This is a genomic window from Lysobacter sp. DMC104 (assembly GCF_056313665.1).
This window is the reverse complement of sequence record NZ_JBQUZW010000003.1, coordinates 338,675-391,878: the sequence shown is the minus strand read 5'-3', so window position 1 is coordinate 391,878 and position 53,204 is coordinate 338,675. Positions and strand designations below refer to the sequence as shown.

Annotated in this window: 59 protein-coding genes (2 of these 59 running past the window's edge); 28 read left to right on the top strand and 31 right to left on the bottom strand. The window is 70.8% G+C overall.

The window, feature by feature from the left end; genetic code table 11:
• The 7 genes from hpf to ACT53R_RS06755 all read right to left on the bottom strand — a co-directional run.
• Positions 1-253: the 5' portion of a ribosome hibernation-promoting factor, HPF/YfiA family gene (gene hpf / locus ACT53R_RS06785; protein ID WP_476171087.1), read on the bottom strand. 71 nt of this gene lie to the left of the window's left edge; the window shows 253 of its 324 coding nt (coding positions 1-253); the start codon lies at positions 251-253; its stop codon lies beyond the left edge, outside the window.
• A 224-nt stretch (positions 254-477) separates the two neighbouring features.
• Complete coding sequence (locus ACT53R_RS06780) at positions 478-1,911, bottom strand: RNA polymerase factor sigma-54 (protein WP_476171086.1); 1,434 nt, start codon at positions 1,909-1,911, stop codon at positions 478-480.
• A 199-nt stretch (positions 1,912-2,110) separates the two neighbouring features.
• Positions 2,111-2,830 carry an LPS export ABC transporter ATP-binding protein gene (lptB, locus tag ACT53R_RS06775; protein WP_476171085.1) on the bottom strand — a complete coding sequence of 240 codons (720 nt, stop codon included), beginning with the start codon at positions 2,828-2,830 and terminating at the stop codon, positions 2,111-2,113.
• Positions 2,830-3,423, bottom strand: coding sequence for a lipopolysaccharide transport periplasmic protein LptA (gene lptA, locus ACT53R_RS06770; RefSeq protein ID WP_476171084.1), 594 nt, complete (start codon positions 3,421-3,423; stop codon positions 2,830-2,832). Before lptA ends, lptB begins: the two co-directional genes overlap by 1 nt.
• Complete coding sequence (gene lptC / locus ACT53R_RS06765; protein ID WP_476171083.1) at positions 3,404-3,964, bottom strand: LPS export ABC transporter periplasmic protein LptC; 561 nt, start codon at positions 3,962-3,964, stop codon at positions 3,404-3,406. The genes lptA and lptC overlap by 20 nt, the downstream gene beginning before the upstream one ends.
• Positions 3,961-4,533, bottom strand: a complete 573-nt coding sequence (locus ACT53R_RS06760; RefSeq protein WP_476171082.1) for a KdsC family phosphatase — start codon at positions 4,531-4,533, stop codon at positions 3,961-3,963. Before ACT53R_RS06760 ends, lptC begins: the two co-directional genes overlap by 4 nt.
• A 2-nt stretch (positions 4,534-4,535) precedes the next feature.
• Positions 4,536-5,570 carry a KpsF/GutQ family sugar-phosphate isomerase gene (locus tag ACT53R_RS06755; RefSeq protein ID WP_476171081.1) on the bottom strand — a complete coding sequence of 345 codons (1,035 nt, stop codon included), beginning with the start codon at positions 5,568-5,570 and terminating at the stop codon, positions 4,536-4,538.
• 134 nt (positions 5,571-5,704) lie between these two features.
• Between ACT53R_RS06755 and ACT53R_RS06750 the strand changes: the two genes are divergently transcribed.
• The 3 genes from ACT53R_RS06750 (at position 5,705) to ACT53R_RS06740 (ending at position 8,274) form a co-directional block, all read left to right on the top strand.
• A complete protein-coding gene (locus tag ACT53R_RS06750) occupies positions 5,705-5,935 on the top strand; it encodes a BolA family protein (protein ID WP_476171080.1) in 231 nt (76 codons plus the stop codon).
• Between the two features lie 110 nt (positions 5,936-6,045).
• On the top strand, positions 6,046-7,305 hold the full coding sequence (gene murA, locus ACT53R_RS06745) for a UDP-N-acetylglucosamine 1-carboxyvinyltransferase (RefSeq protein WP_476171079.1): 1,260 nt from the start codon (positions 6,046-6,048) through the stop codon (positions 7,303-7,305).
• A gap of 30 nt (positions 7,306-7,335) precedes the next feature.
• Positions 7,336-8,274, top strand: a complete 939-nt coding sequence (locus ACT53R_RS06740) for an ADP-ribosylglycohydrolase family protein (RefSeq protein ID WP_476171078.1) — start codon at positions 7,336-7,338, stop codon at positions 8,272-8,274.
• Positions 8,275-8,297: 23 nt separating this feature from the next.
• Here ACT53R_RS06740 and ACT53R_RS06735 read toward each other — a convergent pair whose 3' ends face one another.
• Genes ACT53R_RS06735 through purM form a run of 5 tightly spaced genes read right to left on the bottom strand, consistent with a single transcriptional unit; the run spans position 8,298 to position 12,061 of the window.
• The gene (locus ACT53R_RS06735; RefSeq protein ID WP_476171077.1) at positions 8,298-8,999 is read right to left on the bottom strand and encodes a DUF3108 domain-containing protein; all 702 of its coding nucleotides are present in this window, start codon (positions 8,997-8,999) and stop codon (positions 8,298-8,300) included.
• A 58-nt stretch (positions 9,000-9,057) separates the two neighbouring features.
• The gene (locus ACT53R_RS06730) at positions 9,058-9,819 is read right to left on the bottom strand and encodes a DUF3108 domain-containing protein (protein ID WP_476171076.1); all 762 of its coding nucleotides are present in this window, start codon (positions 9,817-9,819) and stop codon (positions 9,058-9,060) included.
• Between the two features lie 11 nt (positions 9,820-9,830).
• The gene (purN, locus tag ACT53R_RS06725; RefSeq protein WP_476171075.1) at positions 9,831-10,487 is read right to left on the bottom strand and encodes a phosphoribosylglycinamide formyltransferase; all 657 of its coding nucleotides are present in this window, start codon (positions 10,485-10,487) and stop codon (positions 9,831-9,833) included.
• 22 nt (positions 10,488-10,509) lie between these two features.
• Positions 10,510-10,977 (bottom strand): hypothetical protein, encoded by a 468-nt coding sequence (locus ACT53R_RS06720; protein WP_476171074.1) that lies wholly within the window; start codon positions 10,975-10,977, stop codon positions 10,510-10,512.
• A 28-nt stretch (positions 10,978-11,005) separates the two neighbouring features.
• Positions 11,006-12,061, bottom strand: a complete 1,056-nt coding sequence (gene purM / locus ACT53R_RS06715) for a phosphoribosylformylglycinamidine cyclo-ligase (RefSeq protein ID WP_476171073.1) — start codon at positions 12,059-12,061, stop codon at positions 11,006-11,008.
• 175 nt (positions 12,062-12,236) lie between these two features.
• On the opposite strand from purM, the gene ACT53R_RS06710 reads away from it, so the two are divergent.
• From ACT53R_RS06710 to hda, 3 genes are read left to right on the top strand one after another with little or no spacing between them, the layout of a single operon-like run.
• Positions 12,237-13,337, top strand: a complete 1,101-nt coding sequence (locus tag ACT53R_RS06710) for a DUF2066 domain-containing protein (RefSeq protein ID WP_476171072.1) — start codon at positions 12,237-12,239, stop codon at positions 13,335-13,337.
• A 7-nt stretch (positions 13,338-13,344) separates the two neighbouring features.
• Positions 13,345-14,574 (top strand): AI-2E family transporter, encoded by a 1,230-nt coding sequence (locus tag ACT53R_RS06705; protein ID WP_476171071.1) that lies wholly within the window; start codon positions 13,345-13,347, stop codon positions 14,572-14,574.
• Positions 14,571-15,293, top strand: a complete 723-nt coding sequence (hda, locus tag ACT53R_RS06700) for a DnaA regulatory inactivator Hda (RefSeq protein WP_476171070.1) — start codon at positions 14,571-14,573, stop codon at positions 15,291-15,293. The genes ACT53R_RS06705 and hda overlap by 4 nt, the downstream gene beginning before the upstream one ends.
• 30 nt (positions 15,294-15,323) lie before the next feature.
• Here hda and murU read toward each other — a convergent pair whose 3' ends face one another.
• Together murU and ACT53R_RS06690 are read right to left on the bottom strand one after the other, a co-directional pair.
• Positions 15,324-16,070 carry an N-acetylmuramate alpha-1-phosphate uridylyltransferase MurU gene (gene murU / locus ACT53R_RS06695; protein ID WP_476171069.1) on the bottom strand — a complete coding sequence of 249 codons (747 nt, stop codon included), beginning with the start codon at positions 16,068-16,070 and terminating at the stop codon, positions 15,324-15,326.
• Positions 16,071-16,172: 102 nt separating this feature from the next.
• Positions 16,173-17,201, bottom strand: coding sequence for an aminoglycoside phosphotransferase family protein (locus ACT53R_RS06690; RefSeq protein ID WP_476171068.1), 1,029 nt, complete (start codon positions 17,199-17,201; stop codon positions 16,173-16,175).
• Between the two features lie 76 nt (positions 17,202-17,277).
• On the opposite strand from ACT53R_RS06690, the gene ACT53R_RS06685 reads away from it, so the two are divergent.
• The 5 genes from ACT53R_RS06685 to ACT53R_RS06665 all read left to right on the top strand — a co-directional run bounded on the left by ACT53R_RS06685 (position 17,278) and on the right by ACT53R_RS06665 (position 21,242).
• Entirely contained in the window at positions 17,278-18,708 is a 1,431-nt protein-coding gene (locus ACT53R_RS06685) for a mannose-1-phosphate guanylyltransferase/mannose-6-phosphate isomerase (protein WP_476171067.1), read from the top strand.
• 109 nt (positions 18,709-18,817) lie between these two features.
• The gene (locus ACT53R_RS06680) at positions 18,818-19,543 is read left to right on the top strand and encodes a hypothetical protein (RefSeq protein WP_476171066.1); all 726 of its coding nucleotides are present in this window, start codon (positions 18,818-18,820) and stop codon (positions 19,541-19,543) included.
• Between the two features lie 84 nt (positions 19,544-19,627).
• Positions 19,628-20,311 carry a hypothetical protein gene (locus tag ACT53R_RS06675; RefSeq protein WP_476171065.1) on the top strand — a complete coding sequence of 228 codons (684 nt, stop codon included), beginning with the start codon at positions 19,628-19,630 and terminating at the stop codon, positions 20,309-20,311.
• A gap of 9 nt (positions 20,312-20,320) precedes the next feature.
• Positions 20,321-20,764: a hypothetical protein gene (locus ACT53R_RS06670; RefSeq protein ID WP_476171064.1), complete on the top strand. Its 444-nt coding sequence runs from the start codon at positions 20,321-20,323 to the stop codon at positions 20,762-20,764.
• Positions 20,765-20,963: 199 nt separating this feature from the next.
• Positions 20,964-21,242, top strand: coding sequence for a hypothetical protein (locus tag ACT53R_RS06665; RefSeq protein WP_476171063.1), 279 nt, complete (start codon positions 20,964-20,966; stop codon positions 21,240-21,242).
• A gap of 72 nt (positions 21,243-21,314) precedes the next feature.
• Here the strand turns inward: ACT53R_RS06665 and cysK are convergent, their stop codons facing one another.
• Together cysK and cysG are read right to left on the bottom strand one after the other, a co-directional pair.
• Positions 21,315-22,274 carry a cysteine synthase A gene (gene cysK / locus ACT53R_RS06660; RefSeq protein WP_476171062.1) on the bottom strand — a complete coding sequence of 320 codons (960 nt, stop codon included), beginning with the start codon at positions 22,272-22,274 and terminating at the stop codon, positions 21,315-21,317.
• Positions 22,275-22,381: 107 nt separating this feature from the next.
• The gene (cysG, locus tag ACT53R_RS06655; protein ID WP_476171061.1) at positions 22,382-23,917 is read right to left on the bottom strand and encodes a siroheme synthase CysG; all 1,536 of its coding nucleotides are present in this window, start codon (positions 23,915-23,917) and stop codon (positions 22,382-22,384) included.
• A gap of 209 nt (positions 23,918-24,126) precedes the next feature.
• On the opposite strand from cysG, the gene ACT53R_RS06650 reads away from it, so the two are divergent.
• Positions 24,127-25,113 carry a LysR family transcriptional regulator gene (locus tag ACT53R_RS06650; RefSeq protein WP_476171060.1) on the top strand — a complete coding sequence of 329 codons (987 nt, stop codon included), beginning with the start codon at positions 24,127-24,129 and terminating at the stop codon, positions 25,111-25,113.
• A gap of 73 nt (positions 25,114-25,186) precedes the next feature.
• Here ACT53R_RS06650 and ACT53R_RS06645 read toward each other — a convergent pair whose 3' ends face one another.
• From ACT53R_RS06645 to ACT53R_RS06630, 4 genes are all read right to left on the bottom strand, one after another.
• A complete protein-coding gene (locus ACT53R_RS06645; protein ID WP_476171059.1) occupies positions 25,187-25,873 on the bottom strand; it encodes a hypothetical protein in 687 nt (228 codons plus the stop codon).
• Positions 25,874-25,950: 77 nt separating this feature from the next.
• Positions 25,951-26,523, bottom strand: coding sequence for a hypothetical protein (locus tag ACT53R_RS06640; protein WP_476171058.1), 573 nt, complete (start codon positions 26,521-26,523; stop codon positions 25,951-25,953).
• 3 nt (positions 26,524-26,526) lie between these two features.
• Positions 26,527-27,234: a hypothetical protein gene (locus ACT53R_RS06635; protein ID WP_476171057.1), complete on the bottom strand. Its 708-nt coding sequence runs from the start codon at positions 27,232-27,234 to the stop codon at positions 26,527-26,529.
• A gap of 106 nt (positions 27,235-27,340) precedes the next feature.
• On the bottom strand, positions 27,341-27,964 hold the full coding sequence (locus ACT53R_RS06630; protein WP_476171056.1) for a DUF2589 domain-containing protein: 624 nt from the start codon (positions 27,962-27,964) through the stop codon (positions 27,341-27,343).
• A gap of 477 nt (positions 27,965-28,441) precedes the next feature.
• Between ACT53R_RS06630 and ACT53R_RS06625 the strand changes: the two genes are divergently transcribed.
• From ACT53R_RS06625 to ACT53R_RS06585, 9 genes are all read left to right on the top strand, one after another.
• Positions 28,442-30,277 carry a response regulator gene (locus tag ACT53R_RS06625; RefSeq protein WP_476171055.1) on the top strand — a complete coding sequence of 612 codons (1,836 nt, stop codon included), beginning with the start codon at positions 28,442-28,444 and terminating at the stop codon, positions 30,275-30,277.
• Positions 30,274-30,906: an NAD-dependent epimerase/dehydratase family protein gene (locus ACT53R_RS06620; protein WP_476171054.1), complete on the top strand. Its 633-nt coding sequence runs from the start codon at positions 30,274-30,276 to the stop codon at positions 30,904-30,906. The genes ACT53R_RS06625 and ACT53R_RS06620 overlap by 4 nt, the downstream gene beginning before the upstream one ends.
• Positions 30,907-31,077: 171 nt before the next feature.
• On the top strand, positions 31,078-33,081 hold the full coding sequence (locus ACT53R_RS06615) for a DEAD/DEAH box helicase (protein WP_476171053.1): 2,004 nt from the start codon (positions 31,078-31,080) through the stop codon (positions 33,079-33,081).
• A gap of 99 nt (positions 33,082-33,180) precedes the next feature.
• Entirely contained in the window at positions 33,181-35,085 is a 1,905-nt protein-coding gene (locus tag ACT53R_RS06610; protein WP_476171052.1) for an alpha/beta hydrolase family protein, read from the top strand.
• A 26-nt stretch (positions 35,086-35,111) separates the two neighbouring features.
• The gene (locus ACT53R_RS06605; protein ID WP_476171051.1) at positions 35,112-36,101 is read left to right on the top strand and encodes a hypothetical protein; all 990 of its coding nucleotides are present in this window, start codon (positions 35,112-35,114) and stop codon (positions 36,099-36,101) included.
• A gap of 81 nt (positions 36,102-36,182) precedes the next feature.
• Positions 36,183-36,506, top strand: coding sequence for an ArsR/SmtB family transcription factor (locus ACT53R_RS06600; RefSeq protein ID WP_476171050.1), 324 nt, complete (start codon positions 36,183-36,185; stop codon positions 36,504-36,506).
• A 73-nt stretch (positions 36,507-36,579) separates the two neighbouring features.
• Entirely contained in the window at positions 36,580-37,152 is a 573-nt protein-coding gene (locus tag ACT53R_RS06595) for an ArsI/CadI family heavy metal resistance metalloenzyme (protein WP_476171049.1), read from the top strand.
• Positions 37,153-37,162: 10 nt separating this feature from the next.
• Positions 37,163-37,663 (top strand): arsenate reductase ArsC, encoded by a 501-nt coding sequence (locus ACT53R_RS06590; protein WP_476171048.1) that lies wholly within the window; start codon positions 37,163-37,165, stop codon positions 37,661-37,663.
• A complete protein-coding gene (locus ACT53R_RS06585) occupies positions 37,660-38,346 on the top strand; it encodes an aquaporin (RefSeq protein WP_476171047.1) in 687 nt (228 codons plus the stop codon). Before ACT53R_RS06590 ends, ACT53R_RS06585 begins: the two co-directional genes overlap by 4 nt.
• A 274-nt stretch (positions 38,347-38,620) precedes the next feature.
• Here ACT53R_RS06585 and ACT53R_RS06580 read toward each other — a convergent pair whose 3' ends face one another.
• On the bottom strand, positions 38,621-38,839 hold the full coding sequence (locus tag ACT53R_RS06580) for an RNA-binding S4 domain-containing protein (RefSeq protein WP_476171046.1): 219 nt from the start codon (positions 38,837-38,839) through the stop codon (positions 38,621-38,623).
• 75 nt (positions 38,840-38,914) lie between these two features.
• Between ACT53R_RS06580 and ACT53R_RS06575 the strand changes: the two genes are divergently transcribed.
• From ACT53R_RS06575 to ACT53R_RS06565, 3 genes are all read left to right on the top strand, one after another.
• Complete coding sequence (locus tag ACT53R_RS06575) at positions 38,915-39,331, top strand: VOC family protein (RefSeq protein WP_476171045.1); 417 nt, start codon at positions 38,915-38,917, stop codon at positions 39,329-39,331.
• Between the two features lie 96 nt (positions 39,332-39,427).
• The gene (locus tag ACT53R_RS06570; RefSeq protein WP_476171044.1) at positions 39,428-39,817 is read left to right on the top strand and encodes a VOC family protein; all 390 of its coding nucleotides are present in this window, start codon (positions 39,428-39,430) and stop codon (positions 39,815-39,817) included.
• A gap of 39 nt (positions 39,818-39,856) precedes the next feature.
• Complete coding sequence (locus ACT53R_RS06565; protein ID WP_476171043.1) at positions 39,857-40,546, top strand: helix-turn-helix transcriptional regulator; 690 nt, start codon at positions 39,857-39,859, stop codon at positions 40,544-40,546.
• 11 nt (positions 40,547-40,557) lie between these two features.
• On the opposite strand, the gene ACT53R_RS06560 is transcribed toward ACT53R_RS06565, so the two are convergent.
• From ACT53R_RS06560 to ACT53R_RS06540, 5 genes are read right to left on the bottom strand one after another with little or no spacing between them, the layout of a single operon-like run.
• Positions 40,558-41,292, bottom strand: a complete 735-nt coding sequence (locus ACT53R_RS06560; RefSeq protein WP_476171042.1) for a general secretion pathway protein GspB — start codon at positions 41,290-41,292, stop codon at positions 40,558-40,560.
• A gap of 1 nt (position 41,293) precedes the next feature.
• Positions 41,294-42,955 (bottom strand): ExeA family protein, encoded by a 1,662-nt coding sequence (locus tag ACT53R_RS06555; RefSeq protein WP_476171041.1) that lies wholly within the window; start codon positions 42,953-42,955, stop codon positions 41,294-41,296.
• Positions 42,956-42,972: 17 nt separating this feature from the next.
• A complete protein-coding gene (locus ACT53R_RS06550) occupies positions 42,973-43,638 on the bottom strand; it encodes a DUF6988 family protein (RefSeq protein WP_476171040.1) in 666 nt (221 codons plus the stop codon).
• An 11-nt stretch (positions 43,639-43,649) separates the two neighbouring features.
• Positions 43,650-44,609, bottom strand: a complete 960-nt coding sequence (locus ACT53R_RS06545) for a DMT family transporter (protein ID WP_476171039.1) — start codon at positions 44,607-44,609, stop codon at positions 43,650-43,652.
• 54 nt (positions 44,610-44,663) lie between these two features.
• A complete protein-coding gene (locus ACT53R_RS06540) occupies positions 44,664-45,581 on the bottom strand; it encodes a LysR substrate-binding domain-containing protein (RefSeq protein ID WP_476171038.1) in 918 nt (305 codons plus the stop codon).
• A gap of 145 nt (positions 45,582-45,726) precedes the next feature.
• On the opposite strand from ACT53R_RS06540, the gene ACT53R_RS06535 reads away from it, so the two are divergent.
• The 3 genes from ACT53R_RS06535 (at position 45,727) to ACT53R_RS06525 (ending at position 47,417) form a co-directional block, all read left to right on the top strand.
• Entirely contained in the window at positions 45,727-46,197 is a 471-nt protein-coding gene (locus ACT53R_RS06535; protein WP_476171037.1) for a cupin domain-containing protein, read from the top strand.
• A gap of 66 nt (positions 46,198-46,263) precedes the next feature.
• Entirely contained in the window at positions 46,264-47,148 is an 885-nt protein-coding gene (locus ACT53R_RS06530) for a DMT family transporter (RefSeq protein WP_476171129.1), read from the top strand.
• Entirely contained in the window at positions 47,145-47,417 is a 273-nt protein-coding gene (locus ACT53R_RS06525) for a cyclase (protein ID WP_476171036.1), read from the top strand. Before ACT53R_RS06530 ends, ACT53R_RS06525 begins: the two co-directional genes overlap by 4 nt.
• A 9-nt stretch (positions 47,418-47,426) precedes the next feature.
• Here ACT53R_RS06525 and ACT53R_RS06520 read toward each other — a convergent pair whose 3' ends face one another.
• Positions 47,427-48,107, bottom strand: a complete 681-nt coding sequence (locus ACT53R_RS06520; RefSeq protein ID WP_476171035.1) for a response regulator — start codon at positions 48,105-48,107, stop codon at positions 47,427-47,429.
• Between the two features lie 165 nt (positions 48,108-48,272).
• Positions 48,273-50,090, bottom strand: a complete 1,818-nt coding sequence (locus ACT53R_RS06515) for a DUF885 domain-containing protein (protein WP_476171034.1) — start codon at positions 50,088-50,090, stop codon at positions 48,273-48,275.
• Between the two features lie 113 nt (positions 50,091-50,203).
• Between ACT53R_RS06515 and ACT53R_RS06510 the strand changes: the two genes are divergently transcribed.
• Positions 50,204-50,554 carry a GFA family protein gene (locus tag ACT53R_RS06510; protein WP_476171033.1) on the top strand — a complete coding sequence of 117 codons (351 nt, stop codon included), beginning with the start codon at positions 50,204-50,206 and terminating at the stop codon, positions 50,552-50,554.
• 8 nt (positions 50,555-50,562) lie between these two features.
• Here the strand turns inward: ACT53R_RS06510 and fdhD are convergent, their stop codons facing one another.
• The 3 genes in view from fdhD to ACT53R_RS06495 are tightly spaced (at most 2 nt apart) and all read right to left on the bottom strand, a layout consistent with a single transcriptional unit that may run on beyond the window.
• A complete protein-coding gene (gene fdhD, locus ACT53R_RS06505; RefSeq protein WP_476171128.1) occupies positions 50,563-51,351 on the bottom strand; it encodes a formate dehydrogenase accessory sulfurtransferase FdhD in 789 nt (262 codons plus the stop codon).
• A 2-nt stretch (positions 51,352-51,353) separates the two neighbouring features.
• Positions 51,354-51,632: a hypothetical protein gene (locus tag ACT53R_RS06500; RefSeq protein ID WP_476171032.1), complete on the bottom strand. Its 279-nt coding sequence runs from the start codon at positions 51,630-51,632 to the stop codon at positions 51,354-51,356.
• Positions 51,629-53,204: the 3' portion of an FdhF/YdeP family oxidoreductase gene (locus ACT53R_RS06495; protein ID WP_476171031.1), read on the bottom strand. 737 nt of this gene lie beyond the right edge of the window; only the last 1,576 of its 2,313 coding nucleotides appear in the window; its start codon lies off the right edge, out of view; the stop codon is at positions 51,629-51,631. Before ACT53R_RS06495 ends, ACT53R_RS06500 begins: the two co-directional genes overlap by 4 nt.

Genomic DNA, 53,204 nt, shown 5'->3' with positions numbered 1-53,204 from the left:
GTCGGTCGAGCTTGTCGGCGAGCAGGTCGATGGCGGCGTACATGTCCTGGCCATCGGCGTCGGCGTGCAGCGTGCGGCCGGAGAGGCTGATCGTGGCTTCGGCGCGATGGTGCGGCTTGTCGATGCTCAACTGCGTGCGGATGACGTCCATCGAGTGTTCGAAATGTCGGCTGAGGCGCGAGAAGCGGGTTTCGACGTAGTCGCGCAGCGCGGGAGTGACTTCGATCTGGTGGCCATGGGTTTCGATACGCATCGACGGTGTCCTCTGTTGTGCCGGGCGTGTGGCGCACATCGCGATCCCGGCCCCGGCCCGCCGGCGTGCGACGCGGGCGGCGGCTTCGGCCGCTCGCCTCATGGGAGACATCGGGCCGGAACGGGGGTCGCACAAGGGCGGTTCGTCCGTTCCGATGCTCCGCTTCGACAGGGTACCCCAGCAGGGCACGGACGCAAGGCCGCACGACGGCGCGGTTCAGGCCTTCAGCCCATCCGCACGCGTTCGTGCGAGGCCGGGATGTTCATCGCCTCGCGGTACTTCGCCACCGTGCGCCGTGCCACCGGCACGCCGGAGGCTTTCAGGGTGTCCGCGAGCTTGGCGTCGGACAGCGGCTTGCGCGGGTTCTCGGCCTCGATCAGGCGCCGGATCATCGACTGGATCGCGGTGCTGGAGGCTTCGCCGCCGCCTTCGGTGCCGATGCCCGAGGCGAAGAAGCTGCGCAGCGGCAACGTGCCGCGCGGCGTCAGCGCGTACTTGCGCGCGATCGCACGCGAGACGGTGGATTCGTGCAGGCCGATCTCGGTCGCCACTTCGCGCAGCGTGAGCGGACGCAGTGCCTGCTCGCCGAATTCCAGGAATCCCGACTGCTGGCGGATCAGGCAGCGCACGACCTTCAGCAGCGTGTCGCCGCGCGCCTCCAGGTGCTTGAGCAGCCAGCGTGCTTCCTGCAACCGGCCGCGCAGATAGGCCGCGTCGCTGGCGTTGGCGTGCTGGATCATGCCTTCGTAGCCGCGATGGATCGTCAGTCGTGCATGGCTGCCTGCCAGCGCGGTGCGCCACATGCCGTTGTGGCGCCAGATCACGCAGTCGGGGGTGATGTAGGTGTCGGCGCTCATGCCGCCGAGCTGCGAGCCCGGGCGGGGATCCAGCGAGCGCACCAGCTGCATCGCGGTGGCGGCATCGTCGGCGGACAGGTGGAGTTCGTTCGCGAGGCCATCGATGCCGAGTTTCGGCAGCCGTTCCAGCGCTTCTTCGACGATGCGCAGCGCCGCGGCACGTCCGGGCGTGTCGTCGGGCAGGGCGTGCAGTTGCAGCGACAGGCACTCGCGCAGGTCGCGGGCAGCGACGCCGGGCGGATCGAAGCGCTGGATCTGGTGCAGCACGGTCAGGATTTCGGCATTGCCGACATGCACTTCCGGCAGCAACGCTTCGGCGATCGCGTCCAGCGGTTCGCGCAGGTAGCCGTCGTCGTCGATCGCGTCGATGATCGCCGCGCCGATGCGCTGGTCCTGCGGCGACAGCCGGGTGAGGTGCAACTGCCACGACAGGTGGTCGTGGAGGGATTCGGAATGGGTGAGCCGGTCCATCGGATCCAGCCCGTCGTCCTCGCCACCGCCGCCGCCGCTGGCGCTCCAGCTGTCGGGCGGCTCCCAGCCGTCATCGACCTCGGCCTCGCTGCGCTCCTGGGCGGTGTCTTCGGCAGTCGGTGCTTCGGCGGCGACCTGGGTTTCGGGCATGCCCTCGGGCGCCTCGCCTTCGGGGGCCTCGGCCCAGTCGAGCAACGGATTGCTCTCGACCGCGACCGCGATCTCCTGCTCCAGTTCCAGCGACGACAATTGCAGCAGATGCAACGCCTGCCGCAACTGCGGCGTCAGGACCAGCTGTTGCCCCAGCGATGTCTGAAGACGCGCCTTCATGTCCGTATGTTAGCCCCCCCCGTGCCGCTCCGGGCAACCCTTGGCGCGATTCTTGCAAAGTCCGCGTCCGGCTTACCGGGATGCACGACACAACCCGGCGAGTCGAGGCCACGCGTCCGCATCGGCGCACTCGATCGCCCGGCATTGCGAGGCCGGTGGAGATCGATCGAAGCAGGTCGGCCGGCGGCGCGGCCGGGGATCAGAGGCGGAACGATTCGCCGAGGTACACGCGGCGCACGTCGGGATTGGCCAGCAGGGCGTCGGGCGCGCCCTGGGCGAGGACCGTGCCTTCGCTGAGGATGTAGGCGCGGTCGCAGATGCCGAGCGTCTCGCGGACGTTGTGATCGGTGATCAGCACGCCGATGCCGCGGTTCTTCAGGTGCCGGACGATGCGCTGGATCTCGCCGACGGAGATCGGGTCGACGCCGGCGAACGGTTCGTCCAGCAGCATCATCCGCGGCTTGGCCGCCAGCGCGCGGGCGATCTCGACGCGGCGACGCTCGCCGCCGGAGAGACTGGCGCCGATCTGTTCGGCGACGTGGCTGACCTGGAGTTCCTCCAGCAGCGCCGCCAGCTCGCGCTCGCGGCCGTCGGCGTCGAGGTCGGAACGCATCTCCAGCACCAGCCGCAGGTTGTCGGCCACGGTCAGCTTGCGGAACACCGAGGGTTCCTGCGGCAGGTAGCCGACGCCGCGCTTGGCGCGGGCGTACATCGGTTCTCCGGTGATGTCATGGCCGTCCAGCACGATGCGGCCGGCATCCGCGGGCACCAGGCCCACGATCATGTAGAAGCAGGTGGTCTTGCCGGCGCCGTTGGGGCCGAGCAGGCCGACGACTTCGCCGGCCTCCAGCTTCAACCCGAAGTCGCGCACGACCTCGCGCGACTTGTAGCGCTTGCGCAGCCCCTCGGCGACGAGCATCAGGGCTTGCCCTTGGGCGCGTCGGGTTTCGGTGCAGGCTTCGGCGCGGGCGTGGTGCCGCCGTTCTGCGCCGACTTCGGCACGAAGGTCATGTTCACGCGGCCGCTGCTGCCGCCGCTCTCGACCCGGCTGTTCTTCAGATCGTAGGTCAGGCGCTGGCCCGTGGTGCTGCCGCGCGGCGTGGTGACGGTGTAGTTGCCGGTCAGCACGAGCACGTCGTTGCGGGTGTCGTAATCGATGCGGTCGGCCTTCGCGTTCATCCACGTGCCGTCGTTCATCTGCTGCTTGAGCGTGGCGGGCTTGCCGGTCAGCTCGGCGCGGGCGACGTCGCCGCCGGCGCGATGGATGTCGGCGCGGTCGGCGTGGATCTCCATCGTGCCCTGGGTGATGACCACGGCGCCGGTGAAGGTGTAGACGCCGCTGTCGTCGAGGCTGCCTTCGCTGTGCGCGGAAGCGATGTTCATGTTCTGGTTGCGGTCCGAATCGCGGGCGATCGCGCTGCCTGCGCCGAGCGCGAGCAGGGCCGCCGGGAGCGTCGCGAGGATGCGCGCGCGCCGGGAACGGAGAAGGGAATCAGCGTGGGCTCGGCGCATGGGTGGACTGGACCTCGGATCGGAACACGTAACGTTTCGTGGTCGTGGACACCGCGAAACCGCGACCCCGGAGTATAGAACCGGGTTGGACGATGGTCACGACGGCGTCGGTGCTGGCGCGGTTCTGCTGCGGATAGACGTTCAGGCGCTCGGTGTTCATGGTCACCGGGCGCAATTCGTCGCTTGGGCCGTTCGCCTTGACCTCGCCGATCAGGCGGATTTCCTTCTGGTCGGCGCTGACCCAGCCGGTCTTGCTGCGGATGTCCCAGTAGCGGCCTTCGCCGTTGGGCACGAGGAACACCGGCGTGGTCAGGCTCATCGTGCGGTCGCCCGGGCGGCGCGCGAGCGTCGGCGCGCGCAGGGTGAAGGACTCGCGGCCGTCGGCGTTCAACGCGACCAGCTCGAAATCCTCCAGCACGTAGTCCGGTCGCCCGGCCGGGCCCGTGGTGCGGACCTCGGGCGCGCGGTGCTGCCAGACCGCCCAGCCGGCGAGCGCGGCGCCGGCGATCAGCAGCAGCACGAGGATCGGCCGCCAGTTCATGCGCGGTCTCCGGTGATGCCGGTCGGCGCCATCTCGGTCGGGAAGTGGCCCTGCGCCGCGAGCAGCAGGTCGCATAGCTCGCGCGCGGCGCCGCGGCCGGCGCGGGCGCTCGTGCGCCAGTGCGCGGCGGCGCGGGTGGTGGCATGGGCGTCCGCGGGCGCGACCGCCAGGCCGCAGGCCCGCATGACCGGCAGGTCAGGCAGGTCGTCGCCCATGAAACAGACCATCCCGGTGTCGATGCCCAGCTCGGCGCACAGCGCCTGCACGCAGCCGAGCTTGTCCTTCACGCCGATGTGGGCGCGCACGCCCAGTTCCTCGGCCCGCCGCGCCGCGACTTCGCTGCGCCGCGCGGTGATGAACGCGACCTCGATCCCGGCCTTGCGCAGCAGCACCAGACCCTGGCCGTCGTGCACGTGGAAGGCCTTGAGTTCGCGGCCGTCGGCGTCGAGGAACAGGCGGCCGTCGGTCAGGGTGCCGTCGACGTCGAAACACGCCAGCCGGATCCGCGCGGCGCGGGCCACGAGGCTGTCGTCGAGATCGGCGAGGTGCGCCGGCAGTGTGAACGTCATCCTCAAACCACCCGCGCGCGCAGCAGATCGTGGATGTTCAGCGCACCGACCACGCGGCGATCGCCGTCGACCACCAGCAGCGCGTTGATCTTGTGCGCTTCCATCAGCTGCGCGGCTTCCACCGCGAGCGCATCGGCGTCGATCACCACCGGCGCGCGGGTCATGACCCGGTCGATGGGCGTGGTGTGCACGTCGGTGGCGGGATCGGCCAGCGAACGGCGCAGATCGCCGTCGGTGTAGAGGCCGAGCAGGCCGCCGGCGTCGTCGACCACGGCGGTCATGCCGAGGCGCTTGCGGCTCATTTCGAGCAGCGCGTCGGCGAGGGTGGCGTCGGGGCCGACACGGGGAATGTCGTCGCCGGTGTGCATCACGTCGGCGATGTGCAGCAGGAGGCGGCGGCCGAGCGCCCCGGCAGGATGCGAGCGCGCGAAATCCTCGGAGGTGAAGCCGCGGGCTTCGAGCAGCGCGACGGCGAGGGCGTCGCCCATCGCCAGCGAGGCGGTCGTGCTGCTGGTCGGCGCCAGCGCCAGCGGGCAGGCCTCGGCAGGCACGCTGACATCGAGGTGGAGGTCGGCCTCGCGGGCCATCGTCGACTGCGGCCGGCCGGTGATCGCGATCAGCCGATTGCCCTGGCGCTTGAGCACCGGCAGCAGCATCAGGATCTCGTCGGACTCGCCGGAGTAGGACAGCGCCAGCACCACGTCGCGGTCGGTGATCATGCCCAGGTCGCCGTGGCCGGCTTCGCCCGGGTGGACGTAGAAGGCCGGCGTGCCGGTGGAGGCGAGGGTGGCGGCGATCTTGCGGGCGACATGCCCGGACTTGCCCATGCCCATGCAGACCACGCGGCCGGTGCAGGCCAGTATCGCGCGGCAGGCGGCGGCGAAGGCGCCGTCGGAGGCCGGATCGTCGATCCGCGCCGCCACGGCGGCGAGGCCGTCGCGCTCCACCTCGAACACGCGCCGGCCGCTGGCGGCCAGCGTGGCGTCGGAGGTGGAGACGGGAAGGGGCGCGGAGGCGGTCGGGCGGGGCGTCGCCATTGGGGAGCCGGCGGCTTTCCGTTAAGCTGGGCGGCCCATTCTACGCACCGTCATTCAGGTTTGCCCGGACGGCCGATGAATGCGCGACCTGCCCGATGGGCCCCCTCCGACGCCTCCCCGACCGACACCCCGCCATGACCCCAGACGCCATCCGCCAGCTCATCGAACAGGGCCTGCCCGGCGCGCAGGTGCGCGTCTTCGGCGACGACGGGGTGCATTTCGAGGCGCTGGTGGTGTCCGAGGCCTTCCAGGGCAAGCTGCCGCTGGCCCGCCACCGCATGGTCTACGCCACGCTGGGCACGCTGATGGGCAACGAAATCCATGCGCTGTCGCTGAAGACGCTGACCCCCGCGGAAGCTGGCTGAGGCCCGCTCGGGCGCGGACGGGACGGAGCCCGGCGACACCCCGGTTTCAACGCTGTTTCCACGATCGGCGACGATCGTTTCCTTCTTTCCCTTTCCGATCCCTTCCGACCATGCAGAAAATCGTCGTCACCGGCGGCGCCCCGCTCCAGGGCGAAGTCCGCATTTCCGGCGCCAAGAACGCCGTCCTGCCGATCCTGTGCGCGACCTTGCTCGCCGACGGTCCGGTCGAGATCGGCAACGTGCCCTACCTGCACGACGTGGTCACCACGATCAAGCTGCTGCGCGAACTCGGCGCGCAGGTCGACCACGACCGCGAGGCCGGCACCGTGCGCGTCGATGCGCGCAGCGTGAGCAGCCACGTCGCGCCGTACGAACTGGTGAAGACCATGCGCGCCTCGGTGCTGGTGCTGGGCCCGCTGCTGGCCAAGCACGGCGCGGCCGAAGTGTCGCTGCCCGGCGGCTGCGCGATCGGCTCGCGGCCGGTCGACCAGCACATCAAGGGCATGCAGGCGCTGGGCGCCGACGTCAGCGTCGACCACGGCTTCATCAAGGCGAAGGCCGAACGCCTGAAGGGCGGCCGCGTCGTGTTCGACATGGTCAGCGTGGGCGCCACCGAGAACGTGCTGATGGCCGCGGCGCTGGCTGACGGCACCAGCGTGCTCGAGAACGCGGCGATGGAGCCGGAGATCGTCGACCTGGCCGAGTGCCTGATCGCGATGGGCGCGAAGATCGAGGGCGCCGGCAGCAACCGCATCACCGTGCACGGCGTCGAGCGGCTGGAAGGCGGGCGCCACGACGTCGTCGCCGACCGCATCGAGACCGGCACCTTCCTCGTCGCCGCAGCGATGACCGGCGGCCGCATCGTCTGCTGCGCCGCGCGCCCGGACACGCTGGACGCGGTGATCGACAAGTTGGTCGAGGCCGGTGCCGAGGTCGTCGAGGAAGGCGACACCATCACCCTCGACATGCACGGCAAACGGCCGAAGGCGGTCGACATCACCACTGCGCCGCACCCGGGCTTCCCCACCGACATGCAGGCGCAGTTCATGGCGCTGAACTGCGTGGCCGAAGGCGTCGGCGTGATCAGCGAAACGATCTTCGAGAATCGCTTCATGCACGTGCAGGAGTTGCTGCGCCTGGGCGCCGACATCCGCATCGACGGTCACACCGCGATCGTCCGCGGTCGCGAGCAGTTGGGCGGCGCGCCGGTGATGGCGACCGACCTGCGCGCGTCGGCGTCGCTGATCCTCGCCGGCCTCGTCGCCGACGGCGACACCACGATCGACCGCATCTACCACCTCGACCGCGGCTACGAACGCATCGAGGAAAAGCTGTCCGCGCTGGGCGCGAAGATCCGGCGCGTCGACTGACGCCTGCCGGGCCTAGCCGACCACCCTTGCATGACCTGCATTGCCGACGTCGTGCCTGCGACCCCTCTGGATTGGGCCTCGCTTTCGCTCGAGGGCCTGTCAGTCGGGGATGCGTTCGGCCAGTGTTTTTTCGATCCCGCCTGGATGCATCGAACGGGCGATGCGATCGCCCCCGACGGGCCGTGGTATTACACCGATGACACGGAGATGTCGCTGTCGATTCTGCGGACGCTGGGGCGGTACGGTCGAATCGAACAGGATGCCCTCGCTGAAAGTCTGGCGTCGCAGTACAGCTACGATCGGGCGTACGGACCCTCGATGCACCGCGTACTTGCATGCATCCGCGAAGGCGAAGATTGGCGTGAAGTCACCCGCGGTGCGTTCGGCGGGCAAGGTTCTTTCGGCAACGGCGCTGCAATGCGTGCAGCACCCGTGGGGGCCTTCTTCCACGAAGATTTCGACCGCGTCGTGTCGGAGGCCCGGGCCAGTGCCGAGGTCACGCACGCCCATCCAGAAGCCATCGCCGGAGCCATCGCCGTTGCCCTCGCAGCCGCGACGGCGTGCCATGCGCTTGAACAAGGAGCGCTGCCCACGATGGCGTCATTCCTCGGTGGGATCATGGATCGCATGCCTGCAGGTGAAGTGCGATCCAAACTGGCACGTGGCCTGGGCATCCGTGGCGTTTCGTCGCGGACGCATGCGGCGCAGTTGTTGGGTAACGGCACGACGATGGCGGCGCAGGATACGGTCCCCTATGCGCTCTGGTGCTGTGCGCAGTCGCTCGATGACTACGAACAGGCGTTATGGCTGGCTCTTTCGGCGGGTGGTGATCGAGACACTATCTGCGCGATCGTCGGCGGGGTCGTGGTGTGCAGGACCGGCCTTGCCGGCATTCCTCCCGCGTGGCGCGAGGCTCGGGAAACGCTGCCCGATTGGCGCTTCCCCGACGAAGCATCGTCGGGGGATTGATGCCGGCGGGGTGCGCCGGGGAATTACTTCGGCAGCGCCAGGATCCGCAGGTCAATGTCGTCCTTGCCGTCCTTGCGTTGCAGGATGCGCGCGGGCAATTCGAGGCCGTCGACCACCCACACGAACATCTGCTTGTTGCCGTTGGTGCTGACCAGCTTCGTCGCCGCCTGCGGCTTGCCACCGATGGTGAGGGTGTCCCTGCCGGCGACGCTGAACTGCATCAGCTTCGCGCGGCCTTCGTCGACCATGCGGTAGCGCAGCGGCTTGCCGGCCTGTGCGTCGCGGGCGATGGCGAGGTTCAGCAGCAGCGCGTCGACGTCGCCGGCCTGCAGGGTGACCGGGCCGGCGCGTTCGGGTTTCACGTCGCCGCTCCAGCGCGCCTGTCCGGCGCTCCAGTCGTAGACGGCGTTGCGGCGGATCTTCTTCACCAGCAGCAGCGAGGCGTCGGTGCCCGACAGCGGGCGCCACTGGCCGTTGCGGTCCTCGAACACGGTGACCTGGGTCAGTTGCGCGACCTGGTTGCTCACCTTCAGCGTGTACTTCCACTGGTTGCCGGCCTGCGGCTCGATGGTCATGCGGCCCTTCGCCGACAGGCCCATGTAGCTGGCCTCGTAGTCGGCGGCGAAGGCTTCGAGCGCATGCGCGGGGCGCGCTGCGGCGGTGCCGAACACGGCGGCGGCGAGGGCGAGGCCGCGGAGGGCGACGGGAACACGGTGCGAGGTCATGGGCATCCTTGGGGGAGGTCGGGTGCGGACTCGGTGGGTGACCAATGTGGGGGCGGGCTCAGCGATATTCCATCAAACGCAGATCGATGGCGTCGGCGCCGTCCTCGCGCTGGAGGATGCGCACCGGCGTCGGCACGCCCTCGGCGACCCAGACGACGGTGCCGTCGCCATCGGCATTGGTGCGTGCCACGCGTAGCGCGGAGAAGGTGAGTTCGCCGACGGCGATCGTCTCCGGCGTGTCGGCGACCTGGTAGACATGATCGCGGACCCGGCCGGCTTCGACGAAGCGATAGTGCAGCACCGCGCCGGGGCGGGCGTCGCGCACGATCGCGAGATTGATCAGCAGGCCGCTCATGTCGCCGGGCTGCAGCGGCACCGGCTGGCGGTGCCGGGCCTTGAGATCGCCGGTCCACTGCGCCGTGCCACGCGCCCAGTCGTAGGTGCCGGTGGTGGACTTGCCCATGAACAGGCCCTTGCGGACCGTGCTCTGGCCCAGCGGGCGGTAGGCGTCGCCGACCAGTTCGAACGCGGTGCTCTGCTGCACGTTGAGGCCGAGCACGCCGAGCATGCCGCGGCGACCTGCGATGCCGAGATCCACCCGCCAGCGCGGTGCGGTGCCGCGGACCAGCGCCAGCGTGGCGTCGCCGGCGGCCTTGCCGTGGTAGGCGGCCTCGTAGCGGGCGGTGAAGGGAATGAGCGTGCGGACGGGCGTCGCGGCCTCGACCGGCGCCGTCGCCACGGCCTGCGCCGACGCCGCGGCGGCCGGCAGCAGTGCGGCGAGGACGAAGGTGGAGACGAGGCGGGCGGTGAGCGGGCGCATGACGGCCGGCATCATGCGAGCCGGCGGTTGGCTCGCAGCTGAAGCGGGGCGGCCAGCGGCACGTCATTCAGCAGGATCGTGCCGCCCTCCAGCCGCAGCCGGCCTTCGGCGAACAGCCGCACCGTCTCGACCAGCAGCGGATGCTCGACGTCGCGCACGCGGGCGGCGAGGGTGGCCTCGTCGTCGCCCGGCAGCACCGGCACCGGTGCGCGCGCGATCACCGGGCCGTCGTCGAGGTCGGCCGTCACCACGTGCACGCTGGCGCCGTGCTCGGCGACCCCAGCCTCCAGCGCCTGCCGGTGGGTGTGCAGGCCCTTGAACGCCGGCAGCAGCGACGGGTGCAGGTTGATCATGCGGCCGGGTCGGCGCCGGATTTCCGCGGCGGAGATGATCCGCATGTAGCCGGCGCAGACGATCAGGTCCGCGCCCGCGGCATCGACTTCGGCGAAGAACGCCGCGTCGAAATCCTCGCGTGAGGCAAACGCCTTCGGCGACAGCGCGGTCGCCGGCATGCCCGCGGCGCGGGCGCGATCGAGCGCGACCGCCTTCGCCTTGTCGGAGAACACGCCGGCGATCGTCGCGGGCAGTTCACCCGCGACGATGGCGTCGATCAGGGCTTGCAGGTTGGTGCCGGCGCCGGAGGCGAGGATGGCGAGACGGAAGGCCATGTCGTCGGGAGGTGTGCGGGGATCAGCTGCCGGTCGTCGACCTGGCGCCGAGCAGGTCCGCCAGCGCCTCCCGGCCGATGCGGTCATCGGGGAACAGCACGGTCTTGCAACCTGCGAGGCCGGCCACGAGCAGGCCGCCGAAGAAGATCGGTTGCTGCCTGACGTCGACGCCATGCGTCATCGCCGACCAGGCCATGAAGCCGATGAGCATCAGCACGATCGCCATGAACGCTTGCGTCAGCGGGCGCACGCGGAGCGTGAGCTCGACTCGGGTGCCGCTTTCGCAGGGCGACAGCTGCCCCGCGATGTGCGGCAAGATGCGCGTTTGCGGCAGGTTGCGCCGGATCTCGAAGCGGGTCTCGCCGATCTCGCCGGCAAAGTAGGCACGGGCCTGCCTGCCGAAACCATCGAAGAAGCCCGGAGGCGAAGACGCCGTACGCGTGGCGGCCCGCAGCCGTTCGACGATCTCGGCCGGCGCCAGCGGGGACACGAAGACGAACCGTCGCGCGAGCATCGCCTCAGCCGATCCGCACCCGCTCGCCGTCGCCGGCCGGCGTCACTTCGCCGATGCGCCAGTGCGGCAGGTCGAGGCGGTCGAGTTCGCCTTCCAGCGCGACCGCGGCGTCCTGCGGCGCGACCAGCACGAAGCCGATGCCGCAGTTGAAGGTGCGCCACATTTCCTCGTCGGCGACCTGGCCTTCGCGCTGCAGCCACTGGAACACCGGCGGCAGCGTCCAGCTCGACGCATCGATCGACAGGCCGAGGCCGTCTGGGATCACGCGGATGATGTTCTCGGTCAGGCCGCCGCCGGTGATGTGCGCCATCGCGTGGATGGATTCGCCGTGCGCGCCGCCCAGCAGTTCAAGCACCGGCTTCACGTAGAGGCGGGTCGGCGCCATCAGCGCGTCGACCAGACGCACGCCGCCGAGGTCGAGGTCGGCCGGGCGGTCGGCACGGTCGTAGATGCGGCGGATCAGCGAGTAGCCGTTGGAATGCGGGCCGCTGGAGGCGATGCCGATCAGCACGTCGCCTTCGCGCACCTTGGCGCCATCGAGGATCTTCGACTTCTCCACGCCGGCCACGCAGAAGCCGGCGAGGTCGTATTCGCCCGGCGGGTACATGTCGGGCATCTCGGCGGTCTCGCCGCCGATCAGTGCGCAGCCGGAGAGTTCGCAGCCTTTCGCGATGCCGCCGACCACGGCCACCGTGGTGTCGACGTCGAGCTTGCCGGTGGCGAAGTAGTCGAGGAAGAACAGCGGTTCGGCGCCCTGCACCAGCACGTCGTTCACGCACATCGCGACCAGGTCGATGCCGATGGTGTCGTGGCGGCCGAGTTGCTGCGCCAGTTTGAGCTTGGTGCCGACGCCGTCGGTGCCGGAGACCAGCACCGGCTCGCGGTACTTGCCGGAGAGGTCGAACAGCGCGCCGAATCCGCCCAGGCCGCCCATCACCTCGGGGCGGAAGCTGCGCTTGACCAGCGGCTTGATGCGTTCGACCACCTCGTTGCCTGCGTCGATGTCGACGCCGGCGTCGCGGTAGGTGAGTCCGGAGGAGGCGGGGGGCGTCTGGGTCACGGCGTCGACTGCGGTCGCGGAAAGGCGGAATTGTAGCCCGCCGCGGCGCGATGCCGGCCGATGCGGGCGCGTCCGGGGCCGTTCGCTAACGGGGCGGGAGGGGCTTGTGGCACCATTCCGGACCTTGGCCAACCTGTCCGGGACTTCGAAGATGCGGCAATCGAGCTGGTGGAAGATGCGTTGGGTCGCGGGGCTCTGCCTCGGGCTGGCGCTGATCGCCCCCGTCGTCCACGCCCAGCGGGTGGAGGGCGACCGCGCCGCCGCCAGCGGGGTCTACGAGGCCGAAGTGCCGGTCAACACCCAGACCGATACCGAGCGCGACCGCGCCTTCGCCCGCGCACTGGCGCAGGTGCTGGCCAAGCTGAGCGGCGACCGCGCCGCCACCGGCCGCCCCGGCGTCGGCCAGGAACTGCGCCGCGCGAAGGAATACGTCGCCGGCTTCGATTACCGCCAGGACCAGGGCGTCGGCGCCAATGGCGCGCCCAGCTTCAAGACGATGCTCGTGGTCCGCTTCGATCAGGGCAAGGTCGACGGCCTCATCGGCCTGCTCGGGCTCCCGATCTGGCCGCAGCCGCGGCCCAAGCCGGTGCTGTGGCTGGCGATCGACGACGGCAAGGGCCCGCGGCTGGTCGCGCTGGCCCAGAGCAACGCCGCCCGGTCGGTGCTGGATCGCGCGATCGAGCGCGGCTACCGCCTCGGTCTGCCGGCCGGCAACGCCGCCGAACAGGCCGCCGTCGGCGCGATCTGGCGCGGCGACACCGGTGCCGTGGCCCGGGTATCGGCCCGCTACAGCCCGCCGATGCAGTTGATCGGCAAGCTCTACCGCAAGGGCGCCGGCTGGAAAGCCGACTGGATCTTCGTCGACAGCGGCAAGGCGCTGGCGAACTGGTCGACCGAGAACACCGATGCCCGCGCGGCGATGGCCGGTGGCGCCGACGGGGCCGCCGACGCCCTGATCCGCCGCTATGCCCGCCGCGGTGCCGCGGCCGGTCCGGCCGGCACCTACCGGGTGCTGATCACCGGCATCGACAGCGCCGACGACTACGTCCGCCTGATGGCCCACCTCCAGGACCTGTCGGTCGTGCGCAAGGCCCGTCCGGTGCGCGCCACCGCCGACGGCCTGCTGCTGGAGCTGGACCTGATCAGCGGCATGCCCGGGTTCCGCCGGGTGATCACCGATCGCGGCGTGCTGACCGCGCCGGCGACGACCGACGCCCCGGACGCGCCGCCGCCGGAGGGCGGGGAGCCGGTGATCCCGACCTTCGACCTGCGCTGAGCCGGCGATGACGTCCGAACTCCCCGCCGCCGCACCGCCGCCGCCCGATCCGAACCGGGCGGTGGAGGACATCGCCACGTTCTTCCGCCGGCTGCAGTGGGGCCTGCTGCTGCTGGGCGCCGGGGCGCTGCTGTGGGCGCTGGCGCCGGTGCTCACGCCGTTCGCGGCCGCGCTGCTGCTGGCGTGGATGGGCGATCCCGTGGTGCTGCGGCTGCAGGCGCGCGGGCTGTCGCGCAACACCGCGGTCGCGGTGGTCTTCAGCGCGATGATCCTGCTGCTGGCGGTGCTGATCGTGGTGCTGGTGCCGGTGATCCAGGACCAGATCCAGGTGCTGGCCGACAACGTGCCGACCTACCTCGACTGGTTCGTGCACACCGGCCTGCCGTGGGTGCAGGCGAAGACCGGGCTGAACGTGACGACCTGGCTCGATCCGGATTACCTGGTCGAGATGCTCAAGCGCAACTGGCAGGGCGCCAGCGGCATCGCCGCCCAGGTGCTGGGCGTGGTCACGCACTCGGGCTTCACCGTGCTGGGCTGGGTCGCGAATCTCGTGCTGATCCCGTTCCTGAGCTTCTTCTTCCTGCGCGACTGGTCGGCGCTGGTGCAGCGCGCCGCCGGGCTGGTGCCGCGCAGCCGCATCGGCACGGTCGCGATGCTGGCGCGCGAGTCCGACGCCGTGCTCGGCAGCTTCCTGCGCGGCCAGTTCCTGGTGATGCTGTCGATGGGCCTGTTCTACGCCATCGGCCTGTGGATCGTCGGGCTCGACGTGGGCGTGATCATCGGCCTGCTCGCCGGCCTGCTCACCTTCATTCCGTACATCGGCCCGCTGACCGTGCTGCTGGGCGGCAGCATCGCCGCGCTGGTGCAGTTCGGCGACTGGCCGCACCTGGCCGGCGTGCTGGCGGTGTGGGGCGTCGGCCAGATGCTCGAAAGCTACGTGCTCACGCCGAAGCTGGTCGGCGACCGCGTCGGCCTCGGGCCGGTGACGGTGGTGTTCGCGGTGATGGCCGGCGGCACGCTGTTCGGTTTCCTCGGCATGCTGCTGGCGCTGCCGGTGGCGTCGGTGGCGAACGTGCTGATCCGCCATCTGCACGGGCAGTACACCGCCAGCCGGTTCTACCTCGGCGACGCGCCCGTCGCGCCGGAGATCGAGATCGTGGCCGCTCCGCACCACGTCCGTGATCGTCCCGCCGATCCGTCCGCCGACCCGCCTGCGGGGCCGACGGATCCGGCGTGAACGCGCAGTCGCCCGCCGGCGCCGCGCAGTTGCCGCTGGCGCTGCGCTGTCCGCCTGACCAGCGTTTCGAGACCTTCGTCGGCGCGCCAGAGGGCGCGCTGGCGCAGTTGCACGCGTTCGCGCGGGGCGAGGCCGGCGTCGCCGCAGCGGAAAGCCTGTATCTCGTCGGCCCGGCCGGCACCGGCAAGACCCACCTGCTGCTCGCCGCCTGCGCCGAAGCCGAAACCGCCGGCCGCCGTACGGCCTACCTGCCGCTGGCGGCCGCAGCGGGACGGCTGGGCGATGCGCTGGAGGCGTTCGAGCACGCCGACCTGCTCGCGCTGGACGGCCTCGACGCCATCGCCGGCACGCGCGAGGATGAAGTCGCGCTGTTCCACGCCCACAACCGGGCCCGCGACGCCGGTCGCCAGTTGCTCTACGCCGCGCGGGTCGCACCCGATGCGCTGCCGCTGACGCTGCCCGACCTGCGCTCGCGTCTGTCGCAGTGCACCCGCGTCATGCTGGAACCGCTGGACGACGCCGGCCGCGCCGACGTGTTGCGCCTGCGTGCGCAGCGTCGCGGGCTGCATCTGGACGATGCCGCGATCGACTGGCTGCTGCGCCGCGTCGATCGCGACCTTGCCAGCCTCACGGTGCTGTTCGATCGGCTCGATCGCGAATCGCTGGCCGCGCAGCGCCGGTTGACGGTGCCGTTCCTGCGCAGCGTGCTGGGCGGCTGAAAACCGCCGCGTCGCGGTATCGCGTGCGGGTCAGTCGACCGCGTCGCGCGCCAGCTCGCGATCCAGCTCCGCCAGCCGCTCCGGGGTGCCGACGTCGGTCCAGCGGCCGCGGTGGTGTTCGCCGGCCACCGCTTCGCGGCCCATCGCCGCACGCAGCAGCGGCGCCAGCTTGAAGCGCGGCGGCTTTTCGCGGGCGCCGGGGGCATCGCCGATCACCCGGCGCCAGTCGTCGAACAGGCTGGGGCGGTACAGGCCGATGCCGGAGAAGGTCAGGCGCGTGCCGGGTTCGGCGGCGGTGGGCGGGCCGCTGTTCACGCGGCCGTCGCCGCGCAGGGTGAAATCGCCGCGCGGGTTGTGCGCGGGATTGTCGACCAGCACCACGTGCGCGTCGCCATCGGGTTCCTGCGGCAGGCGCGCGAAGTCGTAGTCGGTCCAGATGTCGCCGTTGATCGCGAGGAACGGTTCCTCGCTGATGCGTTCGGTGCCCAGCAACGGCAGCGCGTGCCACATGCCGCCGCCGGTCTCCAGTGGCGTCGGGCCTTCGTAGGTGTACTGGATGCTGACGCCGAAGTCCTCGCCGTCGCCGAGCGCGTCCGGGAAGCTGCGCGCCAGCCAGCTGGTGTTGATCACGAGGTCGCGGATGCCGGCCGCCGCGAGCCGCTCGATGTGCCAGACGATCAGCGGCTTGCCGCCGGCCGGCAGCAAGGGCTTCGGCACGGTGTCGGTGAGCGGACGCATCCGTTCGCCCAGACCCGCGGCGAAGATCAACGCTTTCATGGTGCCGGTTCCCCCTACTGCGACTGCGCGGCCACTTTGCCACGGAGATCGAAGCAAGGACTGTGCCGTTCGGCACGCCGTCGAGCGTCGGGGCGCGTGGGCTCAGCCGGCGGCGAGGGCAGGGCGCACGTGGCGATCCAGCAGCGTCGCCAGTGGCGCCAGTTCCGGGTATTTCGGCAGCACGCCGTCGAGGTAGGCGAGGAAGCGCGGCGCGTCGGCGAGGTACTTCGGCTTGCCGTCGCGATGATGCAGCCGCGCGAAGATGCCCATGACCTTGAGGTGACGCTGCACGCCGATCCAATCCGCATCGCGGCGGAAACGCGCCAGCGGGGACACCGGCAGCCCGGCGGCCGCGGCACGCGCGTGGTAGCGGTCCAGCCAGCCGTCGACGCGCGCTTCCGGCCAGCTGAGGAAGGCGTCCTTGAACAGGCTCAGCGCGTCGTAGGCGATCGGTCCGCGCACCGCATCCTGGAAATCCAGCACCGCGGGACCGTCGGCGGCGGGCATGAGGTTGCGCGGCATGAAGTCGCGATGCACCAGCACCTGCGGCTGCGCCAGCGCGGCGTCGATCAGCCGGCGATACACCAGGTCGATCGCTTCGAGGTCGGCGCAGTCCAGCGTCACGCCGAGGTGGCGGCCGAGGAACCATTCGTCGAACAACCGCAGTTCGCGCGTCAGCAGCGCTTCGTCGTAGACCGGCAGGTCGGCCGGCGGTGGCACGGCCTGCAGCTTCAGCAACTGGTCGACGGCGGCGTCGAAGAGTGCGTCGGCATTGGTTGCGTCGATCACGTGGAGGTAGGTGTCGCGGCCCAGGTCCTCCAGCAGCAGGAAGCCGGCGTCGGCGTCTTCGGCCAGCACCTGCGGCACACGCACGCCGCCGGCCTGCAGCAGCGCGCGGATGCGCAGCCACGGCTTCACGTCTTCCTTGTCCGGCGGTGAATCCATCACGATCCGCGTGTCGCCTGCGGTCTCGCCGCGCCAGTAGCTGCGGAAACCCGCGTCCATCGAGGCGCGTTCGAGCACCAGCGTCGCGTCGCCGGTGGCTGCGCGCGCCCAGGTCGTGCGGGCTTCGGCGCGTGCGTCGGCGTGCGGATCGGCGGGAAGTGCGGATGGTGTCGAAGTCTGCGACATGCGGGGCCCGGAGTGGCGTGCGGATGGCATGGAATCTGCAAAGGGTAAACTGTCCGCCGAACCAGAGGGAGCCGTCATGGCCGAGCTTTCCGCCCAGAACGATCCGACCGCGCTGCAGCCCGTCCTGTTGTCCGGCGGTTCCGGCACGCGCCTGTGGCCGCTGTCGCGCGAGGCGCATCCCAAGCAGTTCCTGCCGCTGGTCGGCGACGACACGCTGCTGCAGGCGACCTGGCGCCGCGTCGCGCCGCTGTCGTCGGCTGCGCCGCTGGTGGTCGCGAACGAGGACCACCGTTTCCTCGTCGCCGAACAGTTGCGCGTGATCGGTGCGCCGCGCGCGCGGATCGTGCTGGAACCGGTCGGCCGCAACACCGCGCCCGCGATCGCCGCCGCCGCGCTGATCGCGTCCGCCGACGGCTGCGATCCGCTGCTGCTGGTGCTGCCGTCCGACCACGTGGTCCGCGATGCCGATGCCTTCCGCGCTGCCGTGCGCGCCGCATCGCCTGCGGCCGAGGCCGGCGCGCTGGTGACGTTCGGCATCGTGCCGCAGGCGCCGGAAACCGGCTTCGGCTACATCCACGCGGAAGCCGGCGAGGGCGTGCGCAAGGTGCTGCGTTTCGTCGAGAAACCCGACGCTGCGACCGCGCAGGGTTATCTCGATGCCGGCGGTTATTACTGGAACAGCGGCATGTTCCTGTTCCGCGCCTCGCGCTTCCTCGAAGAGCTCGGGCGCCATCGTCCCGACATCCTCGCCGCCGCGCGCGCGGCCTGCGGGCATGTGGATCCCGATGGTGAATTCCTCCGGCTCGATCGCGACGCCTTCGCTGCTTCGCCGTCGGAGTCGATCGACTACGCGGTGATGGAGAAGACCGACGCGGCGATGGTGCTGCCGGTCGACATCGGCTGGAACGACGTCGGCTCGTGGTCCGCGCTGTGGGAGGTGAGCGAACAGGATGCCGACGGCAACGCGCGCCACGGCGACGTGATCACCGTCGACAGCCGCAACAGCTACGCCTACGCGCGGCGACTCGTCGCGCTGGTCGGTGTCGACGACCTCGTCGTGGTCGAGACCGACGACGCGGTGCTGGTCGCGGCCAAGGACCGCGTGCAGGACGTGAAGCAGGTGGTCGCGCGGCTGAAGGCGGAGCATCGCTCGCAGGCCGTGCTGCACCGCGAAGTGCAGCGCCCGTGGGGCAGCTACGATTCCATCGACGTCGGCAACGGCTTTCAGGTCAAGCGCATCAAGGTGAAGCCCGGCGCCTCGCTCTCGCTGCAGTCGCATAGCCGCCGCGCCGAACACTGGATCGTCGTCCGCGGCACCGCGTTGGTCACCCGCAACCTCGACCTGTTCGAACTGCACGCCAACCAGTCGACGTACATCCCGATCGGCGCCAAGCACCGCCTCGAAAACCCCGGCACCGAGATGCTGGAACTGATCGAAGTGCAGTCCGGCGACTACCTCGGCGAAGACGACATCGTGCGCTACGAGGATGTGTACGGGCGGGGGTGAGCCCACCGCTCATGCCCGGCCTGCCTGCCGTGGCGGCTGGTGATCGGCATCCCGATCCCGGTCCGAGGCTGCGGTATCCTCCCGCGATCTTCACGCAGAGAGGCGTGGCATGAGCAACGTCGACGCACTGCCGATCCGGGCAGGCAACCCCCATTCCGGCGCCGCCGCCCGCAGGGCATCGCGGACTTTCACCCTCTTGCTGTCCGGATGCCTTGCCTGTGCCTCGATGGCAAGTGCACAGGACCGGGCCGTGGTGGCGGATGCGCCTCGGGCAACGACGCCGGACGCCGCGCTCGAAGCCGTGTCCCGCGACCCGAACATCCAGCAGCTTTTCTTTGCATCGAAATTGCAGCGCGCCAAGCCGGTGCTGCGGGTCGACTACGACGCGTCCGGCGTACCGACGGCGGTGACGCTGAAGCGTGCGTCCGGTGATGCCGCGCTCGATGCGGCGATCCTTGCCTGGGGACGACAGTTGCGGTTGCCGGCCGGAAAGGCAGGCCACGGCTTCGTCCCGTTCGATTTCGGCAGGGAGACGGCGCCGTCGCCGTCGCCCTATTCGCAGGAGACCGCGCAGTTCGATTTCCAGGGCAAGGTGCTGAAGGTGCCTTCGTTGCGGCACGTCATGCGCGCATTCGGTCGCAGCAATCTCACGCGGGTCTCGACGGAACTGGCGATCGACTACAACGTGTCCGGCGGTGTCGTCGATGCCAGGCTGACGACACCCACACTGGACACGGGGCTCAACAAGGCCATCGTGACGTGGGCGCTGGGGCTGCAGTTCAAGCCCGGCGAAGCCGGCACGCTGCGACTGCCGTTCCACCTCGAACAGCGCTGAACCCGTGACGTGTCGAGGGGCGGTGATCGGCCCCCGGCCGCGCCTGTGGCATCCTGCGCGCAATCTGCCCACGGGATGCACCGCATGAAGTCGTCCGTCGCGTTGTCGCTGCTGCTGGTGTCTGGCGCCGCCTGGGCGCAAACGGTGCCACCGCCCCCGCCGCCGTCGGAAATTCCGTCGCTTGCGGCCTTGGGGCAGCGTGCCGATGCATCCATGCGTGTCGTGTCGCATCCGCCATATGACGTGCTATCGGAAGCGCTGGTCGCGTCCGACCTGTCCCAGGCGCGGGTCGGGCTGTTGATCGACCACAGCGCGAAAGGTGTGCCGAAGAACGTCCGACTGACAGCGTCAACCGGCAGCGACGTGCTGGATCAGGCGATCCTGGCCTGGGGGCGCGCGGTGCGACTCACGCCGGGCGAGGCGGGCACCGTTCGCCTGCCATTCGACCTGCTGAATGAATCGCCGCCGTTGACGATGACTGCGGATGCGGCTCGGGCCGAGTATCCGGAGATCGAATACGCACAGTTGGTATCGCCGCCGCCGCTCAAAACCGTACTGCAAGCGGCTGCGAAAGCAGGGCTGTCGCGAGCGGACGCCGAATTGCTGCTGGCCTATGACGAGACCGGACGCATCGCGAGGATCGGCGTGCTCGACTCCAGCGGCAGCGCCGTCATCGATTCCGCGATCCGCGTCTGGGCGGCGCAACTGCATGTGAAGACCGACGCCGAGGGCGTCGGCCGGCTGCCGTTCTCGTTCACATCGCACTGAGCCTTGCCGATGAATCGCACCGCGAAGATCCTGCTTGCCCTGCTGCTCGGCGGCCTGCTGTTCGCTGTCTGCGTCGCGGTCCTGCTGTGGCGTTACGTCGACGGGCACAAGGACGGATGGCTGGAGGCCGGGCAGACGGCCTTGCAGGACGGCGCACGCGAGGGCGCCGCGATGGACGATGCCGGCTGCATCGAGGCCGGCTTCGCCCGGTTGCGCCGCGACGATTCGCTGGCGGGGCTGAAGTCGCGGCTTTGGCTCAAGGGCTGCCTCGGCGCGAGCCAGCCGAAGGACGGCACCTGCGAGAACGTGCCGCGGGCAGATCAGATCATCGACACCGTGCGCTGGACCAGCGCGTTCTGCGCGGCCCACGGGATGAACAACAGGCAAGGCTGCAACGGGTTTGCTCAGGAAGTGCAGGCGCATTGCATGGCGCTCGCCGAAGCGGAGCGGTAAGTACCCGCCGAGGGGCGCCCATGCCACGTCGTCGACCCGCGCCCGACATGGTGCCCCCTGTCATTGCTGACAGTCGAAGCGGCGATGCGATCGATCTAGGCTTCGACGGCGAGGCGGGCGTCACGCCCGACTTCGGTCCCGTCGCCGCAGGGATGGCGTGCGAAGCAGCGGCGTATTCCGATACCACATGGAGAGGGTCATGGCAGCTCTGACAGTGAAATACGCCGTGTACGGCGCGCTCGCCGGCGGCAACGAGAACAGCAGTCAGGCGGTGGATGTCACCAAAGCCCTGCAGACGGCGATCGACAACGCGCAGGGGATCGTCAGGATCGACAACGACACGATGGGCGGCGATCCGTCTCACGGTTACAAGAAGCATTTCGGCGCCTGCGTGGCGCTCGATGGTCAGGATCGTTTCTTCGCGTGCGAGGAGGGTCAGACCATCGACTTCTTCCACACGATTCCGCCGAGCGGTTGAGCGTCCAGTCTGCGGCGATGCATGCCGTCGCGGGCGCTGCGACGGCATGCTCGGGGAACGATCTGACCGATCTCAGCCCAGCGACGCCAGCCACTCGTCGTCGGAACCTTCGTTGACGCCTTCGAACAGGATCGTCGACAGGTAACGCTCGCCGGTGTCGGGCAGCATCGCCAGCAGCACCGCACCTTCCGGTGCCTGCTCGGCCGTCTGGAGCGCGGCGGCGATGGTCGCACCGGCGGAGAGACCGACGAAGATGCCTTCCTCCGATGCGAGGCGACGCGCGGTGTCGCGGGCGACGAGGTCCTCGACCGGCAGGATCTCGTCGGCGATCGTGCGGCTCAGCACCGCCGGCAGGAAGTCCGGGGTCCAGCCCTGGATCTTGTGTGGCTGCCATTCCTTGCCCGACAGCAGCGCCGCGCCGGCGGGTTCGCTGGCGATGATCTTGATGTCCGGGCGCGCGAGCTTCAGCACTTCGCCGGCACCGGTGATGGTGCCGCCGGTGCCCCAGCCGCTGACGAAGTAGTCGAGGCGTTTGCCGGCGAAATCGCGCAGGATTTCCGGGCCGGTGGTGCTGCGGTGGTAGGCCGGGTTGGCCTCGTTCTCGAACTGGCGCGCCAGGAACCAGCCGTGCTTCTCGGCCAGTTCCTTCGCCTTGCGCACCATGCCGGTGCCGCGCTCGGCGGCCGGGGTGAGGATGACCTTGGCGCCGTACGCGCGCATCAGCTTGCGGCGTTCGACCGAGAAGGTCTCGGTCATCACCGCGACGAACTTGTAGCCGCGCGCGGCGGCGACCATCGCCAGCGCGACGCCGGTGTTGCCGGAGGTGGCTTCCACGATCGTGTCGCCGGGCTTGAGCAGGCCCTTCTTCTCCGCGTCCAGCACGATCGCGATCGCGAGGCGATCCTTCACCGAGCCGCCGGGGTTGAACGACTCGACCTTCGCGTAGAGGGTCACGTGCTTCGGCGCGATGCGCTGGAGGCGCACGATCGGGGTGCCACCGATGGTGTCGAGGATGTTGTCGTAAAGCGCCATGGGAATCTGCCTCGGGAGAGTGCGTGGAGTGCGGGATGCGTGTGGTCAGGGACGCGGTGCGACGCCGCGGGCGGCCATGCGTCGTGAAACGATGGGCGGCCGCGCGGTCATGCGGCCTCCGCGAGCGGGTCGTCGACGGAAACGCGGTCGTCCGCCTGTGCAGCGCAGTCGCCCAGCGGCGGCGCGCCGTACCAGTGCAGCGTGGAGGCGAGAGCCGCGACTTCGCCGACGAACAGCAGCGCCGGCGAGCGCACGGCATGTGCGCGCGCGCGCTCGGGCAGCGTGTCCAGCGTGCCGAGCACGACGCGCTGTTCGGGGCGGCCGCCGTTCTCGACCAGCGCGCAGGGCGTGGACGCGGCGCGGCCGTGCGCGATCAGGCGGTCGCGCACGCGCTCCAGCCCGGACACGCCCATGTAGAACGCCAGCGTCTGCCGCTCGCGCGCGAAGCCGGCCCAGTCGAGGCCGTCGTCGGCCGTCTTGCCGTGCGCGGTCACGAAGCGCACCGACTGCGCGTGGTCGCGATGGGTCAGCGGGATGCCGGCATGCGCGGCGCAGGCGAGCGCGGCGGTGATGCCGGGCACGACTTCGTAATCGATGTCGTGCGCGCGGAGATATTCGAGTTCTTCGCCGCCGCGGCCGAAGACGAAACCGTCGCCGCCCTTCAACCGCACGACGCGGCGACCGGCGCGGGCGTGTTCGAGCATCAGCGCGTGGATGCCGTCCTGCGAGACGTGGTGATGGCCGGCTTCCTTGCCCACTTCGATGCGTTCGGCATCGCGGCGGGCGAGGTCGAGCACGTCGGGCGAGACCAGGCGGTCGTGCAGGATCACGTCCGCTTCGTTCAGCAGGCGCAGCCCGCGCAGCGTGAGCAGGCCGGCATCGCCCGGACCGGCGCCGACCAGCGCCACGCGCCCGGCGACGCGCGTCGGGCTGCCGTCGAGGCGGGCGAGCAGCGCGTGTTCGGCCGCGGCGGCGTCGCCGCGACGCAGCAGCGCCGGCACGTCGCCTTGCAGCACGGCGTCGAAGAAGCGGCGGCGGGCGTCGAGATCGGGCAGCCGCGCGCGGATGCGGCGGCGATGGCGCACCAGCAGCGTGCCCAGCGCGCCCAGCGCGGGATCGAGGTCGGTTTCGAGCTTCTCGCGCAGGTACCGCGCCAGCATCGGCGCGCCGCCGCCGCTGGAGATCGCGATCTGCAGCGGGCCGCGTTCCACCCGGGCGGGCATCTGGAAGGCGCACAGCGGCGCATCGTCGACCACGTTCACCCAGACGCCGCGGGCTTCGGCGGCTTCGGCGACGGCGCGGTTGACCTCGGCATCGTCGGTGGCGGCGATCGCGAGGCGGGCGCCATCCAGCCAGGCGGCTTCGAACGCGCCGGGGAGGTGTTCCAGCCGGCCCTCGGCGACCCAGGCGGCCAGCGTCGGGTCCAGCGCCGGGGCGCCGACCCGCACCCGCGCCCCGGTCGGCAGCAGGGCTTCGATCTTGCGTCGGGCCACGGCGCCGCCGCCGACCACCAGCACGTCGCGGCCGCGCAGGTCGAGGAAGACCGGGAACAGCGGCGGTGTCCCGTCCGCGTCCTGCGCGCCGGGGTCGCCGGACGCGGGGCCCGGGCGGGAGTCGGCAGCCGAGGACGGAAGGAGGGGCATGGCCATTCCACCGGAAGGGAGGCCCAACTTAGTCGTGCGTCATGGCCCCCGGAAATGACCGGGCCGTCTTGGCTTATGCTTTCTGGGAATAAGCCGGTGCGCGCCCCGTGGCCGGCGATCTGCTATTTCTATCGCTTGATCCGAATGAAAGGATCGAGATGCCCCGACAATGGCGGCATCGCGGTTCCGCCCGCCTTCCGACACCCGCCATGACCCTGGTCCAGCTGCGCTACTTCGTCGCCATCGCCGACGCCGGATTCAACATCACGGCCGCCGCCGAGCACGTGCACGCCACCCAGCCCGGGCTGTCGAAGCAGTTGAAGCAACTGGAGGACGAACTCGGCTTCCTGCTGTTCGTGCGCAAGGGCCGCAGCCTGGAAGCGCTGACGCCGGCCGGCACGCAGGTGCTGTCGCACGCCCGCCGCATGCTGGCCGAGGCCGCGAACATCCGCGCCTTCGCCGCCAACCAGCGCCGCGACGCCCACGGCCAGCTGCTGATCGCCACCACCCATACCCAAGCCCGTTTCGTGCTGCCGCCGGCGCTGTCGCTGGTGCACCAGGCGTATCCGCAGCTGAGCATCCACCTGCAGCCCAGCGCCGACGGCGACGTGCTGGCGCAGCTGGCGCGTGGCGAGGCCGACCTCGCGCTGATCAGCAGCGCCGGCGACGTGCCGGCCGACGGCATCGCCATCCCGCTGTTCCGCTGGCAGCGCGTGGTGCTGGTGCCGCGCACGCATCCGCTGGCGCAGTCTGGCGCGCGGCCGACCCTGGCCGACCTCGCCGCGTATCCGCTGGTGAGCTACGAATCCTCGATCCGCCATGATTCCTCGCTGCGCCGCGCGTTCGCCGCGCGCGGGCTGGAGCCGCAATTGGCGATGACCGCCCGCGACGCCGACCTGATCAAGACCTACGTGCGCGCCGGCATCGGGGTCGGCCTGCTCGCCGAGATGGCAGTCAGCGCGATCCACGACGCCGACCTGCTGGCGCTGCCGGCGCCCGAGTCGATCCCCGAATGCGTCGCATGGGCGGTGCTGCCGCGCGAGCGTGTGCTGCGCGACTACACCGTCGAATTGCTGGTGGCGCTGGCGCCGCAGCTCGACCGCCATGATCTGCGCCGCATCCTCGCCGGCCACCAGGCCCCGTCGTGGCCGGCGCCGCCGACGTGGACGTCGCTGAGCCAGGCGATCACCAGTTGAGGTGACGGCGGCGCATCGCGCTGATGCCGGCGGCCGGGACGCCGCATCGGCACTACGCGGTGGTGCGCGGCGCTCAGGTGTGCGCGACGCTCTTCGACAATCGCATCCACGCCAGTACCGCCTCGCCGTAGTAGCGGCGGCCGTCGAAGTGCCCTTGCCGCAAGCCGCGTGACGGTCGGAAGCGTCCGGTGTTGTAGACGATCGCGACGTGCACGAGGCGTTCATCACTCAGCTGCACGGCTTCGTGCAATCCCAGCGTGCGAAGACCGTGTCCGAGCGCGTCGACGCAGTGCGCCAGCGTGCGGTCGAAACGCGCCCAGTCCCGCGACAGAAAATAGTCGGGGTCCTTCGGGAAATGTTGCAGGTCGCGCTGGAACAGGCCGAAACCGCGGCAGAACTTGCCGGGATTGGCGGCCGCCCGCTCGTAGCCGCGGACATGCGTCGCCATCGCGACCAGCGCCGCGCGCGCGACCGTGAACATCTCCGCGCCGCGCGGATGCGCCAGCAGGTCGGCGCGGTTACGGGGGAACGCCTGGCGTCCGCGGCCGTCCGCGCGTGCATCGAGCGTGTCGCCCACGCACAGCGCGAGCAGCGCGTCCTCCTCCAGTCCCGCGCGCCGCAGCGCGGACCACACGAGGCCGGTTTCCTGGCAGGCGATCGCGACGATCAGGTCGAGCGTGAGCGGTGTGCCGGCGAGCGCCGGCACGATGCGATCGGCGAAGCGTCGCTTGAACCAGAGGAGGTCGTCGCGGGTCGGCATGGGGCATCTCCGTAGGTCGGCCGGATCGGTGGAAGAGGCGCGCCGGCGGATTCCGGCGCGCGGTGGCGGGGCGGAGATCAGCGCACGCCCATTTCGAGCGGGAAATCGCGCGGATCGATTTCCTCGACCAGCAGCAGCCGGATGTCGTCGGACGACAGCAGTGCGCGCAACTGCGCCGCCATCGGCTTGAGCTGCTCGTGGCCCGTGCACAGCGCCCAGATCCGGTCGATCATCACAGCGAGATCGCCCGCGGGGTCGTAGCGCACGGCACCGCTCTGCGCGACGATCTGCATCAGTTGACGCGCGAGGTCGCGTGCCTGCTGCAGCTTCGCCGCGTGCGGCTGCACCGCGTCCTGTACCGCGCGCTGGAGGTCGTGCAGCAGCGATGCCGCGACCGCGATCTGGCGACGGCGCAGGTTGGTGCGTGCGTCGGCAGCCAGCGCGGGCGCGAGGATGCGTGCCTTGAATCCGGCGACATCGGCGGCAGCGACCAGGCGATGACCGGACAGACTGCGTTCGGTGCGATCGATCCAGTCCAGCAGCGACGGCAATGCGCCGGGTGCTCGTCGCTCGAAGCCCCGCACCAGCGTCGGCACTTCCAGCAGCAGTGCGGTGGTGTCGTTCACGAGGTTGATCGTCGACTGGAACATGGCTCACTCCGGGATCAGGCGACGATCGGTGGTGCCGTCGTCGCGGGTGGTGGTCTGCCATTCCATGCCGTCCTCGACGATCTTCAGCTGGATGCGCACGATGTCCTCCGGGCGCTGCTCGCGCAGGCGCGCGGCGTCGGCGATCACGGTGAGCGGGTCGAGCACCGGCTTCTCGACGACGCCGGACACCAACTGCATGCCCAGGTCGAACGTCTTCTTGGTGATCTCGTCCTGGGAATAGCCTTCTGGGAACTTGCCGTCGCGCAATTTCGTCTCGATGCCGATCACGAAGAGGTCGGCGATGATGCCTTCGGCGAAGGTCCACATCGGCTTCTCGCGTTCGCCCGTATCGCGCATCCCGTTCACGAGTGCCGGGATGCGATTGGCGAGCGCCGCCTGGAATTTCTGTGCGGCGACGGCCGGCAGCTCGCGATAGTCGAGGTATTGCGGGATCTCGCGCGAGAGGGCCTTCTGGAATTCGGCGTTGCCATTGGGTGCGAGCTGGTAGTCCTTGCGCTCGGACAGGCCTTCGATGGCGACCGGGATGGACAGCACGATGTCGCCGATGCGCATGCGCGGCACCGGGAAATGCCGCAGCAGTTCGTGCTGCGCGTACTGTTCGGCGACCTGCACGGCATGCGCGTCGGCCATGACGCGGGCTTCGGTGACGCTGGCGACGAGGCCGCCGAGGTAATCGTTGAGCGTGGGCATGGGAATGTCCTCTGGTGCGTGGGAGAGGGGCCGGCGGCTGCCGGCCCCGTGGATGCCTGGCCGGTCGATCCCGCGCGCGACCCGGGTCGCACGCGGGATGTTCCGATCAGCCGCCGGACGCCGCGGGCGCCGGGATTTCCGTGTGGCGCATGCTGTCCTCGAGGATGTTGAAGATCCGCTCGAGGCCCGCCGGCATTTCGTCGTTGACGGCGCGGACGTGGACGTTGAGGTTGTACGTGCGCTCGGTGGTCGAGGTGCTGCTGGTGGTGCGCTTGTACGAGGCCGAGGCCTTGAAGTTCACCTTCCAGATGCGCGCGCTGATCTCGGCGCTGCCGGCGAATTCGCTGCTGGCGGACGAGGTCTCGGCCGACGTCAGCTTCGCGTTGAAGTCGATGGTGACTTCGTCGATGCGCAGCGCCGGGATGGTCAGCATCGACAGGAAGGGCACCGAGATCGTGACGTTCACGTCCTGCGTGGGGCTGTTGCTCGTCGAGACCGGCTGCGCCGGATTGAACGCCGGGTTCGGCGCAACCTTCTTGTAGGTGAAGTCGACGTAACGCAGCTTGTTGACCGCGCTGGCGCCCGATCCTTCCTGGACGAAGCCGACCGCCTTGATGAAGTCGACCTGCGACATCGACGCCGCATGCTGGGCGCTGACCGCGGCCTGCAGCGGGCCGCCGATGTAGACGCTGAAGTCGAGACCGTTGAGTTCCTGCACGAGATTGGGCATGGGATTGCTCCTTGTGATGTGTCGCCTACTCTGTTGCGGCTTTTCGGCATCCGCCGTCGTGCGCATCGCCGTTGCGTCGCGGCGGCCCGCCCGGTCCATGGGCCCGGCCGCCGCGGCGCAAGCGTCCCTGCGAAGCGCGGCCGCGTGCCGTGCCTCCGACGATCGACGTGGGATCCGTCCCGCGACATGCGGGGCGGTGATGACGCGAGGCATTCGCCTCGTGTGATGTCATTGTCCGGACCGCGGTCGCAGGGGGTGCGATCCCGGAAACCGCCTGTTTTCATGGGCGAACGCATGTCGCGTTCCGTGACGCGTTGCCGCGTCGGCCACGGTGGCGGCAGGCCCGGGCGCATGGGCGGGGGCAATGAGGGGCGCGCGGTGCGATGCGGCTGCGCCCCTCGCGACCGCACGGCCGGCTGCGGTAAGGTAGTGCCCTGCCGCGGGTCGCGGCGTCTGCAGGAGCAGGGGGAAGAGGCGATGACCGCCGCGCTGTCCGTCGACACCCGCGAGCGCATCGCGCGGGAATGCCGGCAACTGGTGCTGAGCCAAGGGCGCGCGGGTGCGATCGCGACGCTGCTCATCGCCGTTCTGTTCATCGCGACCCTCCGCGACGTGCATTCCCGTGCACTGCTCGCCGGCTGGGGCGTGGTCGTCGGCGTGGCTTCTCTGCTGCGCATCTGGCTGGCATCGCCGTCGATGTGGCAGGCCGACGAGGACGGCGACAGTCGCGCCGGCACGCCCGTGGTCTGCCTGTTGCTGGGCGCGTTCTGCGGTGCGGTCTGGGGTGCGGCGTCGACGCTGTTGTTCCCGCTCGGCCACGAAGAACTGTATTTCGTCGTCGCGTTCCTGCTGATCAGCATGCCTGCCGCCGCGGTCAGCAGCTTCGGTGCGTGGTGGCCCGCGCATGCGGCCTACGTGCTGTGCAACGTCGGCCCGTTCGCGCTGTACTTCCTGTTCTCCGGTCGCGGCGATTTCATGGTCGCCGGCGTCGCCGCCTGCTTCTTCATGGTCTTCCTGCTGCGGCAGGGCTTCGTCATCAGTCGCACGATCCGCCGCAACATCGCGCAGCGCATCGCGCTGATGGACATGACGAAGACTCTCGGCGAGGCGCTGGACCGCGCCGACGCCGCCAACCGCGCGAAGTCGACCTTCCTGGCCAACATGAGCCACGAGCTGCGCACGCCGCTCAACGCGATCATCGGCATGAGCCAGCTGCTGGCCGAGGCGCCGGACGCGCCCGCGCACCGCGACTTGCCGCGCTCGATCCGCCGCGCCGGCCAGTCGCTGCTGGCGCTGATCAGCGACGTGCTGGACATGTCGCACATCGAGGCCGGCAAGATCTCGCTGTGCATCGCACCGTTCCCGCCGCACCGGCTGCTGGAGGACGTGGCCGACATGTTCGGACCGCAGGCGCAATCGAAGGGGCTGCGGCTGGAGGCCGAGATCGCGCCCGACTTGCCCCCGCATTTCGCCGGCGACCAGGCACGCCTGCGCCAGGTGCTGGTGAACCTCGTCGGCAACGCGGTGAAGTTCACCGCCAGCGGCAGCGTGCGCATCGAGGCCGACACCACGCGCGATGCGGGCGGACGCCGCGTGCTGCGGGTCGCCGTCGTCGACACCGGTCCGGGCATCCGCGAAAGCGAACGCGAACGCATCTTCCAGGCGTTCCAGCAGGGCGACGATTCCCCGACGCGGGCGCATCCGGGCACCGGCCTGGGCCTGCCGATCTCGAGCGACCTCGTCGGGCTGATGGGCGGCCGGATCGAGCTGTCCAGCGTGGTCGGTGCCGGCAGCCGCTTCACGGTGCTGGTGCCCGAGGCGCCGGAGTCGGAGATCGATCGCCACCATGCCGTGGCGCACGCCGATGCCGCTGCCGCGGCCGAGTTCGATCTCGTCGGCGTGCGCGTGCTGGTCGCCGAGGACAACGCGCTGAACGCGTCGCTGGTCAAGTTGATGCTCGAACGCGAAGGCTGCGCCGTGGTCTGCGCCGGCAGCGGTTCGGATGCACTGGAGTGGATGCGCACGGATGCCTGGGACGTGGTGCTGATGGACTGCCAGATGCCCGGCCTCGACGGTTATTCCGCGACGCGCCAGTGGCGGCTGTTCGAGCAGGCCGAGCGCCGCCCGCGGTTGCCGATCGTCGCGCTGACCGCGCACGCCATGGCCGACGACCGCCGGCGGTGCATCGAGGCGGGCATGGACGACTACCTCACCAAGCCGCTCAAGCGCGAGGCCCTGTGCCTGGCGCTGGCGCAGCACACCCGGCGGACGACGACCGATCCGCTGCCACCCAAGGAGCCTTCACCCCCATGACCCAACGTTTGTTGCTGCTCGGTGCGACCGGGCTCGTCGGCAGCCATGCGCTGCGCCAGGCCCTCGACGATCCGCGCGTGGCGCGCGTGATCGCGCCCACGCGCCGCGCGCTGCCCGCGCATCCGAAGCTGGAGAACCCCGTCGTCGACTTCGATGCGCTGCCGGACGACGCGCCCTGGTGGGCGGTCGACGGGGTGATCTGCGCGCTGGGCACCACGATCCGGCAGGCCGGCTCGAAGGCCGCCTTCCACCGGGTGGACGTCGACTACGTCATCGACACCGCCAGGCGCGCCCGCGCTGCCGGCGCCCGGGCGTACGCGCTCAATTCCGCGGCGAACGCCAACGCCGCGTCGCGGATCTTCTACCTGCGCTGCAAGGGCGAGGCCGAGGGGGCCGTGCAGGCGCTGGGCTACGCCTCGGTCGCGATCGTGCGGCCGTCGCTGATCGGCGGCGAGCGCACGCCGCCGCGGCCGTCGGAGCGGCGCACGGCGCGGATCATGGACGCCCTGGGTGGCCTGATCCCGGCCCGCTACCGGGTGGTGCCGGCCGAGCGCATCGCCGCCTGCATGCTGGAGGACGTGCTCAATGCGTCCCCGGGCGTGCGCTTCGTGGAGTCCGAGGCGATCTGACCGCGCTTCCGCCAGCGGCGCCCGGGCGATCGCGCGCCTGGGCCCCGGGGCCGGCCCGGTGGTCCGGACGGGCCGGCCGGCGGTGCCTTCCGGGCGGCAACGGCGTCGATTAGAGCGACAACCCGAGCGCCGGGGCGCACAATGTCCGGTTTCCAGCCGTGCGGGTGCGTCATGTCCACCGAAGAATCCTCCCTGCGTTTCGCCGATCTCGGCCTGACCGAGCCGGTGATGGCCGCGGTCCGGGAGGTCGGGTACGAGACCCCGTCGCCGATCCAGGCCGCCACCATCCCCGCGCTGATGGCCGGCCGCGACGTGCTCGGCCAGGCCCAGACCGGTACCGGCAAGACCGCCGCCTTCGCGCTGCCGCTGCTGTCGCGGCTGGACCTGTCGAAGCACACCCCGCAGGTGCTGGTGCTGGCACCGACCCGCGAACTGGCCATCCAGGTCGCCGAGGCCTTCCAGCGCTACGCCCACCAGTTGCCCGGTTTCCACGTCCTGCCGGTCTACGGCGGCCAGAGCTACTACCCGCAGCTGCAGGCGCTCAAGCGCGGCGTGCACGTCGTCGTCGGCACCCCCGGGCGGGTGATCGACCACCTCGAACGCGGCACGCTGGACCTGTCCGACCTCAAGGCGCTGGTGCTCGACGAAGCCGACGAGATGCTGCGCATGGGCTTCATCGACGACGTCGAGACGGTGCTGAAGAAGGTGCCCGAGCAACGCCAGGTCGCGCTGTTCTCGGCGACGATGCCGTCGCAGATCCGCCGCATCGCCCAGACCTACCTGCGCGACCCGGCCGAAGTCACCATCGCCGCGAAGACCACCACCGCGACCAACATCCGCCAGCGCTACTGGTTCGTCAGCGGCCTGCACAAGCTCGACGCGCTGACCCGCATCCTCGAGGCCGAGCCCTACGACGCGATGATCATCTTCGCGCGCACCAAGTCGGCGACCGACGAACTGGCCGAGAAGCTGCAGGCGCGCGGCCTCGCCGCCGCCGCGATCAACGGTGACGTGCAGCAGGCGCAGCGCGAGAAGACCATCCAGCAGTTGAAGGACGGCAAGCTCGACATCCTCGTCGCCACCGATGTCGCCGCGCGCGGCCTCGACGTCGAGCGCATCAGCCACGTGCTGAACTACGACATCCCCTACGACACCGAGAGCTACGTGCATCGCATCGGCCGCACCGGCCGCGCCGGGCGCAGCGGCGAGGCGATCCTGTTCGTCAGTCCGCGCGAGAAGAGCATGCTGCGCGCGATCGAGCGCGCGACGCGCCAGCCGATCCAGGAGATGGCGCTGCCCACCGTCGAGACCGTGAACGACGCGCGCATCGCGAAGTTCCTCGGCCGCATCGCCGACGCGCGCGCGCAGGACGACGGCGGCGACGCGGAGCTGGCGTTCTACCGCGACCTGCTGGAGCGCTACGAGCGCGAGCACGACGTGCCGGCGATCGAGATCGCCGCGGCGCTGGCGAAGCTGCTGCAGGGCCGCACGCCGCTGCTGCTGCCGCCCGAACGCGCGCGTCCACAGACCGATCGTCAGCAGTTCGAGCGCCCGCAGGCCCACGAGCGCCGCGAGCGCGCGCCGCGCGAACGCACGCAGGAAGAGCGCGAGTGGCAGCCGCGCGAGCCGCAGGCGCGCACGCACGACGAGCGCCCCGCGCGCGCGCCGCGCGACGACGCCCGCCCGCCGCGGGCGAAGGCCGACATCGGTCCGCGCCAGCCGCCGGAACCGGGCATGGAGACCTACCGCATCGAGGTCGGGCACATGCACGGCGTGAAGCCGGGCAACATCGTCGGCGCGATCGCCAACGAGGCCGACCTCGAGAGCAAGTACATCGGTCGCATCGACATCCACGACGACCATTCCATCCTCGACCTGCCCGAAGGCATGCCCAAGCCGTTGCTGATGCACCTGAAGAAGGTGCGCGTGGCCGGGCAGATGCTGCGCATCCAGAAGGCGGACGAGTTCGCGCCGGCGCCGGGCGCGCGCCCGCGGTCGTTCAAGCCGCGCGTCGAGGGCGAGGGCAAGCCGGGCAACTTCCGTCCGCGCGAGACGCGTCCCGGCGGCAAGCCCGCTGCCAAGCCCGGCGCGAAGTTCGCGGGCAAGCCCGGCGGCAAGCCGGCCGGCAAATTCCCCGGCAAGCCGGGCGGGAAGCCGCCGCGCCGCGAAGGTTGATCGCCGGTCGTCCGCGCGCGCCGCGCGGCGTCTTGCCAAGCCCGGGGCGGTTTGCTGGACTGTCGCGGTGACCGAAGGCGGGGGACGGCAATGCGGCGGATGCGGATCGCGACGGGGCTGGCGCTGCTGCTCGCCGTCGCGACGGCGGCGGCCGCCACGCCACCGTCGCTCGACGACTTCCTCCGCCCCGCGTTGCACGACGAGGTGCAGATCTCACCCGGCGGGCGCTACATCGCCGCGACCGTGCGCAAGCCGGAGAATCGCGAGAACCGCGTCCTGCTGCTGATCCTCGATCGCGCCACCGACACGCCGGTGCGCGTGCTCGATCCCGAACGCAAGGCGGAGATCGGGCGGTTCTGGTGGGTCGGCGAGGAGCGCCTGTTCGTGCAGATGCGCCGGGGCGGCGATCGCTTCCAGCAGTACTACACCGACCCGCGCGTGGTGGCCGTCAACGTCGACGGTTCCGACAAGCGCGTCATCTACGACGACTTCCTCGGCACGCTGATCGACGACGACGACCACGTCCTGGTCGAGCGCTGCGGCCGCGGCACCCGCAAGGGTTGCGTGTCGTACGTGCAGAAGGTCGACGCGAAGGCCGGCCTCGCCGGGCCGCGCATCGCCGATGCGCCGGAGCCGGGCAGCCGGTTCTTCGTCGACAACGCCGGCCGCGTGCTGTTCGCGACGGTCTGGGACGACGAGGACGTGCAGCGCGTGTGGCGCCTGCGCGACGGTCGGTGGTCGTTGTTCAACGACGAAGCGCAGAGCGGCGTCGAGCTGCGCCTGATCGGCACCTCGCGCGACGACACGCAGGTCTTCCTGCGCGCCGAGCAGCCCGCGGGACCGGACGCGATCGAGCGCTTCGACCTCGCCAGCGGCGTGCGCACGGTGGTGATGCGCGACGACGCGCTGGATCCGGCGTACGTCCTGTGGTCGGCGGACGGCCGCCAGCCGATCGGTGCCGCCTACGGTCCGGGCCTGCCGCGCGCGCGGTTCTGGGATCCGGCCGATCCCGACGCGAAACTGCTGCGCGGCGTCGAAGCCGCGTTCCCGGACGATGCGGTCGCGTTTTCGAGCGGTTCCCGCGACGGCCGGCACATCATCGTGCGCGTCGCCGGCGACCGCGATCCCGGCAGCTTCTACCTGATGGATCGCGAGACCAGGCACATGGACCTCGTCGCGCGGGCCAAACCGTGGCTGGCGCCGGATACGCTCGCCCGCAACCAGCCGATCGCATTCCGCACCCGCGACGGCCTGCTGCTGCACGGCTATCTCACCCTGCCGTTGTCTGCCGCGGAGGCGGGCACCGCGCCGCCTCCGCTGGTGGTGATGCCGCACGGCGGCCCGTTCGACGTGCAGGACGACGCGTTCTACGACGAGGAATCGCAACTGCTCGCCGCGAACGGCTACGCGGTGCTGCGGGTGAACTACCGCGGTTCCGCCGGCGCCGGCCGCGCCTTCGTGCGCAGCGGCTACCGGCAGTGGGGCCTGAAGCTCATGGACGACATCGTCGACGGCACGCGCTGGGCGACGGCGAGCGGCCGCGTCGATCCGCGGCGCGTCTGCCTGTGGGGCAGCAGCTTCGGCGGCTATGCCGCGCTGATGGGCGTGATCCGCGAGCCGGCGCTCTACCGCTGCGCGATCTCCACCTCCGGTCCCACCAACCTGATCATCAGCCGGAAGTGGGGCGACACCCACCGCAGTGCCTACGGCCGGCATTACCTCGACGAGGCCGTGGGCGACGACGAGAAGGCGCTGTACGCGCAGTCGCCGATCGCGCATGTCGACCGCATCCGCGCGGCGGTGCTGCTGGTGCATGGCCGCCACGACGATCGCGTGTCGTTCGAGCACGCGAAGGCGATGGTCGCGGCGATGGAGAAGGCCGGCAAGCCGGTGGAGACCCACTTCTTCATCGACGAAACCCACGGCATCTACGGCGACGGGAATCGTCGCGCGTACTACGGCCACGTGCTCGCGTTCCTGCGCACGCACCTGCGCGGCGACTGAGCCGACGCGCCCACACGGAGACCCGCATGCTCGTTCCGCGCCACTGGGCCGAAGCCCGCCTCCAGCACCGCGAAGGCCGGCGCACCGTCACGGTGCGCCGTTTCGGCTGGTCGGACGAAAGTGAAGCCCAGGCGCAGGCACATGCCGAGGCCCGTGCGCGCGAAGCGCTGGACCGCGTGCTCGCCGGCGAAGCGCTGCCGCGCAACGAACGCCGTGTCGCCTACAACGGCGCCGACGGCATGCCGATCCGCGAGGAGATCGTCGATCGCCAGGGCGAATCCGTCGTCACCCGCAACGGCTACGGCGCGCTGTGCCTCAACACGCCGGACCTGCTGTTCGCGGACATCGATTTCGCGCCGCGGCCAGCGTCGGGACGCAGCGTGCTGGTGTCGATGATCGTCACCGCTGTGCTCGTCACCGTCGGTGTGCATGCAGGGCTGGGACGCAGTCCGGGGACGTCGCTGGCGGCGGCGTTCTTCGCCTCGCTGGCGATCGGCATCCCGCTGCCGGGATTGCTGCATCGCTGGGGCATCGCCGCGCGCGGCGGCGCCGAACGGCTCGCACGCAAGCGCATCCAGCGCTTCCTCGCCTTGCATCCCGACTGGCGCGTGCGGCTGTACCGCACGCCGGCCGGTCTGCGGCTGATGGCGGTGCACCGGCCGTTCGACCCGCGCGAACCCGAAGTGCAGGCGGCGTTCGACGCGCTGGGCGTGGACCCGGTGTTCGCGCGGATGTGCTTCAACCAGCGCTGTTTCCGCGCGCGGCTCACGCCCAAGCCGTGGCGCATCGGGCTGCCGCGCTTGCGCCCGCCGTCGTCCGGTGCCTGGCAGCCGATGCATGCCACGCTGCCCGCGCGGCAGGCGTGGATCGACGCCTACACGCGTCGCGCGACCGGCTACGCGGCCTGTCGCCATCTCGACACCCTCGGCGGGGGCGTCGAGGCCCAGGAGCTGTTGCCGCTGCGCGAGTACCACGACACCGTCTGCGCGGCGGATCGCGACCTGCCGCTGGCCTGACCTCCGGCTCCGGGTCTGCCGTTCGTCGGCCGGCGCGGTATCGCGGTTGCATCAATTCCATGTTTCCGGAAATATGGAATCATGGATCTCGACGCCACCCTCGCTGCACTCAAGGCCCTGTCGCAGGAACACCGCCTGCGCGCCTTCCGCGCGCTCGTCGCCGCCGGCGATGCCGGCTTGGCGGTGGGCGAGCTGCGGGCGCTGGTCGATCTGCCAGCGGCCACGCTCACCGCACATCTCAACGTGCTGCGGGCGGCGGGGCTGGTGATTGATCGCCGCGAGGGGCGCGTGATCCGCGTCCGCGCCGACTACGCGCGGATGAATGCGTTGCTGGCCTACCTGACCGAAAACTGCTGCGCCGGATCGCCGTCGAACTGCGCCCCGGCCGCTCCCGACTGCTGTTGAACCCGGCTGCCGCCGAGGCTGCCCCGATCCGAGGTTGCCCCGAATCGGGGCGGCCCCAAACGAGGATGTCCCGATGAAGCGTTTCCACGTGCATGTCTCCGTCCGCGACCTGGACGAAAGCACCCGTTTCTATGCCGCGCTGTTCGGCGCCGCGCCGACGGTCCGCAAGGACGACTACGCCAAGTGGATGCTCGACGATCCGAGGGTGAACTTCGCGATCTCGACCCGCGCCGGCGCGGCGGGCATCGATCATCTCGGCATCCAGGCCGAGGACGCGGACGAACTGGCCGAGCTCGGCGCGCGGCTGGACCGGGCGGGGCAGGGCGTACTCGCCGAACACGGCACTGCCTGCTGCCACGCGCGCTCCGACAAGTTCTGGACGGTGGATCCGCAGGGCACGCGCTGGGAAACCTTCCACACGCTGGGCGAGGTCACGTCGTACTACGGCGACGATGCAGCGACGGCTTCGACGTTGTCCATGGCGCATGCCGCGGGGACGGCGGCGCCCTCCGCGGACTGCTGCGACGCGACCACGCCGCAGGGCATCTGCTGCGCGCCGAAGACCGACCGTCCCGCCGATGCGCCCTGCTGCGGTCCGGCGGTCGAAATGGTGAAGCAGGGCTGCTGTGGCGATGCCCGGCGCTGAGGAGACGACGATGAACGCACCTCCCTATCGCATCCTCGTGCTGTGCACCGGCAACTCCGCGCGCAGCGTGATGGCCGAAGCCCTGTTCAACGTGCTGGGCAACGGCCGTTTCGAGGCGTACAGCGCTGGCAGCAAGCCCAGCGGGCGCGTGCAGCCGATGGCTGCCGACCTGGCGGCGTCGATCGGTTACGACACCGCGCGCCTGCGCAGCAAATCGTGGGACGAATTCGCCGCGCCGGGCGCGCCGGAACTCGACCTGGTCGTCACCGTCTGCGACAACGCGGCCGGTGAAACCTGCCCGGTGTGGTACGGCACGCCGGTCGTCGCGCACTGGGGCGTGGAGGATCCCGCCGCGGTCGAGGGCGACGAGGAGACCCGTCGCCGCGCCTACCTCAAGGCGTTCACGGCGCTGCGCCGTCGCGTGGAACTGCTGGTCGCGCTGCCGGTGGAGAAGCTCGACCGGCTGGTGGCCGAGCGCGAGATCCGCGGCATCGGGACGATCGACGGATGACGGTGACGGTCTCGCCCGCGTTGCGGGCCCTGCTCGCCGAAGCACTCGGCACCGCGCTGCTGCTGGCCATCGTGGTCGGCAGCGGGATCATGGGCGAGCGCCTGGCCGGCGGAAACGTCGCGATCGCATTGCTGGCGAACGCCGCTGCGACCGCGGGCGGGCTGTACGTGCTGATCGTGCTGCTCGGCCCGCTGTCCGGCGCGCACTTCAATCCCGCGGTGACGCTGGCGATGCGCCTGCGCGGCGAGGCGCTGCCGGCGCCGGCGTTCGCCTACGTCGCCGTGCAGTGTGTCGCCGCGGTCGCCGGCGTGCTGCTGGCGCACGCGATGTTCGGCGAGGTGCTGTGGCAGCCGGGCGACCACGTCCGCACCGGCGCGGCGCAGTGGCTCAGCGAAGGCGTGGCGACGTTCGGGCTGCTGCTGACGATCGTGCTGGGCGTGCGCCATCGCCCGCAGGCGATCCCGGCGCTGGTGGCGAGCTACATCTTCGCGGCGTACTGGTTCACCGCCAGCACGTCGTTCGCGAATCCGGCGGTGACGTTCGCGCGCGCATTCACGCGCACGTTCGCGGGCATCCGCCCGGAGGACGTCGGCGGCTTCGTGCTGGCACAGCTCGCGGGCGCGGCGCTGGCGCTGGGCGTCGCGCGGCTGCTGGCGGACGTGCCGGCGCGCGCGGAAGGCTAGAGCGTGTTATGCACTTTTCCATGCGCCGCGAAGCCCGTCCGCGGGCGCGAGCCAAGGCGCGGCCCGCCGCCAAGGCCGGTGGCCTTGGCAAGGGACGCAACGCCGGATCGCGCCCGTGGACGGGCTTCCCGGAGGGTTGCGCCCCCGGACCACCGATGCAGCGGCCCGCGGCTTGCCTTGGCCACCAGCCAAGGCAGCGCTGCGGACCTTGCCTCGGCGGCCCGGGGGCGCAACGCGGTGCATGGAAAAGTGCATAACACGCTCTAAGCGCGGCTCAGTCGGCGACGATCTCGATCACGTGGCCGTCGACCTCGACGGTCTGGCCGACGTGCAGCTTGCAGGTGCGGCGCAGTTCGACTGCGCCGTCCACGCGCACCGCGCCCGAGTCGACCAGATGCTTGCCGGCACCGCCGCTGTCGCAGACGCCGACGAGTTTGAGCAACTGGTTGAGCGCGACGTGGTCGCGGTCGAGGACGAAACGGTGTCGGGGCATGGCGGCGGGTCGACGGTGCGGAGGCGTAGCATAACGGCGCATCCGTCCAGCCGCTGCTGACACAGGATGTCAGCAGTGACCCGCAAGACTGCGCCTTCCCTTTCCATGGAGATCGACATGCTCGCCTACGCCACCCTCGGGACCCGCGACCTCGCCCGCGCCGCCACCTTCTACGATGCCGTCCTCGCCGAGATCGGCGCCAAGCGCGCGATGGAAGAGCCCGACTACTTCATCGCCTGGGACAAGGGCGACGGTGGCGCCGGCCTCGGCATCACCTGGCCGTTCAACAAGGAACCGGCGACCGTCGGCAACGGCACGATGGCCGCGCTCGGCGCTGCCAGCCGCGAGGAAGTCGACCGCCTGTACGCGAAGGCGATCGAACTCGGCGGCACCGACGAAGGTGCGCCGGGCCAGCGCTATCCCGGCTTCTACGCCGCGTATTTCCGCGATCTCGACGGCAACAAGCTCAACGTCTGCTTCATGGGCGAGTGAGGCCGCGCGACGCATCCGCGACAGGCTGCTGACGCCACGCTGTCAGCAGCCCCCGCGCAGGATGGCGCCTCCCGACACGCCGCCCGAGGAGGCCGCATGCAACACGCCCACCGCAATGCCCTGAACTGGTTCGAGATCCCGGTCGCCGATCTCGATCGTGCGCAGGCCTTCTACGAAGCGCTGCTCGATGCGTCGCTCAAGCGCGAAGCCATGGGTCCCGAGACCACGCTCGCCGTGTTTCCGTACGCGCAGGGCGCCGGCGTCGGCGGCTGCCTGTTCGCCGGCACGCATGCGCCGTCGCCGTCGGACGACGGCACCGTCGTCTATCTCGATGCCTCGCCCTCGCTCGACACGGTGCTGGCGCGGGTCGATGCCGCCGGCGGTCGCATCGTGGTGCCGCGCACCGAACTGCCCGCGGGCATGGGCGCGTTCGCGCAGATCGTCGACAGCGAAGGCAACCGCGTCGGTCTGCACGCGCTGGCCTGACATGGCAGCATGCGGTCAGCGAGCCCGTCCCCGACTCCCATGCGCCGCGCCGACCGCCTGTTCCAGATCGTGCAACTCATCCGCGGCCGTCGCCTGACGACGGCCGCGTTCCTTGCCGAGCGCCTGGAGGTCTCGCAGCGTTCGGTGTACCGCGATGTCGCCGCGTTGCAGGCGCAGGGCGTGCCGATCGAGGGCGAGGCCGGCGTCGGCTACCGCATGCGCCGCGGCTTCGACCTGCCGCCGCTGATGTTCGACACCCGCGAGGCACAGGCGCTGGTCGCCTGCGTGCGCCTGGCACAGTCGCGCATCGACACCGTACTGGCCGCGCGCGCGGAACTGGCGCTGTCCAAGATCCTCGGCGTGCTGCCCGGCGCGGAACGCGCCGCGGCCGAGAGCCTGAGCGTGTTCGCGCCGCCGTTCGGCCCCGATGCCGCCACCCGCGATCGCCTGCAGCACCTGCGCGATGCCATCGAGACGCGGCGCAAGGTGCGCATCGACTACCTCGACCTGAAGGACGAGGTCAGCGTGCGCACGCTGCGGCCGCTGGGCTGCTTCTTCTGGGGCAACGTGTGGACGCTCGCGGCGTGGTGCGAATCGCGCGACGACTTCCGCAATTTCCGCGTCGACCGCATCCGCGTGCTGGAACTGCTGGACGAGCGCTTCCGCGACGAATCCGGTTGCACGCTGGCCGACTACATGCGCCAGTACGGCTGCGACGATTTCCCCTGACGCGCGGCGGTTCACTCCGCCGGCAGGCGCAGGCGCGCGCCGCGCCATGACAGCAGTACGTCGGTGCGGGTGATGCGCTCGACCACCACCTCGCCGGCGGTGTCGCCCTCGCGCAGCCGCTGGCCGTCGAGGATCACGAACCGGCGCTGCGGATCGTCGTTCCACACCTGCATGCTCAGCTTGAGCGCCGGCAACTGGCGACGCACCTCGGGATCGAGATCGGCGAGCGCGGTCGCGCGATCGCCGCTCGCCGCCGGCGGCGCGGGTGGCGGTGCCGGTGCCGCGACCGGCGGTGTGGTCGGCGGTGTGACGGTCTGCGCCGGTGCCTTCGTCGCCGGTGTCGCCGCAACCGACGGCATCGGCACGGGCGCCGTCACGGGCGGCGATGGTGGCGTCGCGGGCGGCTGCGGCATCGCGTCGGCGATCGATGCGGTGCCGGTGCCGACGTCCGCATCGACATTGGCGTCGGGCGTCGCGTCGACATCGCTCGTGGCGGGTGCCGCTTCGATGCCGGTGGGCGTGCCCGGCGACGCGGCCGGCGTCGCCGGCATGTCCGGGCGATGCAGCAGCAGCCACAGCGCGATCGCCGATGACACCGCGCCGAAGCCGGCCATCGCCCACAGCGGCCACGTGACGCGGCTGCGCGCCGGCGCGGGTGCCTGCGGCAGGGTCGCGAACAGGTCGGGCGTTTCGCTGCGCCGGCGCGCGGCTTCGGACTTGCGCAGGGCGTCGAGGATGAAGGACATCTCAGGGCTCCTGCGCGCTGAGCGCGAAGGCGGTGAAGCCATCGAGGCGACCGTCGCCGGTCAGCCCGTGGCGGGTCTGGAAGGCGCGCAGCGCCGCGGTGTCGTCGGGCATCGCGAGGCCCGAAGCGCGCAGACGCTTGCGCACCCAGGCGCGGGCTTCCGCATCGCCGGCGGCATGGCGTCGTTCGAGTGCATCGGGCGCGGGCCACAGCGCGAGGATTTCGCCGTTCCACACGCTCGACAGCGCGAGCCGGGTCGTGTCGATGGGGGCGCCGTCGATCGACAGGCGCACGCGATCGCCGTCGGCGCCGAGCAGCCGCGCCCACGTGACGTGCGGTTCTGCGCGCAGGTGCAGCAGCACCGGGCGATCGATGCGCAGCAGCGGATCGAGCGCGATGCGTGCGTGGAGGCAGTGCCAGCCCGGCGCGGTCGGACAGGCGTCGGGCGCAGCATCGCGCAGCGCGGCGGGCGCCTGCGTGTCGGCGAGCAGGCGACGCCACTCGCGGGTCGAGGTCGCAGGCGCGCGCTGGAGGCGTTGCAGCAGCGCGTCGCCATCGAGTGGCGACGCGGCGGATGATGGCGTCGCGAGCGCGGCGGGTAAGGTCGCAGGCGAGGCCGCATCGCCGCCGGGACGCCGCACCGCCAGCAGCGCGAGCACCGTCGCCGCCACCGCCAGGCCGCCGATCAGCGCGAGCTTCGCCAGTTCGCGGCGCGCGCCGCCGCCGCTGCCGGGCACCAGCGCCTCGTCGGCGGCGCGGTCGACGGTGCGTGCGTCGATCGTCAGCAGATCGTGCGCGTAGCCGCCGAGCAGCGCACGCTCGGCGATGATGTTGATCAGGCGCGGCACGCCGCCGCTGCGGCGATGCACGCGACGTACCGCCGCCGGCGCGAACGGGAAGCGGCGAGCACCGGCGGTGTTGAGGCGATGGCGCAGGTAGGCCTCGGTGCCGGCCTCGTCGAGCGGGCGCAGGTGGTAGCGTGCGGTGATGCGCTGCGCGAGCTGGCGCAGTTCCGGCTTCGCCAGCAGGTCGCGCAGCTCGGGCTGGCCGATCAGGATGATCTGCAGCAGTTTCTGCGTTTCGGTCTCGAGGTTGGTCAGCAGCCGGACCTGCTCCAGCGCATCGGGCGAGAGGTTCTGCGCCTCGTCGATGATCAGCACGACGCGCTCGCCCTTGGCGTAGGCCTGCAGCAGGTGCGCGCTCAGCGCATCGAACAGCGCCTTGCCGCCGGGGCGCTGCGGCGTCGCGATCTTCGTCGGCTTGCCGGCCTTCGCGCGATCGCGCTTGCCTGTCGCGGGCGCGGGCGCGGGCGCGGGCGCGGGCGACGCCGCGGCCGTTGCCGGCGCGGCGGTGACCGGCAGCCGCAGTTCCTCGCAGATCGTCTGCAGCAGTTCGACCGGATCCAGCCGCGGATTGAGCACCAGCGCGGCCTGCGTGTTCTCGGGCAACTGGTTCAGCAGCAGCCGGCTGAGCGTGGTCTTGCCGGTGCCGACCTCGCCGGTGAGCTGCACGAAACCGCCGCCGCCGCCCTGGCGGATGCCGTACAGCAGGTGCGCCAACGCGTCCCGGTGGTGTTCGCTGAGGAACACGTAGTGCGGGTCCGGCGTGATCGAGAACGGCGCCTGTTCGAGGCCGTAGAACTCCAGGTACATGCGGGCGGCCACCGGGGATTCGGGTGATTCTAAACGCTTTGTACCGGCGGCCGGGTCTCGGGTTCCCGTTCCGGTGGCAGGCAGTCCGCGAACGCGCCGCAGCGCGCCAGGATCGTTTTCTGGAGGTCGCCGCGGCCTGCGAGGATCACCTGCTGCATCGCGATCAGCACGCCGAGGCCATTGCTGGCCCGGGCGATCTGCAGCAGCAGGCCCACGGGATAGCCTTCCGCCTGTCGCACCAGCGGATGCAGGCCGGCGTGGATGAAGGAGTTCAGCGGCCCCCACGCGTAGTGCCTGAATTCGTCGAGGCGCACGCAGAGGTTCACGGCTTGCGGCACCTTCGCGAGCGCCTCCAGCATGCCGGTCGCGGTCGGCAATCGTTTCGCCGCCTGCTGCGATTCTTCCGACAGCGTTTCCGAGAGCAGGTCGATCTGCACGTCGGTGGCGCAGTGCAGGCACCAGACCGATCGCAGCAGGGATTCGTACTGCAGACGCACCAGTGCGATGGCGGAGGCGAAGTTGGCGGACTCCATCAGCATCGTCACCGCCAGCCAGTGATCCATGGCGAGGTTGGCGCCGATCGCGCCGACGCGCAGCCGCTGAGTGCCGTTCGCCAGCGGATGGTCGGCGGTGTCGTGCAGCATCTGTTGCAGCAGATGCGTCCGCTGCAGGACGCGGATGAACGTGCCTTCCATGGCGGCACCCTCTATTCGGAAATGACCTTGGATTCCGCCGTCGCCAGCGTCTCCGGATGCTCGATGCGGCGCGGACGCAGCACCAGCGGGTAGATCAGCACGGTGCCGAGGATGATGGCGACGCCGAGGTAGAACGTCGGCGTGAGTTCGCGCTGTTCGCCCAGCAGCACGATGGCGAGGAAGATCGCGTAGACCGGTTCGAGGTTCACCGCGAGCTGCGCGCCGAAAGCGGTGATGCGGCGCAGCGCCACCAGCGACAGCGCGAACGGGATCAGCGTGCAGGCCACCGCCAGCGCCAGCAGCCACAGTGCGTCGCGCAGGCCAGGCAGCACGAACGGGTCGCCGCCGAACGCGTGCGGTGACAGCAGGCCGGACACCGGCGCGAGCAGCGTCATCGTCGCGACGCCGGCGGCCATTTCGAGCGCGGTGACCGACAGCGCGTCGCCGTGTTCGACCAGCCGCTTGTTGAGCGAGCCGAACAGCGCGACGAACAGCGCCGACAGCGCGCCGGCCGCGATCCCCGCGAGCATGCCCGCCGGCACACCGCCGGCGACGAGCGCCACGCCCGGCAGTACCGCGACGCCCAGTCCGACTTCGCGCTTGGACAGGCGGCGGCCGGTCATGCGCGGCTCGACCAGCGCGGTGAACACCGTGCCCAGCGCCATGCAGGTGGCGCCGACGGAGGCGTTCGACAGCTTGATCGACGCGTAGAACGTGAGCCAATGCAGCGCGACCAGCGCACCGACGCCGGCGTAGCTCCAGCGCAGGCGCGCGGGCATCGCGCGCAGGCCGCGCCACACGCGCGGCAGCAGCAACAGCAGCCCGGCGACCAGCAGCATGCGCCACCACACCAGCGGCAGCGCAGGCAGGGTGATGAGTTTGCCGAGGATGGCGGTGAAGCCCCACAGCAGCACGCAGAGGTGGATCTGCACCCAGGCGGTGCGGGCGGAAGCGGGCGCGGCGTCGGTCATCGGCAGGGCGCGCGGAACGGGCGGCGCGCGGAGGTTCGGAGGCGGTGGCGCAGCTTACCGTGTCGGGTCGTTGCGCGCGGCTTCCGCTGCGCGCTCGCCGGCGGTGATCGCCAGCAACCAGTCGAGGAAGCGCTGCGCCGCGGGCCGCAGTCGGCGGTGCGCGGGATGCACGGCGAAGTAGCGCCAGCGCGTCGGCAGGGCGGGGCCGGGCAGCCGTTGCAGGCGATCGGTGCCGAGCCACGGCTCGGCGATCCGCGCGCGTGCCAGCACCGCGCCGAACCCACGCGCCGCGGCCTCCAGCGCGTCGGTGCTGTCGCTGAAGGTGTGGCGGATGTCCAGCCGTGCGCCGGGCACGCCGGCGGCGCGGAACCAGTCCGGCCAGCCCTGGCGCGCGAGGTCGGCCACCAGCGGCAGCGCGGCGACGTCAGCAACGGTGGTCGCGCTCGCCGCCAGCGCCGGCGGCGCGAGAGGGAACAGCGCGTCGTCCATCAGGTAGTGCGCGGTGAGTCCGGGCCAGTGGCCGGGACCGTGGCGGATGCCGAGGTCCGGGCCGTCGTCGTCGAACCGGGTCAGCGCGATCTCGGTGTCGATCGACAGGCGGAGGTCGGGATGGCGGGCGGCGAAGTCGGGCAGCCGCGGCAGCAGCCAGGTGTTGAGCAGCGAGTGCAGGGTGGTGATCCGCACCCGGTCGCGGTCGTCGCGGCCGCCGCGCAGGTCGCCCAGCGTGGCTTCGAGATCGGTCAGCGCGGTGCCGGCGGCGTCGGCCAGCCGGCGACCCTCGGCGGTCAGGGCCACGCCGCGGGCATGGCGCTGGAACAGCGACACGCCCAGTCGCGCCTCGAGCTTGCGCACGTGGTGGCTGACGGCGCTGGCGGTGAGGTGCAGCTCCTCCGCGGCGTGGGCGAAATTCTGGTGGCGGGCGGCGGCCTCGAACGCGGCGAGCGCGGGCAGCCAATCCGGGCGGAGGGGCATGGCGAGCCTCGAATCTGGCTTGTGTCTGGATGGAAAAGTATGCGCTTGTCGGCGTTTGGTGGCGGCCGATAATCGTCCGCAGACCCGCGTTCGATGATCGTCGGCATTCCCGGCGGACGGGTCGTCGTCCCCGGAGCGCACTGCCATGGCCTTGTCCGTCTCCCTCCCCGCCGCCATCGCCCGCGTTGCGCCGATCACGCCGCGGCGGTCGCGGCCGGCCGATGTCGTCCCGCTGGCCGCGGACACCGCGCCCCTCGCATTGGCGCTGGACGCCGTGCCGGCGGAGGCCGCGGGGCCCGGTTGCCTGCGGCGTCCGTTGCCGGCCCCGATCGGTGCGCGGGCCTGGCTGGTCGAACTCGCTCCCGGTGGCGTCTGGCCAAGCGATCCCCGGCGCGACACCGGGGCCGCCTATGTCGTGCTGGACGGCGAAGTCATCGACGGTGACCACCGCCACGGCGCCGGCACCTGGGTGCTGGTCCGGCCCGGCGGCCGGCATCGTCCCCACAGCGACACCGGTGCCCGGCTGCTGGGTTTCCACCTGACCGCCGAAGCCTTCCTCGGCGCTGGCGGCGATCCCGCCGCGCTGGTCGGCGAACTGCACGTCCCGCAGGGCTGAGCGCGACCCGCCGCGTCTCGTGCTGCCTTCCTCTGTCTTTGCATCCCCGGAGTCCGCTTGAACGCCATCGTCGCCGACACCTCGTCCCCGCAGACTGCGCCCGCCTGGCTGACGCCGCTGGAGATCGTCGCGCTCGGTGCGGTGTGGGGCGCGTCGTTCCTGTTCATGCGCGTGGCCGCGCCGGAGTTCGGCGCCGCGCCGCTGGTGGCGATCCGGCTGGGACTCGGCGCGCTGATCCTGCTGCCGTTCCTGTGGCGCGCCCGACGCACGTTCCCGGCGCCGCTGTGGCCGCGGCTGGCGCTGATCGGCGCGATCAACTCCGCCGTCCCGTTCACGCTGTTCGCCTGGGCCGCGCAGCGCGCGCCGGCCGGCGTCGGCGCGATCACCAATTCGATGGCGGTGCTGTTTGCCGCGTTGGTCGCGTTCCTCTTCTACGGCGAACGCATCGGCGGCCGGCGCATCGCCGCGCTGATCGCGGGCTTCGTCGGCGTGGTCGTGCTCGCCAGCGGCAAGGTCGGCGGCGCATCGATCGGCGGCCCGGTCGCGGCCGGCACGACGGCGGCGTTCCTGTACGGCGTCGGCGGCAATCTGGTGAAACGCCATCTCGCCGGCCTGCCGGCGACCGCGGTCGCCGCGGCGACGCTGAGCTGCGCGGCGTTGATGGCCGCGCCGTTCGCGATCGTGCAGTGGCCCGCGCATGCGGTGTCGGCAAAGGCGTGGGCGGCGGTGGCCGCGCTGGGCATCGTCTGCACCGGCATCGCGTTCGTCACGTATTACCGGCTGATCGCGCGGGTCGGCGCGCCGCGCGCGGCTACCACGACCTACCTCGTGCCGCTGTTCGGCGTCGGCTGGGCGTGGCTGCTGCTGGACGAACCGCTGACGCCGGCGATGGCCGTCGCCGGCGCGCTGATCCTCGGCAGCGTGATCCTCAGCCAGCGCGCGCCGCGATGAGCGCGGAGGCCGCTGCCGCGACGCCGCAGCGCCGTGTCGTGTTCGACTTCGAGATCGACTTCCGCAACGGCGGCGGCCTGCAGGGCCAGGATTTCCGGCTGGATTGGCACGATGATGCGCGAAGCGCCGACGACGTTAACGACGACGCGCTGGCCGCGGCGATCGTGCGCGACCTGCGGCTGCTGATGGTGGGCGAGGTGCGGATCCTGCGCAAACGCCTGATCGAGGAAGCGCACAAGCGGCCCGCCGCGGAGTGCGGCGAGGCCTGACGGATCGATTCAGTAGACCCCGACCGGCGGCGTGCTGGCGGTCGCGCGGCGCGGGATGCCTTCCTCGTCGAGCAGGCGCTCGATGCGGGCGAAGACCTCCGCGCGCGAGAACGGCTTCTTCATGAAGTCGTCGGCGCCGATGCGCTGCACGTAGAACTGCTCGGTGGCCTGCTGGTTGCCGCTGATCATGATCACCGGCACCTGCTTGGTCGCCGGTTCGCGGCGCAGCGTGCGCAGGGCGGCGAAACCGTCCATGCCCGGCAGCACGATGTCGAGGAAGATCAGGTCGGGGATCATCGTCCGCGCGAATTCCAGCGCGTCCTCTGCAGTGTAGGCCTCGTAGGTCTCGTAGCCGTTCTGCTGCAGCATCTTGCGCAGCACGGCGACGATCGTGGTCGAGTCGTCGACGATGAGCACCGTGGTCCCGGGACGCGGGGCGGTGCGCTGGCGCTCGCGGCGCTCGGGTCCGCCATAGCCGTCGTCGATGGCCGGCGGCGCAACCGCGGCCTCTGCGATCTGTTCCGGGGTGACCTGTTCGGCCAGTGCGTCCAGCTCTTCCGGGCTGGGTGGACGGGGCGGGGCAGGACGCGGTGAGGGCGGGGGCGGCAGCGGCTCGGCGACCGGGGTGGCGGCACTTTCGCGCACGCGCATGGCATCGCGCCAGCGTTTGACCGAATCGAAAATGCTCACGCCCGATGCTCTCCTCGAAGACTGCTTGCCCGCGTACCCCTCCCGTAAACGACATTCCAGCCCATGGGCGGACGGCGGAAGCATAGCCGCCCGGCCCGCAGGGGCCAAGCCCGCGGGTCGGGAGCGGTCGCTCCGGGGGGGCGGCCGGGAGGCCCGGCCGGGGTCTCAGCGGATCGGTTCGTCCAGCATCATCTCGCGGACGAAGCGCACCGGCGGGGCGCCGTAGGACAGCACCTGGTCGTGGTAGGCCTTCAGCTGGAACCGGTCGCCGAGCTTCTTCTCCATCGCGTGGCGCAGGTCGAAGTGCTCCTGCACGCCGACGAAGTAGGTCGGCAACTGGGCGCTGGTGAGCTGGGCACGGACCCACTTGCCCGCGGCCTCGCGCTCCTGCTGGAACGTGCGGCGGGTCATCAGGTCCATCGCCTGTTCGCGGGTCCACCCGTCGACGTGCACGCCCTGGTCGAGGATCGCGTTGGCCACCGCGCGCAGGTAGAACTTGTAGCGCACCAGATGGAACAGTGGATCGTTGTCGAGGTAGCCCTGGTCCATCATCAGCGACTCGGTGTAGACCGCCCAGCCCTCGGCGAACATGCCCGAGCGCAGCACGCCGCGTACCGTCGACGGATGCCGCGCCGAATGCGCGCCTTCCAGGTAGTGGCCGGGCATCGCTTCGTGGATCGACAGCAGGTGGATCATCCGGCTGTTGTATTCGCGCAGGAACGAGTCGGTCTGCGCGTCGGTCCAGTCGTCGGGGATCGGCGAGATCGCGTAGTACGTCTTCAGGCCCTTGTCGAGCGGGCCGGGCGAATCGCAGTAGGCGACGGCGACGCCGCGCTGGAATTCCGGCATCAGGATCACGTCCACCGGATCGTCCGGCACCGTCACCAATTCGTGCGTACGGGTGAAGTCGGTGGCCTGCGCCAGCGCGGCCTTCGCCGAATCCACGACCTTGTCGCGCGCCGGGCGCTCGGCGTAGGCCAGTTCCAGCGCGGCCTCGATCGCCTTTTGCTGCTGCGCCTCGGTCGGCTTGGCCGGCAGTTCCGGCGCGTTCGGCTTGTCCTTCAGCACCTGGCGGGCGATGTCGTACATCGTCGCGCGGACGCGGACGATCTCGGCCTCGGCGCGGCGCTTGATCTCGGCGCGCGACAGCGACGACATCAGCGCGAAGCGCAGCTTCTGGTCATAGAGCTTCGCGCCGATGCGGAAGTCGCCCTTCGCGTTCGGCACCAGCGTGCCGTCCAGCCACGTCTGCTGCTCGGCCACGGCCTTGCGCAGGTTCGCGACCGCGGCATCGAGGCGGGCGCGATCCGCGCCCTGCAGCTGGTCGGCGTTGGGCAGGATGAATTCCTCGACCAGCGACATCACGCCGCCGTTCTGCTTGGCCACGGTCTCGGCGTGGATCTTCGGCACCCGCGCCGGGTCGAGGTTCTTGCGCATCTGCGCGAACAGCGCCGGCAGCTTCTCCATGCGCGCGGTCGCGGCCTTCAGCCGCTCCGGCATCGGCGCGAAATCGCGCGCCATCAGGCTGTAGATCGCGCCGCCGGCGAGGCCGCCGTACACCTGCGGATCCCACGCCCAGCTCTGCCCGGTCTCGATGGACCACAGGTCGTACTCGATCGCGTTGCGCACGATCGCCGCATCGATCTGGTTCTCGCGCGACAGCGAGGCGACGTCGATGCCGTCGAGTTCAGCCAGCATCCTGCGGTCGAACACGGTCGCCTTCGTCAGGCCCGCGGCGCTGAGGTCGTCGAGTTCGGTGTCGAAGCGATGGTCGCCCTGCTGGGTGGCGTTGACCGGGCTCAGCGCCAGCGAACCGTCGAGCCAGCGCTTGCTGAAGTCGGCGAAGCGGGCGTCGGCGGCGGCATCCGGTGGGGTCGAAGCGGTCATCGGCGCGGTCCTGGCGGCGGGTTCGTGGGCGGATGCGCCGGCCGCGACGGTGAGCGCGGCGGCGAGCAGGGCAGTGGCGAGCGGAGCGAGGCGCATGGAAACGATCCGGAGGGACGAAAGCGCCGAGGATAGGCCGCCGCCGGCGGTCGCGCATGTGCCGAAGGGCCGCTACAGTGTGACCTCCCCTGGCGTGTCGGAAGGAGCGGGCCATGTTGCATCGCGGCAGCTGTCATTGCGGTCGGATCGCGTTCGAGCTGGAAGCCGACATCGGCGATGTCGTCGAGTGCAATTGCTCGCTGTGCCGGCGCCGCGGCTGGCTGCTGGCGTTTTTCCCGCTCGACGCGCTGCGCGTGACCAGCATCGAAGGCGACTGGACGACCTACCGCTTCAACCAGCACCGCATCGACCATCATTTCTGCCCGACTTGCGGCGTCGCGCCCTTCAGCGAAGGCGTTAACCCGGTCAGCGGCGCGAAGGTCGCCGCGGTCAACGTGCGTTGCCTCGACGGCATCGACATCGGCGCACTCACCATCAAGCCGTTCGACGGCGCCAGCCTGTAGGCCTTCGCTCAGGAGATCCGTTCCCGCGCACTGTAGACATTCATCCGTCCGTCGCGAGCGAAGGCGATGAGCGTGAGGTGCGCGGCCTCGGCCTGGCGGATCGCGAGGTCCGTCGGTGCCGACAGCGCCGCGACCACGGCGATGCCCGCGCGCGCAGCCTTCGCCACGATCTCGTACGACGCCCGCGAGGTGACGGCGAGAAAGCCGCTGCCGACCTCGATGCGCGGCGTCGCGCGATGCAGTGCGCCGATCACCTTGTCGACCGCGTTGTGGCGACCGACGTCCTCGCGAACGAGCACGTCGTCGCCGAGCACGAAGCCTGCCGCGTGCGCGCCGCCGCACTGCGCGTTCAGCGGCTGCCGCCGTGCAAGCGCGGCGAGTCCGGCGTGGATGCGTGTCGCGTCGAGCCGCGGCCCGGTGCCGACGCGCGGCAACGGACGCACCGCCGCCTCCAGCGATTCGACGCCGCACAGGCCGCAGCCGCTGCGGCCTTCGAGATTGCGGCCGCGGCCTTCCAGCGCGTCGAAGCGGCGCTGCGGGATCGCGGCATGCAGGGCCACGCCGCGTTCGCTGCGGACGATGTCGACGAGCGCGAATTCGCCAGCGTCCTCGACGATGCCTTCGCTCAATGCGAAGCCGAGCGCGAAGTCCTCCAGGTCGGTCGGCGTCGCCATCATCACCGCGAACGGCAGGCCGTTGTAGAGCAGCGCGACCGGGGTTTCCTCGATCACCGCTTCGTCGCGCGGCGTCGCCGTGCCGTCGGCGACGTGGAGCGCCGTGTGCGTGCGCAGGCCCATGGTCACGTCGCGTCCCCGTGCGGCGCGACGCCATTCGCGTCCGCGCACAGCGCCTGCCCGCGGGGCGTGAGGCGCAGCAGCGTGCGCTCGCCGCTGCGATGCGCCTCGGTGCGCGTGGCGACCAGATCGAGGCCGTCGAAGCGCGGATCGTCGCCGAGCGCGACCAGCAGGCGTTGCAGTTCGCTGGCGCCGAGGCCGAGGCGTCGCGCCGAGCGCGGCTGCGACACCTCGCCTTCCTGCGCGAGCAGCTGCAGCAGCGCGAGCGCCGCTTCCTCGCTCATCCTGCGTCGACGGATGTCGTCGCGCGACGCAGCCGCACCGGGATCGACTTCGATGCCGGTGTGCGCGCGCGCTCGGCGTGGTGGTCCAGCGGCACCAGCGCGTTGGTCTCGGGGAAATACGCGGCGAGGCAGCCCGTTGGCAGGTCGTAGGCGACCAGCCGGAAATCCGGCGCCACGCGTTCGCCGTCGTGCCACACCGACACCAGGTCAACGTGGTCGCCGTCGGCGAAGCCCTGCGCGTCGAGATCGGCCTGCGCGATGAAACACACGCGGCGCAGGCCGTGCACGCCGCGGTAGCGGTCGTCGAGGCCGTACACCGTGGTGTTGTACTGGTCGTGCGAGCGCACGGTCATCAGCTGCAGCAGCGGCGTGTCGTTCGTCGTTCCGGCGGCCGTGTGGCTCGTCGCATCTTGGAGCGGATGCGCGAAGAACCGCGCCTTGCCCGACGGCGTCGGGAACGTGCGCTCGCGGTTCGGATGATGCAGGTGGAAGCCGCCCGGAACTCGGACGCGGGCGTTGAAGTCCTCGAAGCCGGGCACGACCCGCGCGATGCGGTCGCGGATGCGGTCGTAGTCGTCCGCCAATTCGCGCCACGGGATATCGCTTCCGGGCAGCGTGGCTTCCGCGAGCCGGGCGACGATGCGCGGCTCCGACAACAATTGCGGCGATGCCGGCGCGTTCATGCCCGACGACAGGTGCACCATGCTCATCGAATCCTCGACCGTGACCGCCTGCAGCCCGGTGGCCTGCACGTCGATCTCGGTGCGGCCGAGGCAGGGCAGGATCAGCGCCTCGCGGCCGTGGATCACGTGCGAGCGGTTGAGCTTGGTGCTGACCTGCACGGTCAGCGCGCAGCGGCGCAGCGCGGCGTGCACGAGCGCGGTGTCCGGCGTGGCCGCGGCGAAATTGCCGCCCATCGCGAAGAACACCTGCGCGCGGCCGTCGCGCATCGCTTCGATCGCGGCGACCGTGTCATGACCGTCGGCGCGCGGCGGCTCGAAGCCGAACTCGGCGGCGAGGCGATCGAGGAACGCCGGTGCCGGCTTCTCGTAGATGCCCATCGTGCGGTCGCCCTGCACGTTGGAATGCCCGCGCACCGGGCACGGGCCGGCGCCGGGCTTGCCGATGTCGCCGCGGAGCAGCAGCAGGTTCACCAGCGTCTGGATGGTGGCGACGCCGCGCCGGTGCTGGGTGATGCCCATGCCCCAGCACAGGATGGTGGCGCGGCTGGCGCGCAGCACCTCGGCCGCTTCCTCGATCTTCGCGCGTGGCAGGCCCGACGCGCGTTCGATCGCCGGCCACGCGGTGCCGCGGACGAGGTCGGCGAAGGCGTCGTAGTCCAGCGTGTTGGCGTCGATGAAGGCGTGGTCGATCGCGTGCGGGTCATCACCGGCGTCGCTGCGTTCGATCAGCACCTTCGCCATGCCCAGTGCCGCGGCGAGATCGCCGCCGATGCGCGGTTGCAGGTACAGCGTGGCCAGCGGCGTCGAACCGCCGCCGAGCATTTCGGCCGGCGACTGCGGATCGGTGAAGCGCTCGAGCCCGCGTTCGCGCAGCGGATTGAAGGCGACG

Excerpts from the sequence above, each read along its gene's own strand:
- ACT53R_RS06780 (WP_476171086.1), bottom strand. The coding sequence starts at position 1,911 with ATGAAGGCGCGTCTTCAGACATCGCTGGGGCAACAGCTGGTCCTGACG.
- lptB (WP_476171085.1), bottom strand. The coding sequence starts at position 2,830 with ATGCTCGTCGCCGAGGGGCTGCGCAAGCGCTACAAGTCGCGCGAGGTC.
- lptA (WP_476171084.1), bottom strand. The coding sequence starts at position 3,423 with ATGCGCCGAGCCCACGCTGATTCCCTTCTCCGTTCCCGGCGCGCGCGC.
- lptC (WP_476171083.1), bottom strand. The coding sequence starts at position 3,964 with ATGAACTGGCGGCCGATCCTCGTGCTGCTGCTGATCGCCGGCGCCGCG.
- ACT53R_RS06760 (WP_476171082.1), bottom strand. The coding sequence starts at position 4,533 with ATGACGTTCACACTGCCGGCGCACCTCGCCGATCTCGACGACAGCCTC.
- ACT53R_RS06755 (WP_476171081.1), bottom strand. The coding sequence starts at position 5,570 with ATGGCGACGCCCCGCCCGACCGCCTCCGCGCCCCTTCCCGTCTCCACC.
- ACT53R_RS06750 (WP_476171080.1), top strand. The coding sequence starts at position 5,705 with ATGACCCCAGACGCCATCCGCCAGCTCATCGAACAGGGCCTGCCCGGC.
- murA (WP_476171079.1), top strand. The coding sequence starts at position 6,046 with ATGCAGAAAATCGTCGTCACCGGCGGCGCCCCGCTCCAGGGCGAAGTC.
- ACT53R_RS06740 (WP_476171078.1), top strand. The coding sequence starts at position 7,336 with ATGACCTGCATTGCCGACGTCGTGCCTGCGACCCCTCTGGATTGGGCC.
- ACT53R_RS06735 (WP_476171077.1), bottom strand. The coding sequence starts at position 8,999 with ATGACCTCGCACCGTGTTCCCGTCGCCCTCCGCGGCCTCGCCCTCGCC.
- ACT53R_RS06730 (WP_476171076.1), bottom strand. The coding sequence starts at position 9,819 with ATGCGCCCGCTCACCGCCCGCCTCGTCTCCACCTTCGTCCTCGCCGCA.
- purN (WP_476171075.1), bottom strand. The coding sequence starts at position 10,487 with ATGGCCTTCCGTCTCGCCATCCTCGCCTCCGGCGCCGGCACCAACCTG.
- ACT53R_RS06710 (WP_476171072.1), top strand. The coding sequence starts at position 12,237 with ATGCGTTGGGTCGCGGGGCTCTGCCTCGGGCTGGCGCTGATCGCCCCC.
- ACT53R_RS06705 (WP_476171071.1), top strand. The coding sequence starts at position 13,345 with ATGACGTCCGAACTCCCCGCCGCCGCACCGCCGCCGCCCGATCCGAAC.
- murU (WP_476171069.1), bottom strand. The coding sequence starts at position 16,070 with ATGAAAGCGTTGATCTTCGCCGCGGGTCTGGGCGAACGGATGCGTCCG.
- ACT53R_RS06690 (WP_476171068.1), bottom strand. The coding sequence starts at position 17,201 with ATGTCGCAGACTTCGACACCATCCGCACTTCCCGCCGATCCGCACGCC.
- ACT53R_RS06685 (WP_476171067.1), top strand. The coding sequence starts at position 17,278 with ATGGCCGAGCTTTCCGCCCAGAACGATCCGACCGCGCTGCAGCCCGTC.
- ACT53R_RS06680 (WP_476171066.1), top strand. The coding sequence starts at position 18,818 with ATGAGCAACGTCGACGCACTGCCGATCCGGGCAGGCAACCCCCATTCC.
- ACT53R_RS06675 (WP_476171065.1), top strand. The coding sequence starts at position 19,628 with ATGAAGTCGTCCGTCGCGTTGTCGCTGCTGCTGGTGTCTGGCGCCGCC.
- ACT53R_RS06670 (WP_476171064.1), top strand. The coding sequence starts at position 20,321 with ATGAATCGCACCGCGAAGATCCTGCTTGCCCTGCTGCTCGGCGGCCTG.
- ACT53R_RS06665 (WP_476171063.1), top strand. The coding sequence starts at position 20,964 with ATGGCAGCTCTGACAGTGAAATACGCCGTGTACGGCGCGCTCGCCGGC.
- cysK (WP_476171062.1), bottom strand. The coding sequence starts at position 22,274 with ATGGCGCTTTACGACAACATCCTCGACACCATCGGTGGCACCCCGATC.
- cysG (WP_476171061.1), bottom strand. The coding sequence starts at position 23,917 with ATGCCCCTCCTTCCGTCCTCGGCTGCCGACTCCCGCCCGGGCCCCGCG.
- ACT53R_RS06650 (WP_476171060.1), top strand. The coding sequence starts at position 24,127 with ATGACCCTGGTCCAGCTGCGCTACTTCGTCGCCATCGCCGACGCCGGA.
- ACT53R_RS06645 (WP_476171059.1), bottom strand. The coding sequence starts at position 25,873 with ATGCCGACCCGCGACGACCTCCTCTGGTTCAAGCGACGCTTCGCCGAT.
- ACT53R_RS06640 (WP_476171058.1), bottom strand. The coding sequence starts at position 26,523 with ATGTTCCAGTCGACGATCAACCTCGTGAACGACACCACCGCACTGCTG.
- ACT53R_RS06635 (WP_476171057.1), bottom strand. The coding sequence starts at position 27,234 with ATGCCCACGCTCAACGATTACCTCGGCGGCCTCGTCGCCAGCGTCACC.
- ACT53R_RS06630 (WP_476171056.1), bottom strand. The coding sequence starts at position 27,964 with ATGCCCAATCTCGTGCAGGAACTCAACGGTCTCGACTTCAGCGTCTAC.
- ACT53R_RS06625 (WP_476171055.1), top strand. The coding sequence starts at position 28,442 with ATGACCGCCGCGCTGTCCGTCGACACCCGCGAGCGCATCGCGCGGGAA.
- ACT53R_RS06620 (WP_476171054.1), top strand. The coding sequence starts at position 30,274 with ATGACCCAACGTTTGTTGCTGCTCGGTGCGACCGGGCTCGTCGGCAGC.
- ACT53R_RS06615 (WP_476171053.1), top strand. The coding sequence starts at position 31,078 with ATGTCCACCGAAGAATCCTCCCTGCGTTTCGCCGATCTCGGCCTGACC.
- ACT53R_RS06610 (WP_476171052.1), top strand. The coding sequence starts at position 33,181 with ATGCGGATCGCGACGGGGCTGGCGCTGCTGCTCGCCGTCGCGACGGCG.
- ACT53R_RS06605 (WP_476171051.1), top strand. The coding sequence starts at position 35,112 with ATGCTCGTTCCGCGCCACTGGGCCGAAGCCCGCCTCCAGCACCGCGAA.
- ACT53R_RS06600 (WP_476171050.1), top strand. The coding sequence starts at position 36,183 with ATGGATCTCGACGCCACCCTCGCTGCACTCAAGGCCCTGTCGCAGGAA.
- ACT53R_RS06595 (WP_476171049.1), top strand. The coding sequence starts at position 36,580 with ATGAAGCGTTTCCACGTGCATGTCTCCGTCCGCGACCTGGACGAAAGC.
- ACT53R_RS06590 (WP_476171048.1), top strand. The coding sequence starts at position 37,163 with ATGAACGCACCTCCCTATCGCATCCTCGTGCTGTGCACCGGCAACTCC.
- ACT53R_RS06585 (WP_476171047.1), top strand. The coding sequence starts at position 37,660 with ATGACGGTGACGGTCTCGCCCGCGTTGCGGGCCCTGCTCGCCGAAGCA.
- ACT53R_RS06580 (WP_476171046.1), bottom strand. The coding sequence starts at position 38,839 with ATGCCCCGACACCGTTTCGTCCTCGACCGCGACCACGTCGCGCTCAAC.
- ACT53R_RS06570 (WP_476171044.1), top strand. The coding sequence starts at position 39,428 with ATGCAACACGCCCACCGCAATGCCCTGAACTGGTTCGAGATCCCGGTC.
- ACT53R_RS06565 (WP_476171043.1), top strand. The coding sequence starts at position 39,857 with ATGCGCCGCGCCGACCGCCTGTTCCAGATCGTGCAACTCATCCGCGGC.
- ACT53R_RS06560 (WP_476171042.1), bottom strand. The coding sequence starts at position 41,292 with ATGTCCTTCATCCTCGACGCCCTGCGCAAGTCCGAAGCCGCGCGCCGG.
- ACT53R_RS06550 (WP_476171040.1), bottom strand. The coding sequence starts at position 43,638 with ATGGAAGGCACGTTCATCCGCGTCCTGCAGCGGACGCATCTGCTGCAA.
- ACT53R_RS06545 (WP_476171039.1), bottom strand. The coding sequence starts at position 44,609 with ATGACCGACGCCGCGCCCGCTTCCGCCCGCACCGCCTGGGTGCAGATC.
- ACT53R_RS06540 (WP_476171038.1), bottom strand. The coding sequence starts at position 45,581 with ATGCCCCTCCGCCCGGATTGGCTGCCCGCGCTCGCCGCGTTCGAGGCC.
- ACT53R_RS06535 (WP_476171037.1), top strand. The coding sequence starts at position 45,727 with ATGGCCTTGTCCGTCTCCCTCCCCGCCGCCATCGCCCGCGTTGCGCCG.
- ACT53R_RS06525 (WP_476171036.1), top strand. The coding sequence starts at position 47,145 with ATGAGCGCGGAGGCCGCTGCCGCGACGCCGCAGCGCCGTGTCGTGTTC.
- ACT53R_RS06515 (WP_476171034.1), bottom strand. The coding sequence starts at position 50,090 with ATGCGCCTCGCTCCGCTCGCCACTGCCCTGCTCGCCGCCGCGCTCACC.
- ACT53R_RS06510 (WP_476171033.1), top strand. The coding sequence starts at position 50,204 with ATGTTGCATCGCGGCAGCTGTCATTGCGGTCGGATCGCGTTCGAGCTG.
- fdhD (WP_476171128.1), bottom strand. The coding sequence starts at position 51,351 with ATGGGCCTGCGCACGCACACGGCGCTCCACGTCGCCGACGGCACGGCG.
- ACT53R_RS06500 (WP_476171032.1), bottom strand. The coding sequence starts at position 51,632 with ATGAGCGAGGAAGCGGCGCTCGCGCTGCTGCAGCTGCTCGCGCAGGAA.